This window comes from Bradyrhizobium sp. 147, assembly GCF_023073935.1.
GTDB lineage: Bacteria > Pseudomonadota > Alphaproteobacteria > Rhizobiales > Xanthobacteraceae > Bradyrhizobium.
In genome coordinates, this window is the sequence record NZ_JADPKL010000005.1 from 55,697 (window position 1) to 112,014 (window position 56,318).

Annotated in this window: 52 protein-coding genes and 1 pseudogene (1 of these 53 cut by a window edge); 20 read left to right on the forward strand and 33 right to left on the reverse strand. The window is 64.5% G+C overall.

Annotated elements, in window-relative coordinates; translation table 11 throughout:
- Positions 1–384: 384 nt before the first annotated feature.
- Positions 385–897 carry a GcrA family cell cycle regulator gene (locus IVA87_RS00965; protein WP_247281831.1) on the forward strand — a complete coding sequence of 171 codons (513 nt, stop codon included), beginning with the start codon at positions 385–387 and terminating at the stop codon, positions 895–897.
- Positions 898–1,148: 251 nt separating this feature from the next.
- Here the strand turns inward: IVA87_RS00965 and phoB are convergent, their stop codons facing one another.
- The 12 genes from phoB to IVA87_RS01025 all read right to left on the reverse strand — a co-directional run bounded on the left by phoB (position 1,149) and on the right by IVA87_RS01025 (position 11,902).
- A complete protein-coding gene (phoB, locus tag IVA87_RS00970) occupies positions 1,149–1,856 on the reverse strand; it encodes a phosphate regulon transcriptional regulator PhoB (protein ID WP_008143479.1) in 708 nt (235 codons plus the stop codon).
- Between the two features lie 14 nt (positions 1,857–1,870).
- Positions 1,871–2,587 (reverse strand): phosphate signaling complex protein PhoU, encoded by a 717-nt coding sequence (gene phoU / locus IVA87_RS00975; RefSeq protein WP_091884957.1) that lies wholly within the window; start codon positions 2,585–2,587, stop codon positions 1,871–1,873.
- A gap of 11 nt (positions 2,588–2,598) precedes the next feature.
- On the reverse strand, positions 2,599–3,420 hold the full coding sequence (pstB, locus tag IVA87_RS00980; protein ID WP_008541003.1) for a phosphate ABC transporter ATP-binding protein PstB: 822 nt from the start codon (positions 3,418–3,420) through the stop codon (positions 2,599–2,601).
- On the reverse strand, positions 3,417–4,262 hold the full coding sequence (pstA, locus tag IVA87_RS00985; RefSeq protein WP_247281832.1) for a phosphate ABC transporter permease PstA: 846 nt from the start codon (positions 4,260–4,262) through the stop codon (positions 3,417–3,419). Before pstA ends, pstB begins: the two co-directional genes overlap by 4 nt.
- Before the next feature lie 4 nt (positions 4,263–4,266).
- The gene (gene pstC / locus IVA87_RS00990) at positions 4,267–5,256 is read right to left on the reverse strand and encodes a phosphate ABC transporter permease subunit PstC (protein WP_247332415.1); all 990 of its coding nucleotides are present in this window, start codon (positions 5,254–5,256) and stop codon (positions 4,267–4,269) included.
- 159 nt (positions 5,257–5,415) lie between these two features.
- The gene (gene pstS / locus IVA87_RS00995; protein ID WP_247281833.1) at positions 5,416–6,429 is read right to left on the reverse strand and encodes a phosphate ABC transporter substrate-binding protein PstS; all 1,014 of its coding nucleotides are present in this window, start codon (positions 6,427–6,429) and stop codon (positions 5,416–5,418) included.
- A 144-nt stretch (positions 6,430–6,573) separates the two neighbouring features.
- The gene (locus tag IVA87_RS01000; RefSeq protein ID WP_247332389.1) at positions 6,574–7,872 is read right to left on the reverse strand and encodes an ATP-binding protein; all 1,299 of its coding nucleotides are present in this window, start codon (positions 7,870–7,872) and stop codon (positions 6,574–6,576) included.
- Between the two features lie 33 nt (positions 7,873–7,905).
- Positions 7,906–8,961 (reverse strand): lysylphosphatidylglycerol synthase domain-containing protein, encoded by a 1,056-nt coding sequence (locus IVA87_RS01005; RefSeq protein WP_247307737.1) that lies wholly within the window; start codon positions 8,959–8,961, stop codon positions 7,906–7,908.
- Between the two features lie 422 nt (positions 8,962–9,383).
- A complete protein-coding gene (locus IVA87_RS01010) occupies positions 9,384–9,815 on the reverse strand; it encodes a GNAT family N-acetyltransferase (protein WP_247307733.1) in 432 nt (143 codons plus the stop codon).
- Positions 9,816–9,834: 19 nt separating this feature from the next.
- On the reverse strand, positions 9,835–10,062 hold the full coding sequence (locus IVA87_RS01015; RefSeq protein WP_247307731.1) for a SelT/SelW/SelH family protein: 228 nt from the start codon (positions 10,060–10,062) through the stop codon (positions 9,835–9,837).
- A gap of 143 nt (positions 10,063–10,205) precedes the next feature.
- On the reverse strand, positions 10,206–10,505 hold the full coding sequence (locus tag IVA87_RS01020; RefSeq protein WP_247308152.1) for a hypothetical protein: 300 nt from the start codon (positions 10,503–10,505) through the stop codon (positions 10,206–10,208).
- A 2-nt stretch (positions 10,506–10,507) separates the two neighbouring features.
- Complete coding sequence (locus tag IVA87_RS01025) at positions 10,508–11,902, reverse strand: OmpA family protein (protein ID WP_247307728.1); 1,395 nt, start codon at positions 11,900–11,902, stop codon at positions 10,508–10,510.
- A 164-nt stretch (positions 11,903–12,066) separates the two neighbouring features.
- Between IVA87_RS01025 and IVA87_RS01030 the strand changes: the two genes are divergently transcribed.
- The gene (locus IVA87_RS01030) at positions 12,067–13,125 is read left to right on the forward strand and encodes a polysaccharide deacetylase family protein (protein ID WP_247307726.1); all 1,059 of its coding nucleotides are present in this window, start codon (positions 12,067–12,069) and stop codon (positions 13,123–13,125) included.
- Between the two features lie 132 nt (positions 13,126–13,257).
- Complete coding sequence (locus IVA87_RS01035) at positions 13,258–14,067, forward strand: SDR family oxidoreductase (protein WP_247307724.1); 810 nt, start codon at positions 13,258–13,260, stop codon at positions 14,065–14,067.
- Between the two features lie 166 nt (positions 14,068–14,233).
- On the opposite strand, the gene boxB is transcribed toward IVA87_RS01035, so the two are convergent.
- The 4 genes from boxB to IVA87_RS01055 all read right to left on the reverse strand — a co-directional run bounded on the left by boxB (position 14,234) and on the right by IVA87_RS01055 (position 20,165).
- Positions 14,234–15,670: a benzoyl-CoA 2,3-epoxidase subunit BoxB gene (gene boxB / locus IVA87_RS01040; RefSeq protein ID WP_247332416.1), complete on the reverse strand. Its 1,437-nt coding sequence runs from the start codon at positions 15,668–15,670 to the stop codon at positions 14,234–14,236.
- A gap of 127 nt (positions 15,671–15,797) precedes the next feature.
- Positions 15,798–17,486, reverse strand: a complete 1,689-nt coding sequence (gene boxC / locus IVA87_RS01045; RefSeq protein WP_247332392.1) for a 2,3-epoxybenzoyl-CoA dihydrolase — start codon at positions 17,484–17,486, stop codon at positions 15,798–15,800.
- Between the two features lie 190 nt (positions 17,487–17,676).
- Positions 17,677–18,495, reverse strand: coding sequence for an alpha/beta hydrolase (locus tag IVA87_RS01050; RefSeq protein WP_247332395.1), 819 nt, complete (start codon positions 18,493–18,495; stop codon positions 17,677–17,679).
- 128 nt (positions 18,496–18,623) lie between these two features.
- On the reverse strand, positions 18,624–20,165 hold the full coding sequence (locus IVA87_RS01055; protein WP_247332398.1) for a benzoate-CoA ligase family protein: 1,542 nt from the start codon (positions 20,163–20,165) through the stop codon (positions 18,624–18,626).
- Positions 20,166–20,285: 120 nt separating this feature from the next.
- On the opposite strand from IVA87_RS01055, the gene IVA87_RS01060 reads away from it, so the two are divergent.
- Both IVA87_RS01060 and IVA87_RS01065 read left to right on the forward strand, forming a co-directional pair.
- A complete protein-coding gene (locus tag IVA87_RS01060) occupies positions 20,286–21,194 on the forward strand; it encodes a helix-turn-helix transcriptional regulator (RefSeq protein ID WP_247307718.1) in 909 nt (302 codons plus the stop codon).
- A gap of 74 nt (positions 21,195–21,268) precedes the next feature.
- A pseudogene (locus tag IVA87_RS01065) lies at positions 21,269–21,664 on the forward strand (group II truncated hemoglobin).
- A gap of 51 nt (positions 21,665–21,715) precedes the next feature.
- Here the strand turns inward: IVA87_RS01065 and IVA87_RS01070 are convergent.
- Together IVA87_RS01070 and IVA87_RS01075 are read right to left on the reverse strand one after the other, a co-directional pair.
- Positions 21,716–22,048, reverse strand: coding sequence for a PRC-barrel domain-containing protein (locus tag IVA87_RS01070; RefSeq protein WP_247307715.1), 333 nt, complete (start codon positions 22,046–22,048; stop codon positions 21,716–21,718).
- Between the two features lie 65 nt (positions 22,049–22,113).
- Positions 22,114–22,899, reverse strand: coding sequence for an IclR family transcriptional regulator C-terminal domain-containing protein (locus tag IVA87_RS01075; RefSeq protein ID WP_247307714.1), 786 nt, complete (start codon positions 22,897–22,899; stop codon positions 22,114–22,116).
- A gap of 109 nt (positions 22,900–23,008) precedes the next feature.
- Here IVA87_RS01075 and IVA87_RS01080 point away from each other — a divergent pair, with 109 nt between their 5' ends.
- From IVA87_RS01080 to IVA87_RS01090, 3 genes are all read left to right on the forward strand, one after another.
- Complete coding sequence (locus IVA87_RS01080) at positions 23,009–24,367, forward strand: aromatic ring-hydroxylating dioxygenase subunit alpha (RefSeq protein WP_247307713.1); 1,359 nt, start codon at positions 23,009–23,011, stop codon at positions 24,365–24,367.
- Positions 24,368–24,560: 193 nt separating this feature from the next.
- Complete coding sequence (locus IVA87_RS01085; RefSeq protein ID WP_247307712.1) at positions 24,561–26,009, forward strand: glutamine synthetase family protein; 1,449 nt, start codon at positions 24,561–24,563, stop codon at positions 26,007–26,009.
- Between the two features lie 291 nt (positions 26,010–26,300).
- Positions 26,301–26,657 (forward strand): hypothetical protein, encoded by a 357-nt coding sequence (locus tag IVA87_RS01090; RefSeq protein ID WP_247332401.1) that lies wholly within the window; start codon positions 26,301–26,303, stop codon positions 26,655–26,657.
- Between the two features lie 114 nt (positions 26,658–26,771).
- Here the strand turns inward: IVA87_RS01090 and IVA87_RS01095 are convergent, their stop codons facing one another.
- Genes IVA87_RS01095 through IVA87_RS01110 form a run of 4 tightly spaced genes read right to left on the reverse strand, consistent with a single transcriptional unit; the run spans position 26,772 to position 30,096 of the window.
- A complete protein-coding gene (locus IVA87_RS01095) occupies positions 26,772–27,485 on the reverse strand; it encodes an ABC transporter ATP-binding protein (RefSeq protein WP_247307711.1) in 714 nt (237 codons plus the stop codon).
- Entirely contained in the window at positions 27,478–28,245 is a 768-nt protein-coding gene (locus IVA87_RS01100) for an ABC transporter ATP-binding protein (RefSeq protein WP_247307709.1), read from the reverse strand. The genes IVA87_RS01095 and IVA87_RS01100 overlap by 8 nt, the downstream gene beginning before the upstream one ends.
- A complete protein-coding gene (locus tag IVA87_RS01105; RefSeq protein ID WP_247307708.1) occupies positions 28,238–29,182 on the reverse strand; it encodes a branched-chain amino acid ABC transporter permease in 945 nt (314 codons plus the stop codon). The genes IVA87_RS01100 and IVA87_RS01105 overlap by 8 nt, the downstream gene beginning before the upstream one ends.
- Positions 29,179–30,096: a branched-chain amino acid ABC transporter permease gene (locus IVA87_RS01110; protein ID WP_247307705.1), complete on the reverse strand. Its 918-nt coding sequence runs from the start codon at positions 30,094–30,096 to the stop codon at positions 29,179–29,181. Before IVA87_RS01110 ends, IVA87_RS01105 begins: the two co-directional genes overlap by 4 nt.
- A gap of 664 nt (positions 30,097–30,760) precedes the next feature.
- On the opposite strand from IVA87_RS01110, the gene IVA87_RS01115 reads away from it, so the two are divergent.
- From IVA87_RS01115 to IVA87_RS01150, 8 genes are all read left to right on the forward strand, one after another.
- On the forward strand, positions 30,761–31,699 hold the full coding sequence (locus IVA87_RS01115) for a LysR family transcriptional regulator (RefSeq protein WP_247332402.1): 939 nt from the start codon (positions 30,761–30,763) through the stop codon (positions 31,697–31,699).
- Between the two features lie 132 nt (positions 31,700–31,831).
- The gene (locus IVA87_RS01120) at positions 31,832–32,710 is read left to right on the forward strand and encodes a shikimate dehydrogenase (RefSeq protein WP_247307700.1); all 879 of its coding nucleotides are present in this window, start codon (positions 31,832–31,834) and stop codon (positions 32,708–32,710) included.
- A gap of 56 nt (positions 32,711–32,766) precedes the next feature.
- Positions 32,767–33,897 carry an ABC transporter substrate-binding protein gene (locus IVA87_RS01125; RefSeq protein WP_247307697.1) on the forward strand — a complete coding sequence of 377 codons (1,131 nt, stop codon included), beginning with the start codon at positions 32,767–32,769 and terminating at the stop codon, positions 33,895–33,897.
- 224 nt (positions 33,898–34,121) lie between these two features.
- Positions 34,122–34,997 carry a branched-chain amino acid ABC transporter permease gene (locus IVA87_RS01130; protein WP_247307693.1) on the forward strand — a complete coding sequence of 292 codons (876 nt, stop codon included), beginning with the start codon at positions 34,122–34,124 and terminating at the stop codon, positions 34,995–34,997.
- A complete protein-coding gene (locus IVA87_RS01135; RefSeq protein WP_247307690.1) occupies positions 34,994–35,992 on the forward strand; it encodes a branched-chain amino acid ABC transporter permease in 999 nt (332 codons plus the stop codon). Before IVA87_RS01130 ends, IVA87_RS01135 begins: the two co-directional genes overlap by 4 nt.
- Entirely contained in the window at positions 35,989–36,732 is a 744-nt protein-coding gene (locus IVA87_RS01140) for an ABC transporter ATP-binding protein (protein WP_247307687.1), read from the forward strand. The genes IVA87_RS01135 and IVA87_RS01140 overlap by 4 nt, the downstream gene beginning before the upstream one ends.
- Before the next feature lie 12 nt (positions 36,733–36,744).
- Complete coding sequence (locus tag IVA87_RS01145; protein WP_247307683.1) at positions 36,745–37,482, forward strand: ABC transporter ATP-binding protein; 738 nt, start codon at positions 36,745–36,747, stop codon at positions 37,480–37,482.
- A complete protein-coding gene (locus IVA87_RS01150; protein ID WP_247332404.1) occupies positions 37,479–39,350 on the forward strand; it encodes a sugar phosphate isomerase/epimerase and 4-hydroxyphenylpyruvate domain-containing protein in 1,872 nt (623 codons plus the stop codon). Before IVA87_RS01145 ends, IVA87_RS01150 begins: the two co-directional genes overlap by 4 nt.
- A 197-nt stretch (positions 39,351–39,547) precedes the next feature.
- Here the strand turns inward: IVA87_RS01150 and IVA87_RS01155 are convergent, their stop codons facing one another.
- Complete coding sequence (locus IVA87_RS01155) at positions 39,548–40,720, reverse strand: ABC transporter substrate-binding protein (protein WP_247281870.1); 1,173 nt, start codon at positions 40,718–40,720, stop codon at positions 39,548–39,550.
- Between the two features lie 313 nt (positions 40,721–41,033).
- On the opposite strand from IVA87_RS01155, the gene IVA87_RS01160 reads away from it, so the two are divergent.
- Positions 41,034–42,296: an NAD(P)/FAD-dependent oxidoreductase gene (locus tag IVA87_RS01160; protein ID WP_247307677.1), complete on the forward strand. Its 1,263-nt coding sequence runs from the start codon at positions 41,034–41,036 to the stop codon at positions 42,294–42,296.
- A 175-nt stretch (positions 42,297–42,471) separates the two neighbouring features.
- Here the strand turns inward: IVA87_RS01160 and IVA87_RS01165 are convergent, their stop codons facing one another.
- From IVA87_RS01165 to IVA87_RS01175, 3 genes are read right to left on the reverse strand one after another with little or no spacing between them, the layout of a single operon-like run.
- Positions 42,472–43,683 carry an ABC transporter substrate-binding protein gene (locus tag IVA87_RS01165; protein ID WP_247307674.1) on the reverse strand — a complete coding sequence of 404 codons (1,212 nt, stop codon included), beginning with the start codon at positions 43,681–43,683 and terminating at the stop codon, positions 42,472–42,474.
- Positions 43,684–43,741: 58 nt separating this feature from the next.
- Entirely contained in the window at positions 43,742–44,065 is a 324-nt protein-coding gene (locus IVA87_RS01170) for a 2Fe-2S iron-sulfur cluster-binding protein (protein ID WP_247332405.1), read from the reverse strand.
- An 11-nt stretch (positions 44,066–44,076) separates the two neighbouring features.
- A complete protein-coding gene (locus tag IVA87_RS01175) occupies positions 44,077–45,297 on the reverse strand; it encodes a cytochrome P450 (RefSeq protein ID WP_247307668.1) in 1,221 nt (406 codons plus the stop codon).
- Between the two features lie 83 nt (positions 45,298–45,380).
- Here IVA87_RS01175 and IVA87_RS01180 point away from each other — a divergent pair, with 83 nt between their 5' ends.
- Complete coding sequence (locus IVA87_RS01180) at positions 45,381–45,887, forward strand: MarR family winged helix-turn-helix transcriptional regulator (protein WP_247307665.1); 507 nt, start codon at positions 45,381–45,383, stop codon at positions 45,885–45,887.
- 369 nt (positions 45,888–46,256) lie between these two features.
- Here the strand turns inward: IVA87_RS01180 and IVA87_RS01185 are convergent, their stop codons facing one another.
- Positions 46,257–48,107, reverse strand: a complete 1,851-nt coding sequence (locus IVA87_RS01185; protein WP_247307663.1) for a feruloyl-CoA synthase — start codon at positions 48,105–48,107, stop codon at positions 46,257–46,259.
- A 150-nt stretch (positions 48,108–48,257) separates the two neighbouring features.
- Here IVA87_RS01185 and IVA87_RS01190 point away from each other — a divergent pair, with 150 nt between their 5' ends.
- Positions 48,258–48,752 carry a MarR family winged helix-turn-helix transcriptional regulator gene (locus IVA87_RS01190; RefSeq protein ID WP_247307661.1) on the forward strand — a complete coding sequence of 165 codons (495 nt, stop codon included), beginning with the start codon at positions 48,258–48,260 and terminating at the stop codon, positions 48,750–48,752.
- Positions 48,753–48,932: 180 nt separating this feature from the next.
- Positions 48,933–50,738: an allophanate hydrolase gene (atzF, locus tag IVA87_RS01195; protein WP_247332406.1), complete on the forward strand. Its 1,806-nt coding sequence runs from the start codon at positions 48,933–48,935 to the stop codon at positions 50,736–50,738.
- A gap of 113 nt (positions 50,739–50,851) precedes the next feature.
- Here atzF and IVA87_RS01200 read toward each other — a convergent pair whose 3' ends face one another.
- The 6 genes from IVA87_RS01200 to IVA87_RS01225 all read right to left on the reverse strand — a co-directional run.
- The gene (locus IVA87_RS01200; RefSeq protein ID WP_247307656.1) at positions 50,852–51,574 is read right to left on the reverse strand and encodes a GntR family transcriptional regulator; all 723 of its coding nucleotides are present in this window, start codon (positions 51,572–51,574) and stop codon (positions 50,852–50,854) included.
- Positions 51,571–51,966, reverse strand: a complete 396-nt coding sequence (gene hpxZ, locus IVA87_RS01205) for an oxalurate catabolism protein HpxZ (protein WP_247307654.1) — start codon at positions 51,964–51,966, stop codon at positions 51,571–51,573. The genes IVA87_RS01200 and hpxZ overlap by 4 nt, the downstream gene beginning before the upstream one ends.
- Before the next feature lie 10 nt (positions 51,967–51,976).
- On the reverse strand, positions 51,977–53,371 hold the full coding sequence (locus IVA87_RS01210) for an AtzE family amidohydrolase (protein ID WP_247307652.1): 1,395 nt from the start codon (positions 53,369–53,371) through the stop codon (positions 51,977–51,979).
- A 7-nt stretch (positions 53,372–53,378) separates the two neighbouring features.
- Positions 53,379–53,570 carry a DUF4089 domain-containing protein gene (locus IVA87_RS01215; RefSeq protein WP_247332407.1) on the reverse strand — a complete coding sequence of 64 codons (192 nt, stop codon included), beginning with the start codon at positions 53,568–53,570 and terminating at the stop codon, positions 53,379–53,381.
- 17 nt (positions 53,571–53,587) lie between these two features.
- On the reverse strand, positions 53,588–55,372 hold the full coding sequence (locus IVA87_RS01220; RefSeq protein WP_247332408.1) for an ABC transporter ATP-binding protein: 1,785 nt from the start codon (positions 55,370–55,372) through the stop codon (positions 53,588–53,590).
- Positions 55,373–55,475: 103 nt separating this feature from the next.
- Positions 55,476–56,318, reverse strand: partial view of an ABC transporter permease gene (locus IVA87_RS01225; protein ID WP_247332409.1) — the 3' portion only. It continues 57 nt past the right edge of the window; the window shows 843 of its 900 coding nt (coding positions 58–900); its start codon lies beyond the right edge, outside the window — the gene reads right to left on this strand; it ends in the stop codon at positions 55,476–55,478.

Genomic DNA, 56,318 nt, shown 5'->3' on the forward strand with positions numbered 1-56,318 from the left:
GAAACGTGCCGCCTTTTAAGGGCGGCACGCGTCACCATCTTATGCCTGGCAAGACGGGTGTCAATGCCGCCGGAAAGCCTCGCGAAACGCCGAATCCGTAGTCTTGCGGTGCCGATCTTGCAGGGTTTTCACCACGGAACATGTGGAAGCGAGTCGGCGGACTCTTGCGCGGGAGTCACGCCATATTGTAGCGTTCGGACTGTCAGATACGACATCTCGTGCAGCGGTTCTGATCCCAAGAGTCCTCATGTACCGGCGTAAACGTTCGGGCGTCAGTCACGCGCCCGGCGAGCCTTAAGGGATTCTGACGGCACGGGTTTTTCAAGGCTTAAGCATTCGCTGTGAGGCCCCAGGATGGCGGCGCGCAACGAGGGAAAGGGTGCAATGACGGTTTTGACCTGGTCCGATGATCGCGTCGAGCAGCTGAAGAAGCTCTGGGAGGCCGGACTTTCGGCCAGCCAGATCGCGGCCGAGCTCGGCAATGTGACCCGCAATGCCGTGATCGGCAAAGTGCACAGGCTTGGCCTGTCGGGCCGCGCCAAGAGCCCTTCATCGGCAGCGCCGCGGCCGCGCAAGGCGCGGCCCGCGCAGCATATGATGCGGGTGACCCGGCCGATCTCGCGCGGCAACACCGCGCTGGCGCAGGCCTTCGAGGTCGAGGTGGAGGCCGAACCGGTCACCTACGACAACGTGGTGCCGATGAGCCAGCGGCTGTCGCTGCTGGAATTGAACGAGGCGACGTGCCACTGGCCGGTCGGCGATCCCTCCAGCCCGGACTTCTTCTTCTGTGGCGGCAAGGCGCTGTCAGGCCTGCCCTACTGCGCCCAGCACTCGCGCGTCGCCTATCAGCCGGCAGCGGATCGCCGGCGGGCGGCACCGAAGCCGAGCACGCGGTGATTATTTCCTGAGATCGAGCCGGCAGCCGTCACGCGGTGACGGCGCAACAAACCCGATGTCGTCCCGGACAAGCGTAGCGCCGATCCGGGACCGATAGCCACCGCAAGCCGTGGTTACGGGGCCTCGGAGTTACCTTTTTCGCGCAACAATGGGCCCGGGTCCCGGATCGGCGCTTCGCTCCGGACAACGCTGCGCGTTGCCGGAGCTACGCTTGTCCGGGACGACGGCCGAGATTGTTGACGCAGCTGGGCCTACGTCTGCTCCGCCTTTGCAAACCGATCATCCAGCGCATAACCCGCGCCGCGGACGGTACGGATCGGGTCCTGCTCGCGGCCGAGATTGAGCAGCTTGCGCAGGCGGCCGATATGGACGTCGACGGTGCGCTCGTCGATGTAGATGTCGCGGCCCCAGACGCTGTCGAGCAGCTGCTCGCGCGAGAACACGCGACCGGGATGCTCCAGGAAAAACTCCAGCAGGCGATATTCGGTCGGGCCGAGATCGATCGGCCGGCCCGAACGCGCGACGCGGCGCTTGTCGCGATCGAGCTCGATGTCGCCATAGGCGAGCACGGTGGCGAGCCGCTCGGGGCTTGCGCGCCGCAGAAGGCCCTTCACGCGCGCGAGCAGCTCCGGCACCGAGAACGGCTTGACGATGTAGTCGTCGGCGCCGGTCGCAAGACCCCGCACCCGCTCGCTCTCCTCGCCGCGCGCGGTCAGCATGATGATCGGGAGCTGCTTGGTCTCGGGACGGGTGCGCAGCCGCCGGCACAGCTCGATGCCGGACAGTCCCGGCAGCATCCAGTCGAGCACGATCAGATCGGGGATGTGTTCCTTAAGGCGGGTGTCGGCGTCGTCGCCGCGCATCACCGTCTCCACGTCATAGCCGTCGCCTTCGAGGTTGTAACGCAGAAGCTCGGTGAGAGCTTCCTCGTCCTCAACCACCATAATGCGTGCGCCCATGTTGTCGTCGCTCCCTAGGTATTCGGTACCGTCGTGGCGAAGGTCGTCATGTCGCCCTTCGGCCGCTTGTCGGTGATCGCCTGCCCCTCGATCATGTAGAACACGGTCTCGGCGATGTTGGTGGCGTGATCACCGATCCGCTCGATGTTCTTGGCGCAGAACATCAGATGGATGCAGAACGAGATGTTGCGCGGATCCTCCATCATATAAGTGAGGAGCTCGCGAAACAGAGAGGTGCAGATGGCGTCCACTTCCTCGTCGCCCTTCCACACTGCCATCGCCGCCGGCAAATCGTGCGCGGCATAGGCATCAAGCACCGACTTGACCTGCTGCTGCACGAGGTCGGTCATGTGCTCCAGGCCGCGGAACAGTTTCAGCGGATGGAAGTCTGTCTCCAGCGCCGCAACGCGCTTGCCCATGTTCTTGGCGAGGTCGCCGATGCGCTCAAGATCGGTGGCAACGCGCATGGCGCCGACGATCTCGCGCAAATCCACCGCCATCGGCTGGCGGCGGGCGATGGTGAGCACGGCGCGCTCCTCGATGCGCTTCTGAAGCGCGTCGAGCTCGGCATCGGTGGTGACGACGCGCTGGCCGAGCGCGACGTCGCGGCGGATCAGCGCGTCGACGGAATCGACGATCATGCGCTCGGCGATGCCGCCCATCTCGGCGACGAGGCGAGTGAGCTCCTGGAGGTCGGTATCGAAGGCCTTTGCGGTATGTTCAGTACCCATGTCCCGTCTCCTCAGCCGAACCGGCCGGTGATGTAATCCTGCGTACGCCGATCGCTCGGCGACGTGAAGATCTTGCTGGTGTCATCGAACTCGATCAGCTCGCCGAGATACATGAAGGCGGTTTTATCAGAGACGCGCGCCGCCTGCTGCATATTGTGGGTGACGATCGCGATCGTGTAGTTCTCGGACAATTCCTGGATCAGCTCCTCGACCTTGGCGGTCGAGATCGGGTCGAGCGCCGAGCAGGGCTCATCGAACAAGATCACTTCGGGCCGTACCGCGACCGTGCGGGCAATGCAGAGGCGCTGCTGCTGGCCGCCGGAGAGCGACAGGCCGGACGCGTTGAGCTTGTCCTTGACCTCGTTCCACAGCGCGCCGCCGCGCAGCGCCTTCTCGACGCGGTCGTCCATCTCGGACTTCGAGATCTTCTCATAGAGGCGGATGCCGAAGGCGATGTTCTCGTAGATCGTCATCGGGAACGGCGTCGGTTTCTGGAACACCATGCCGACCCGGGCGCGCAGCAGGTTGAGGTCCAGCTTGGGATCAAGGATGTTGGTCTGGTCGAGCAACAGCTGGCCGGTGGCGCGCTGGCCTGGATAGAGATCGTACATCCGGTTGAAGATGCGCAGCAGGGTCGACTTGCCGCAGCCCGACGGGCCGATGAAGGCCGTGACGCGGTTGGTGCCGAGGGCCAGATTGATGTTCTTCAGCGCGTGGTGCTCACCGTAGTAGAAATTGAGGTTGCGCGCGGTCACCTTGGCAGGCGCCTCGGGTAGCGGCTGTGAGCCGGGATGAACGGTCGGCGCACTTACGGAAACAGACATTTCACTCATTTTGCAGTCCTCTCGGCGCCAAGGATGCGCGCGCCAATGTTCAGGGCAAGCACGGTCAGGGTAATGAGCAGCGCCCCACTCCAGGCGAGCTGCTTCCAATAGGCGTAGGGGCTCTGCACGAAGTTGTTGATGGTGACAGGCAGGTTGGCCATCGTCTTGTCGAGACCGAGGCTGAAGAACTGGTTCGATAGCGCCGTGAACAGCAGCGGCGCGGTCTCGCCGGCGACGCGCGCAGTCGCCAGCAGCACGCCGGTGATCAGGCCGGAGCGCGCGGCACGATAGGCGATCCGTTTGATCACCAGCGAACGCGGCAGGCCGAGCGCGCTGGCGGCTTCACGCAGCGGGTTCGGCACCAGCAGCAACATGTCTTCGGTCGTGCGCACCACGACCGGGATCACGATCACGGCGAGCGCCAGCGCGCCGGCGATCGCCGAGAAGCCGCGCATCGGCACCACCACCGCGCCGTAGATGAACAGGCCGATGATGATCGAAGGCGCCGAGAGCAGGATGTCGTTGATGAAGCGGATCACCGAGGTCAGCTTGTCGTTGCGGCCGTACTCGGCGAGATAGGTGCCGGCGAACAGGCCGAGCGGCGCGCCGATGCCGACGCCGATCACGGTCATGATCAGCGAGCCGACGATGGCGTTGAGCAGACCGCCCTCGTTCGATCCGGGCGGGGGCGTGTTCTCGGTGAAGACCTGGTAGTTGAGCCCGGCCAGGCCATTGTAAAGCAGCGTGATCAAAATCAACGCGAGCCAAGTGACGCCGAAGGCGGCGGCTGCGATGCAGAGACCGCGGATGACGATGTCCCAGCGGCGACGGCGCGAATAGATCGGGTTCATGGCGTCACTTTCCGGCCTTGGTTTCCAGCCGCATCAGCATCAGCCGCGCGGCGGCGAGCACGAAGAACGTCAGTACGAACAGGAGCAGGCCGAGCAGGATCAGGCCGGACTGGTGCAGGCCGTCACTCTCGGCGAATTCGGAGGCGATCGCCGCCGAGATCGTGGTGCCCGGAGCGAAGATCGACGAGGAGATGCGGAACGAGTTGCCGATGATGAAGGTCACCGCCATCGTCTCGCCGAGCGCGCGACCTAGCGCCAGCATGACGCCGCCGATGATGCCGATGCGGGTGTAGGGGATCACCACGCTGCGGACGACTTCCCAGGTGGTGCAGCCGACGCCGTAGGCGGCTTCCTTCAGCACCGGCGGCACCGTCTTGAACACGTCGACCGAGATCGAGGTGATGAAGGGCAGCACCATGATGGCGAGGATCAGCGCGGCATTGAACAGGCTGAGATACGACGGCGGACCTGCGAAGATCGCCCCCAGCACGGGGACGCCGTCGAAGACCCGTATCATGAAGGGCTGGAAGGTGTTGGCCAGGAACGGGCCCAGCACGAAGAAGCCCCACATGCCGTAGATGATCGAGGGAATGCCGGCGAGCAGCTCGATCGCCATGCCGATCGGGCGGCGCAGCCATTGCGGGCAAAGCTCGGTGAGGAAGATCGCAATACCGAGACCGACCGGAATGGCGATCAGCATCGCGATGAAGGAGGTGACGAGCGTGCCATACATCGGCCCGAGCGCGCCGAGCACGGGCGGATCGGCCGACGGCGCCCAGCGCTGCGTCCACAGGAACGAGAGGCCGTATTCCTTCATCGCGGGGAAGGCGCCGACGATCAGCGAAATGATGATGCCGCCGAGGATCAGCAGCACCGAGATCGCGGAAAGTCGCGTGATCCAGTAGAAGGTGACGTCGCCGAGCTTGAACGCGCTCAAGGCCTTGGCGCGGTCATATGGTCCGGCGTCGTCGATTACATCGCGCTGAACGGCCATCTCTGCCACGCCGATCCCCTGTACCCAGATTTATAGACGCTTGTTGCCGGTCCCGCGCCCCCGACACAGCACGACGCTGATCGGGGCCCGGTTGTTGTCCCGGCGCTGCGCAGCAGCGTTTCACGCTGCTGCGCGTCCGGGACATGAGAGCCGTTCGCCTCAGCTCTTGATCTCGGCGGCCCAGGTCTTCTCGATCAGCTGGACGACGCTGTCCGGCATCGGGATGTAGTCGAGTTCTTCAGCCGCCTTGCCACCGTTCTTGAACGCCCAGCGGAAGAACTTGATGGCTTCCTGGGAGGCGGCCTTGTCGGTCGCAGACTTGTGCATCAGGATGAACGTCGCCGCAGTGATCGGCCAGGACTTCTCGCCCGGCTGGTCGGTCAGGATGACGTAATAGCCAGGAGCCTTGGCCCAGTCGGCGTTGGAGGCGGCGGCCTGGAAGGCCTCGACGGTCGGCTGCACCGGCTTGCCGGCCTTGTTGACGAGACCGGTGTAGGTCAGCTTGTTCTGCTTGGCATAGGCGTACTCGACATAGCCGATCGAGTTCTTGGTCTGGCTGATGTTGCCCGACACGCCTTCGTTGCCCTTGGCGCCGACGCCGACCGGCCACTCCACTGCGGTGCCTTCGCCGACCTTGCTCTTCCAGTCCGCGCTGGCCTTGGAGAGATAGTTGGTGAAGTTGAAGGTGGTGCCCGAACCGTCGGAACGGCGGACCACGGTGATCGCCTCCGCGGGCAGCTTCACGTTCGGGTTGAGCTTTTTGATCGCGGCGTCGTCCCATTTGGTGATCTTGCCGAGATAGATGTTGGCCAGCGTCTCGCCGTCGAACACCAGCTCGCCGGGCTTCACGCCCTCGAGGTTGACGACGGGGACGATGGCGCCCATCACCATCGGCCACTGCACGAGGCCGTCCTTCTCGAGCTGCTCGGCCTTGAGCGGCGCGTCGCTGGCGCCGAAGGTCACGGTCTTCGCCAGGATCTGCTTGATACCGCCGCCGGAGCCGATCGACTGGTAATTCAGACCGTTGCCGGTCTCCTTCTTGTAGGCATCAGCCCACTTCGAATAGATCGGGAACGGGAACGTCGCACCGGCACCCGTGATATCGGCAGCAAAGGCCGCCGTCGCCGAGGCGGCGACCAAGCCGGCCGCGACGATCGTTTTGAGGAAATTCATGCTGGTCTCCATACAGGGGAGCGAAGCGCCATCCGCGCCCGATCGCGCTCCCCGCGCCGCCCCTTTAGGAGCGGTCGGCTGTGCTTTTACGAAGGTTTCGTGACAGCTGGATGACACCCTCAAGCGATTGGAATCGCTTGATTTTTACGTCGCAACCGAAGTCCTAGTCTGGGGAAAACAGGCTGTAAAAGTGGCGCCCTGCCGGGGGACGCTTTCGATCAGAAGCCGGCCGCGATGACGGTTAAGAATATGTTTCACCAGCGATAATCCGAGCCCGGTTCCGCCCTGCGCGCGGCTGTCGCCGACGTCGACCCGATAGAAGCGCTCGGTCAGCCGGGGCAGGTGCTCCGGTGCGATGCCGGGGCCGAAATCCCGGACCATGACGCGGATTTCCTGAGCCCCATCAGTGACCGCGCTTGAGGTCAGCGACACAATGACGCGTCCGCCCGATGCGCCGTATTTGAGCGCGTTCTCGATCAGGTTCTCGAACAGGCGGAGCAGCTCCTCGCGGTCGCCCGCGATCATCACGGCGGCTTCCGGCAGATGGGTCTCGACATCGACCTGACGCTCCCGCGCCAGCGGTTCGAGCCCGTCCGCGACTTGGCGGATGATCGGCAAGAGGTCGATCAGGGTGTCGGGGCGGACATGGGCCGACAGCTCGACCCGCGACAGCGACAGCAAATCGTCAATCAGGCGCGCCATGCGGGTGGCCTGGTTGTGCATGATGCCGAGGAAGCGCTCGCGCGCCTTTGGATCGTCCTTGGCCTGGCCCTGGAGTGTGTCGATGAAGCCCGACAGTGCGGCGAGCGGGGTGCGCAGCTCGTGGCTGGCATTGGCGACGAAATCGGCCCGCATCTCCTCGACGCGCCGCAGCGGCGTCTGGTCGTGGAAGGTCATCAGCATGCACTTGTCGGCGCCGCCGAAGGTGGTCGGCACCGGCACCGGCGTGATCATGAGCTCCATCCAGCGATCGACCGGAACATGATCGAGATAGGTCGCGCGCCGCGGCTCGGTGGTCGCGATCGCCTCGCGCAAGGCCGTGATAATCTCCGGCGAGCGCAGCGCGAATTGGGCAAGCTCGTTCCTGCGCAGCGCCGGCGCGAGCTGGGCGGCGGCGGCATTGAGGTGGATGACGCGGCCGGCGCGGTCGAGCAGCACCGCAGGATCCGGCATGCCGGCGACGACTGCGGCCACCGCCGCGCTCTCGACCGGATTGATGCGCCTGACGTCGTCGCGCGAGGCGGCGGGATCGTGCAGGCGCCAGGGAATCAGCGCCGCGGCTGCAATGCAGAGGAATACGATGGCAGCGTGCAGCACCGACAATTCGCCGAGCGAAACCACGACGGACAGCGCCAGCGCCGCGGCGATCAGGACGATGGTCGAGTGTCGCAGCCGGTCGGACCAGGGCTGGCTGGAGGGAGAAGATGGGGCGTCGATCGCCATCGGGGAGGGCTTCTCCTAAAAGGCCTGCGCCGGTCAGGCGCCGCTGTCGCTGCGCTCTCTCACATAGGCGGCCTCACGCGCCGGTCCGGGGTCGAGCTTGAGCGCCGCCTGCTGCAAGCGCTTCGAACGTGCGCCGATTATAACTTCGCGAAACGTCAGCAAGATTACAGATATGACGAAGGGGGACAGATAATAGAGGACGCGGAACAGGAGCATCCCACCCAGAAGCTCCTCCCGGTCCATCTGCCAGAGGCCGACCAGCATGGCGGCGTCGAACACGCCAAGACCTCCGGGTGAATGGCTGGCAAAGCCGAGCAGTGTCGCCGAGACGAAGATCACTGCGACCACGACGAAGCCGAGATTGGGCTCGTCCGGGACCAGCACGTACATCGCGAGCGCGCAGAAACCGAGATCGACAATGCCGATCGCGATCTGGAGCAGCGTCAGCGGGCCGCCCGGCAGCACCACGGTCCAAGGCCCGCGGCCGACCACCCGCGGCTGGGTCCAGACCCAGACCACATAGGCGACCAGCCCCACGATGATCATCAGCGCCAGCGTCCGGTTCAGCCAGGCCGGCAGCTGGTCGATCGCGGCGGCGGCCTCCGGATGGTAGGAGATGCCGAGGCCGAGCACGGCGGCATTGCCGAGCCAGAAGGTCAGGCCGGCGAGGAAGCAGATCTTGGCGACGTCGATCGCGTTCAGCCCATAGGCCGAATAGATGCGGTAGCGCACCGCACCGCCAGTGAAGACGCTGGCGCCGACATTGTGGCCGATCGAATAGCTGGTGAAGGCGGCAAGCGCGTTAATCCGGTAGGGCACGTGGGCGTGCCCGATCGCCCGCGTGGCGAACATGTCGTAGAAGGTCAGGGTGAAATAGCCCGCGGCCACGAACAGCGCCGCCATCGCAATCTGGCTCGGCTCGGTGCTTTTGATCGCCTCGATGACCTCGTTGCGATCGATGCCTCGCAGCATGTGGTAGAGCACATAGCAAGCGATGCCGATGACCGCGACGCTGATCGCAACTCCAAGCTTATGCAGGACTTGCTTCTGGCGCAGAAACGTCATCGCCCTGCGGATGGCTTCCAGCATCTAGACCTCGAACAACGCTTCAGCGGCCAGGGTGGCCGGCGGACAGGCGGACGACGCACGGGCACTCGACGAAGCCTCGCCGCCGGCTCCGGCATCGCGCATGCCCCCTGCCCCTCCACTAGCGCGTTTTCGGACGAAGTGGAATTCGCCAATTCGAACAAAAACACGTGCCTTCAATGTTTTAGGCAGGTTGGGGGCTCCTGATGCAAGGTTTGGCGCTTTCGGCGGCAAGGCTTAATGCGAATCTCCTTGGCAATCCTGCGCAGACGCCATGAAGTTTTGATGATTTCAACCGCACAATGTTCCGTCACGGCTTAAGCCGACGTCAATCTATTGGGCACGCCGGCCTGTTGAAAGAGGGGCCGACCCGGATATTGTTCACGGATTCGAATGCGCCGGAGGGTGCTGGGCGCAGAATGGACTCAAGGCGCGGTTACATAGCCGCGGCGATGAGCGCCGGCCTGATCCTCGAAAATCGCCATGGCCGTGGTCATCCGCCGGAAGCCCAGACGTTCGTAAAAACCCTCTTTGCCGGGGACCGCGTAGAGGATGATTTTGCGATGGGTCCGGCATCGCACAAGCAAGCGCTCGATGATCTCGCGGCCGAGGCCCTGTCCCTGACGATCAGGGTGCACGGCAACATCGCAGAGATAGGCGCAGTCGCGACCGTCGGCCAGCACGCGCCCGGCACCGATCAGCCGCCCCTCGTCGCAGGCAAAGGTGCGAAACATGCTGTTGCCGAACACGAGCGCAAGATCGGCCGGCGTCTTGTGGCCGAGCGGCGCGATGCGATAGAGCTCGGAAAGCTCATGCCAATCCACGGCGGCGAGATCGTCGGTCCAGGCAATCGACATTTGCAAAGCCCTCCCCGCGTCAGTGCCGCGCGGCCGCGACCGCCGCGACGATATCATCGTCGTCGGGAAAGTGCCCCTTGCTGCGGCTGGCGACGATCCGGTCGCCGAGCCTGATCTGGAAGATCCCGCTCTTGCCGGGGACGAGGTCCGACTCCAGCGCCAGTTGCCGGCGGAGCGCCGCAGCCACGTCTCTGGCGCGCTTCTCGTATCCGCACGGGCGGCAACAAATGATGGTCACGTCAGACATCTCGTCCTCCTTCAAGCCGCGAGTTGCGGACGCACCGCTTCGATGCCGGCGATCCAGCCGGCGACCGAGCGGCCAATCGCTTCAGCGTGATCCTCCTGAAGATAGTGATGACAGAGGCAAGCTCCGCCAATCGGTCAGGGGCTTCAGGCCGCTGGCGGCGTGCTTCGCGAGACCACCCTGTCGCGCAGCCAGGCACCGATGGTGCAACCCACGAGATAACACGCGAACATGATCAGGCCGAGGTCGAGCCAATAGCCGAAGCGGCCGGGGACCACGTGCGCAAACGAAGCCGCGACCATGGCGGCGGCAAGCGCGGCGAGCCACCGCGCGGTCACCTTCGAGGTGCCGTTGCCGCGCTGGACCACGGAGATCCAGCCCATGCAGAAGCCCAGCAGCAGCGAGCCGACCAGCCAACCCATATGGAACGAAGCCAGGTAGGGCATCATCACCTCACCAGAAATTCGATGCGGCGGTTCTGCGCCTTGCCCTCGTCGGTGTCGTTGCCGGCGAGGGGCTGCGTGCTGCCGTGGCCGACCGCAGTGAAGCGGCTGGCGGGCAGGCCTGCCTTGACCAGATAATCGATCACCGCCTGCGCGCGCTTCTCCGAGAGAGCCAGGTTGAAGGAATCCTCGCCGTCGCCGTCGGTATGCCCGACGACCTCGATATTGGCGGTGGGGCAGCGCAACGCCGTCTCGATCAGATGGTCGAGAATGCCGGCGGAATCCGGATCGATATCGGCGCGCTTCGCCGTGAAGCGGATCTTGCCCTTGGCCAGGAGATCCGAGAACAATTGCTGGCACACGGTGCCGTCGACGGGGCCTGCCGCAGGCTTCACCGTGATCTCCGGCTTGTATTGCCAGTTCTTCGGGAAGTCCTTGCCTGGCCCTGCGCGGATGTCGTTGGCGGCACCTTCATAGAGTGCATCGCCCGACAGCTTCACCTCGCGATCCGTGACCACGAGCGTGCCGGTGGACAGCCGCGACAGCGCGCCGAGCGCTGCGACAACGGCGGTGTTGAACGAGCCGGGCGCGCCGATGCTGGCCTTGAGATTGTCCACGACCTTCTCGTTGAAGAACTTTCGCGAGGCGCTGGTTGCGATTGCCGCGTGCACATTGCTGTCCGGGACATAGCCTGTCAGCGTCACCGTCGCGGCCACCGGATCCTTGTAGGCCTGGAAGATGTAGGGCGGCGCCTTGACGTCGTTGGCGGCGATCGAAAAACCCTCTGGCAGGTTTTTCAGTGCGGCCGCAATCGCCTCGCGACCACCGAGTTCGCGCGCCATGCCCGACAGGTTGACCTTGGTGTCCGTTATCGTGATCTTGCCGTCCTTGAGCTTGCCGATCTGATCGAGCAGCAAGGTCGCGGCGGCCTCGAACCGTGGCGGCGCACCGCGCGCCAGGCCCATCCGATCGGTCACCTCGACGCCGGCGACTTCCTTGCGCGCTGCCTCGGTCAGACGCGCCCGCATCGAGGGCAGCGGCGCGGAGCCCGACAGGGTCACCCGCACCACGTCACGTTCGGCATTCCAGACGAAGGGTTTGGCCTCGGGAACAAGACGGGTCCGGTCGTCGACCAGCCGCACACCGGGGACGGCTTCGACCGCCATCACGGCGTCGCGGCGTCCCTCCTCGGAGAACGCATCCGCCGCCAGGCTGACGTCGCGGCCGTCGACCGCGATCCAGGTCTTGTCCAAAACGGTATCCTTGAGCGCCGCCGCGCTGCGGGCCGACAGGTCCGCCTCGACCGGCAACGTGTTGTTCCAGGCCGCAAATCCCCACATGACGACAAGGGGGATCAGCCCCGGCCACCATTTGCTGGCCCACCTGAAAAGCTTCTGCATTCGACGACCCGAACTCTGGAACCGGAGACAAAACAAACCCTTGGCAGGCTGTCAAACCGGAAATGGTGCCCTTCTGGCGGCCCGGCGTCGACAATTGGAATAACTTTTTGTTCAAGGGTTCTCCCGTAAGTTGAAGGCGGAATGCCAGAGTCCGCCAGCCGGCCATGAAGCAACTGCGTAACAACGTCATCCGCGCCGGGCTGGAAGCACTCTATTTCAGCGGGGCGCACCATCTGTTGCGCCCGCTTTTGTCGGGCGTCGGTGCCATTTTCATGCTGCACCATGTGCGGCCGGCCCGCGAGGCCGCATTCCAGCCGAACCGTCATCTCGAGGTCACGCCCGAATTCCTGCGCGCCACGCTGTGCCATCTGCGCGCGCGCGACATCGACATCATCGACATGGACGAGCTGCATGAGCGGCTGGTGCAGGGCCGGTTCGATCGCCGCTTCGCCGCCTTCACTCTCGACGACGGCTATCGCGACAATCTCGATCATGCGCTGCCGGTGCTGCGCGAATTTGACGCGCCTCTCGCGGTCTATGTCGCGAGCGATTTCGCCGAGGGCACCGGACGTCTGTGGTGGACGGCGCTGGAAGCGGTGATCGCCAAGGCCGAGCAGATCGACGTGAAAATAGGCCATTCCACGCTGCGGCTGGATGCGACGACGCCCGCCGCCAAGCAGGCGGCATTCAACCGCTTGCACGACTGGCTGCGCGCGCTGCCGGGCGAACACGATCTCAAGCGCGAGATCGAAGGCCTCTGCACGAATTACGGCGTCGACATGGAAGCTCTGTGCCGCAGCCTCTGCCTGTCGTGGGACGAGGTGAAGACATTGGCCGCCGATCCCCTGGTCACGATCGGCGCACACAGCATCACCCATTGCAATCTCGCCAAACAGGCAGAGGGGATCGCCGCGCACGAGATGGCGGTGAGCCGCGCACGGATCGAGCAAACCCTCGGCCGTCCCGTGCAGCACTTCGCCTATCCCTATGGCGACCGTGAAGCGGCGGGCGCGCGTGAATTCGCGCTCGCTGCGGCAGCCGGGTTCAAGACGGCAGTGACCACGCGGCCCGGCATGCTGTTCGCCGAAAACGCCGGCCAAATGACCGCGCTGCCGCGCGTCTCGCTCAACGGCAACTACCAGGACACACGAATTCTGCCGGTGCTGACCTCGGGCGCCGCGACCGCGATGTGGAACGGCTTTCGCAGGATTGCGGCGGCCTAGCATCAACCGCATCCGTCCGGGCGGCGGCCGGGACGACACCGAGCGGATCAATGCGCCCAAGCGCTCCGAGACGACAAGATTGACTCCCCTCCCGGCCGCGCCCACAACGCGTGACAACCGAAGGGAGGCACCATGTTCAACGATCTGTTTTCGCTCAATAGCCGCGTTGCGCTCGTGACCGGTGGCTCGCGCGGCATCGGCAAGATGATCGCGGCGGGCTTTCTCAGTGCAGGTGCTGCGAAGGTCTACATCACCGCGCGCAAGGCAGGACCATGCGAGCAGACCGCCAAGGAGCTCACCGCGCGATATGAGGGCGAATGCATCGCGCTGCCGATCGATATCTCGACGGTTGCCGGCGCCGAACTGCTGGCGACCGAGTTCAGCAAGCGTGAGTCGAAGCTCGACATCCTCGTCAACAATGCGGGCGCGGCCTGGGGTGCGGATTTCGACGAGTTTCCGGAGAGCGGCTGGGACAAAGTGATGAACCTCAACGTCAAGGCGCCGTTCTTCCTGACCAAGGCGCTGGCCAGCCCCTTGCGCGCGGCAGCCTCCGCCGAACGGCCGGCGAAGGTGATCAACATCGCCTCGATCGACGGCATCTTCGTCAATCCGATGGAGACCTATTCCTATGCCGCGAGCAAGGCCGGACTGATCCATCTGACCCGGCGCATGGCGGTCAAGCTGATCTCCGACCACGTCGTGGTCACGGCGATCGCGCCGGGGCCGTTCCAGTCCGACATGAACCGCGCCGCGCGCGACCATGGCGACGAGGTCGCAACGCGGGTGCCCGCCGGGCGCATCGGCACCGACGAGGACATGGCGGGCGCCGCGATCTATCTCGCCTCGCGCGCGGGGGATTACGTCGTAGGCACCACCATCGCGGTCGACGGCGGCATCGTCTATGCGAATCCGGGGATCAAGGGGAGCGGATGGGATAGCTGAGGGGCTGCGGGGGCTCGATGTTTTCGCGCCGTCATGCCCCGGCTTGACCAGGGCATCCAGTACGCCGCGGCTTCTCGGTTCAACACCGACGCCTCTGGAATACTGCATCACCCGCTTTCGCGGGTGATGACACCGTTTGTGTTGCGCGAGCCTCAGGCCCTGGCGGTTACGACTCGATCTTCACATACTCGAAATCGCCGGGCTTGTTGTCGATGCCGACCTTTGGCGGCGCAATCCAGGAGGCGAACTTGCCGGTTTCGGTGACGGGCTGCATCAAGGAGGTGATGAAGTCGCCGTCGCTTGCCGACGGCAGCCATTCGTCCTTGCGCTTGGCCCAGGTCGTATCGTCGATCAGGATGCCGTCGGGCGTGGCATGGATATCCTTGAACTCGCCGATGTGGCGGTGGAAGGCGACATTGGGCAGGGTCAGCTTGTAGTCGTAGCCCGCGGTCGAGATCACCTTGTTCCAGCGCAGCATGCCCTTGACGCAGTCCTGGCTGTAATCGTCGCGCAGGCGCATGTTGAGCGCGGTCAGTGCCGGCTCGTCGACCAGCTTGATCTCGCCGTTGATGAACTTGAGCACCGGATAGGTGGCGTTCTTGAGCTGGTGATCGTCCTCGATCTGGGTCTCGTGATAGCGGCCCTTGATGCCGGCGTTGAAGGCATTGGCCGCATTGGTCGACACTTCCGAGCCGAACAGGTCGAGCGATAGGGTATAGTGCAAATTCAGCTTCTTCTGGATGGTCGGCAGGTCGATCACCCCTAACGCGCGGACTCTTGCGATGTCGGTGGGGTCGGAGATGCCGGCTTCGCGCATGGCATCGCAGGTGCGCTGCACGACGCGGGTGATGCCGGTCTCGCCGACGAACATGTGGTGCGCCTCTTCCGTGAGCATGAAGCGGCAAGTGCGCGACAACGGATCGAAGCCCGACTGCGCCAGCGAATGCAGCTGCATCTTGCCGTCACGATCGGTGAAATAGGTGAACATGAAGAAGGACAGCCAGTCCGGCGTCGCCTCGTTGAAGGCGCCCAGCATGCGCGGCGCATCGGCATCGCCGGAGCGCCGGCGCAGCAAATCGTCCGCTTCTTCGCGGCCGTCGCGGCCAAAATATTTCTGGAGCAGATAGACCATCGCCCAGAGGTGGCGGCCTTCCTCGACATTGACCTGGAACAGATTGCGCATGTCATAGAGCGACGGCGCGGTCTTGCCGAGATGGCGCTGCTGCTCGACCGAGGCGGGCTCGGTGTCGCCCTGGATCACGATCAGGCGGCGCAGCATGGCGCGATGCTCGCCCGGGACTTCCTGCCAGGCCGGCTCGCCGTAATGCTCGCCGAACGGCACGACGCGGTTCTCTTCCTGCGGCGCCAGCAAAATGCCCCAGCGATATTCGGGCATGCGGACATAGTCGAACTTGGCCCAGCCGCGCGGATCGACCGAATAAGCGGTGCGCAAGTACACCAGCGATTCCTGGAAGCCCTCCGGGCCCATATTGCTCCACCAATCCATGTAACCGGGATGCCAGCCTTCCAGCGCTTTGAGGACCTGGCGGTCTTCGGCGAGATTGACGTTGTTCGGGATCTTGGTCGAGTAGTCGACGTTCATGATGTTCATGGTGGACCTCCCGTGGGGGACTGATTACTTGACAACTGTCATCATCTTGCGGGCTCGCGAGTAGCGAATGGTGAGCAGCGAATGGACTCTTCTAGTCGCCATTCGCCACTCCTATTCGCTAGACTCGCGTCATATCGAATTTCGGCTTCTGACCGCTGCCGTAACGGCGCAGCGCGCCTTCTTCGCCGACAGCGTTGGGGCGCTGGAAGATCCAGTTCTGCCACGCGGTGAGGCGCGCGAAAATTTTTGATTCCATCGTCTCAGGACCGACGAAACGCAGGCTCGCTTCCATGCCGGTGAGGCTGTCGGGCGAGAAACTGGCGCGCTCCTCGAGGAACACGCGGACCTCGTCGTCCCAATCGATGTCGTCGAGCGCGAAGGTGACGAGGCCGAGTTCTTCCGCCTGCTCGGCGTCGAGCGCGGTGCCGAGTGTCGCCTCCGCGCGCGCGACATCGGACGGATCGGCCTGGAAGCGCGATTGAAGCCGCGTCAGCCCGTGGCTCATCGGATAGGGACCGAAATTCATCGCGGACAGTTCGATCGACGGCGGCGGACGGTTGTCGCCCTGACGCGTGCCGATCAGCATGTAGGAGCGGTCGGCGGCGAACACGAGTTCCGCGAGCGTGCCGGCGAAGCAGGAGCCAGGCTCGACCAGCGCGACCAGCGTGCGCGAGGTGACGTCGATGCGCTTGAGGACTCGCTTCCAGTAGTGCCTGATTTCGTTGACCAGCCAGTGCGCCTTGTTGGCTTCGAGGAAGACGTCGCTGGCGAGCACATGGGCGCGGTCACCATGGCTCTTGAACACCAGCATGGCGATCTCGAGCTCGTTGATGCGCAGATGCAGGATGGCGTCGTCGAGCTCGCGCGCGACCTGGAGCGGCCAGAACGAAGCCCCTTGTGCCATCATGCCGTCAGTGTCGGCCGGCGGCGCCGCTTCCGGCGCCTTGATGGAGATCGTAGCGATGCGCGCGGTGCGATCGATGTCGATCGTGACGAAGCCGTAGCGGATGCTGGTCTCGTCGATCAGGCGCTTGAGCGGCGTCAGCGCGACGCCCTTGCCGCTTCCCTTGCGCTTCGAGGCGGCCGCGAATTCCTTGGCCCGCTCGGCGATCCTCGCCTCCAGCTTTGAGTTCGGCGCGATCTCATCGACGAGGCGCCATCGCACGGCGCGCTTGCCCTTCACGCCCTCCTCGATGGTGCAGAAGAAATCGGCGTGGTCGCGGCGCACTTTTCGCTTGTCGACGACGCGGGTCAGTCCGCCGGTGCCGGGCAGCACGGCGAGCAAAGGCACCTCGGGTAGGGCAACGGCAGACGAACCGTCATCGGCGAGGATGATGTAGTCGGTCGCAAGCGCGAGCTCATAGCCGCCGCCGGCCGCTGAGCCGTTCACCACGGTGATGAAGCGCTGGCCGGAATTCTCCGAGGAATCCTCCATGCCATTGCGGGTCTCGTTGGTGAACTTGCAGAAATTGACCTTGTGAGCGTGGGTGGAGCCGGCGAGCATGCGGATGTTCGCGCCGGCGCAGAACACGCGGTTTTTGGCCGAGCGCATCACGACGACCTTCACCTCGGGATGCTCGAAGCGCAGCCGCTGGATCGCATCCGCGAGCTCGATGTCGACACCGAGATCGTAGGAGTTGAGCTTGAGAAGATAGCCTTCGAACAGACCGCCATTCTCGTCGACATCCATCGTCAGCGTCGCGACCTCGCCGTCGAATGCGAGCTTCCAATGCCGGTAGCGGGACGGGTCTGTCTGGAAATCGATGAACGTCGCGCCGCCTGCGAGGCGCCGATCTTCCCCGGCCATGGGTCACACCCTAAGCTTGATTATGCATTTTCGCGTAGCGTTAGATGCACAATAATGCATCTTTTTGGATGCGTCTAGCCCTTGGCCGCCACGTCATGCACTTTGTTTCATGCCAATGCCGGCCATGGCCGCGTTGATATTACGAGCCCGTTCCGGTCCTACGGGCCTCGGACCTGTCACGCCGCCGCCATCATGCGGCGCGTCCTTGCAGGCCCTGATCGTCGCGCAGGGCCGCTTTCGCGAATTGCGCGATCGCCTCGAGCGTCGCCGCCGGCGCCTCTCGATGCGGGGAATGCCCCGCACTTGAAATGATTTTCACATCGACCGGGCAGTAGCACTCCTCCTGCGCGATCTCGACCTGACGCAGGGTGCCGTATTGGTCCTCCACGCCCTGCAGGACCATGACGGGAACGCGGATGTAGGCGAGGTATTCCGAGATGTCCCAGTCGCGGAATTTTGGATCGAGCCAGGCGCCGTTCCACCCATAGAAGGCGTTGTCGACGTCCTGATGCCAGCGCGCGAGCTTGGCCCTAAGGTCCGTGGTCTCGAAGGCCGTCTTGATCGCGGCGATGGATTTCACCGAGACGTCCTGGACGATGAAATGCGGCGCGATCAGCACGAGGCCGCTGAGGCGATGATCCTGATGCGCACCGGCATAGATCGTCGCGATCGAGGCGCCGTCGGAATGGCCGAGCAGGAGGCCGCGCTTGAAGCCGATCATGTCGAGCAGCCTCGGCAGCACGTCGAGCGCCTCGCGCTGCATGTAATCGAGCGGCCGCGGCAGCGTGACCTTGCTCGACTGGCCATAGCCTGCGCGCGAATAGACGAAGATGCCGGCGCCTGTGGCTTGCTGAAGCTTGTCCGGGAAGTCGCCCCAGAGGCCGACCGAGCCGAGGCCTTCGTGCAGCATGACGATGGTGGGAGCCTCGGTGGACGATGGCGCGAGCCATTTGTATTCGAGGCTGGCGGTGCCGATGTCGAGGAAGCCGGTGAGGGCGAGGTTGGTCATGCTGTCGTTCCCGTTCTTTGCGTCATTCCGGACAGCTCGCAGCGCGAGCTGATCCGGAATCTCGAGATTGTCTTGGAGGCTCGAGATTCCGGGTTCGACGCTTCGCATCGCCCCGGAATGACGAGCGACTAATGCGCGCCCTCCCGCAGCTTGAACCGCTGAATCTTCCCGGTCGCCGTCTTCGGCAGCGAATCCACCACGTCGATCCAGCGCGGATATTTCCACGGGCCGATCTTCTGCTTGACGTGCTCCTTCAGCATCTCCTGCAAGTCCGTCGTCTTCGCACCCGGACGCAGCACGACGAAGGCTTTTGGCTTCAATAGCCCTTCCGGATCGGCCTCAGGCACGACAGCGGCTTCCAGCACGGCGGGGTGTGTGATCAGTGCGCTCTCGACCTCGAAGGGCGAGACCCAGATGCCGGAGACCTTGAACATGTCGTCGGCACGGCCGCAGAAGGTATAGCGGCCCTCGGCATCCCTGACATATTTGTCGCCGGTTCGGGTCCACGGGCCTTCAAAAGTACGGCGGCTCTTGTGGCGTTGATTCCAGTAACCCTCGCCAGCGGAGGGCGCATCGACCAGGAGCTCGCCGATCTCGCCATCGGCGACGTCCTCGCCGGCCTCGTTGACGAGCCGCACTGCATAGCCCGGCACCGGCTTGCCGGAGGAGCCGTACTTGATGTCGCCGGGCGCGTTCGACAGGAAGATGTGGAGCAGCTCGGTCGAGCCGACACCGTCAAGAATGTCGACGCCGAAGCGCGCCTTCCAGCTAAGACCAACGGATTCCGGCAGCGCCTCGCCGGCCGAGGTGCAGATGCGCAACGCCTTGCCGCAGCGCTCGGCCTTCATCGTCTCGTCGTTGAGCATGGCCGCGAACAGCGTCGGCACGCCGTAGAAGATCGAGGGATTGTAGCGGTTCATCAGATCGAACATGCGTGCCGGCGTCGGCCGCTCGCTGTTCAGGATCACGCTGGCGCCGACCGACATCGGGAAGGTCAGCGCATTGCCGAGGCCATAGGCGAAGAACAGTTTTGCGGCGGACAGGCAGACGTCGCTCTCGCGGATGCCGAGCACCTGCTTCGCGTAGGTATCCGCGGTCGCCTGCAAGTTCGAATGCAGATGGCGCACGCCCTTGGGCATGCCGGTGGAGCCCGACGAATAGAGCCAGAACGCCGGCTCGTCCGGATGTGTCGCGGCGGTGGTGAACTGGTCGCTCTCGCCCGCGAGCTCCTCGGCGAGCTGCCTGTGGCCGTTCTGCTTGGCGCCGGAGACCACAACGTGCTCGAGATTGGGCATGCGGCCGACGACGTCCTTGATGACGGGATAGAGCGCCTCGGACACGAACAGCACACGGGCGCGGCAATCGGCGAGAATGTAGGCGTACTGATCGGAGGTCAGCAGCGTGTTGAGCGGCACCGGCACGATGCCGGCGCGGATCGCGCCGAGGAACACGATCGGGAAGTCGACCGTATCCAACATGATCATCGCCACGCGCTCCTCGCGACGGATGCCGAGCCGGCGCAGCATGTTCGCGGCGCGGCGCGTCTGGTGCTGCAGTTCGCCATAGGTGAGCCGCGAGACGGTGTCGTCGAAGACGGGCTTGCCTCCCCTGCCCTCTTCGACGTTACGGTCGAGCAGCCAGGTCACCGCGTTGTAGGATCCCTCGCTCACGGACGTCTCCCCAATTTAGAATTATAATTCATAGAAAGACACCGTGGCGGCTTGCTGTCAATGCCAGCAGGCATTATGTTTCATTAAAACGCGCCGCAGGACATCCGCTAAAGAAGACTCATGATCGAAAGTCCCGACGCCGAATCCCGATTTCTCGAACAGCTCGGCCAGCGCGTGCGCACCATGCGCGCGCTGCGCGGCATGTCGCGCAAAGTGCTCGCCAAAGTATCAGGGATTTCGGAGCGCTACATCGCGCAACTCGAGAGCGGCAAGGGCAATGTCTCGATCGTGCTGCTCCGCCGCGTCTCCGACGCGATGGGCGCACATCTCGAAGACCTGCTTCCTAGCGCCGATCCGACGCCAGACTGGCAGATTTTCCGCGATCTCCTGCGCAAGGCGACACCGGCGCAGATTGCGCAGGCCAAGGATCTGCTCGCCGGCGGCAGCGCGTCTGCACCGCGGCGCGCGCCGTTCTGCGGCATTGCGCTGATCGGCCTACGCGGCGCCGGCAAATCCACTCTCGGCCGGATGCTGGCGAAGAAGATCGGCTGGACTTTCGTCGAGCTCAACAAGGAGGTCGAGCAGCAGAACGGGCTCTCGGTCGCCGAGATCATTGCGCTGTACGGCCAAGAAGGCTTTCGCCGCATGGAGCAGGCGGCGCTGCAGCAGCTGCTTGCGCGCAACGAGCTGATGGTGCTGGCGACCGGCGGCGGCATCGTCTCCGAGCCTCTGACCTTCGACCAGATCCTGTCGTCGTTCTACACGATCTGGCTGAAGGCCGAGCCGGAGGAGCACATGGCCCGCGTCCGCCGCCAGGGCGATCTGCGCCCGATGGCCGATGATCGCTCGGCGATGGCCGAGCTGCGCAACATCCTGCTCAGCCGCGAACCGCTGTATTCGCGCGCCACCGCGGTGGTGGATACCGCGGGCCTGTCCGTCGATGCCGCGGCCGCACGGCTGATCGACGCGGTCCGCCCGGTGCTGCAGAACGAAGCGCGCAGCTTCGGCCTCCGCAGCCTCGCGCTGTAGGATCCCTTTCTCGCTGCATCTACACCCTCCAATTTCGCTATATCCCAGCCCAACAGCAAGCTTTGGGAAGACCGATGAGCGATAGCGACGTCGCAATCTCCATGTTCGAGCGGATCGGCGGCAGTGCCACGATCGAGCGCCTTGTCGATGGCTTCTACGAGCGCATGGACATCCTGCCGGAAGCGAAAGTCATCCGCGCGATGCATGCGGCCGACCTCGGTCTGATCAGGGACGTGCTGAAGCGCTATCTGACCGAATGAACCGGCGGCCCGCGGCTCTACTCCGTCGAGAAAGGCCATCCGCGGCTGCGCCAGCGCCACATCGGCTTTGCGATCGGTGATGCCGAGCGCGACGCATGGATGGCCTGCATGCGCAGCGCGCTGGAGGAGACGGTCACTGACACGAACGCGCGGCAGGACCTCGCCAAGGCGCTGTCCGGTCTCGCCGACTGGATGCGCAACCCGAACTGATCGAGCGTGGTGCTGCCGACCTTTAGCCCGCCCACACGAGCTGCGACGCGGCTAGACCGACCAGTAATGCGGATGCGGGTAGGACCGCGAGCGGTCGCCCCAGTCGAAAGCATCGCCGTCGAACTCGCATGGGCCGCTGCTGAGCTCGTCCAGCGTCAACTCGGTCTGGAACGCCTGCCGGCTTGGATCGTATTTCAGCGCGCTCCACTGGAGAGGATAATGGTGACGGGTGCCGAGCAGCCCGCCCGTCTTGATCACGGCATAGGCGACCATTCCGCTCATCTTGTCCAGCATCAGTCGCTCGATCGTGCCGAGCTTCGTCCCGTCGCGTCCGTACACGGCGACGTGCTCCACGCGATCGCTGGGAACCATGGTATGGTGCATGGCGTCCTCCCTGTTCTCTTGTGCTTGCTCATTATAGCACCGCTTTCGAGACGACGGGAATGCAGCTACAGAAGCTGCGAGCGCACCAATTCCGCGCCCTCGCGCAACAGCGGCAGGAAACGGTCGAGCAGCTCCTGTGCCGGCACCCGGTCGACGTGAGCCCCCATGTTGATGGCGGCGACGATCACGCCGTCATAGCGGCGGACGGGAACCGAGATCGAGCGGAAATGCGGCTCCGCCTCGCGGTCGACCAGCGAATAGCCCTGCGCGCGGTCGGCAGTGATGCGCGCGAGTAGCGCTTTTGGATCAACCTCGGTCTGCGGCGTCAGCGCCTCGCGCTTCATGGTCTTCAGTCGCGCTGCAAGATCGGCGTCATCGAACTGGCCGAGCATTGCGCGACCGACAGAGGTGCAGAAGGCCGGAAGCCGGTAGCCGATCTCGAGGCCGCCGGAGAAAACGCGCGCAGGGCTTCCGCGCGCGATGAATACGACGTCATCGCCATCGAGCACCGCGAGCGACGCGATCTCCTGCGCGCCGGTTGCGATGCGATCAAGGACCGGCTGAAGGACCACGACGAGCTGGTTCGAGCGCAGGTAGGACGCTGCCAGCGTCAGCACATGGGGCGTCAGCGAGAACAGCTTTCCGTCACCGGAAGCGAAGCCGCCGCGCTGAAGCGTGAACAGCATGCGCCGCGCGGTGGCGCGGGGCAGATCGGCGGCGCGGGCAAGATCGCTCAGCGTCATCGGGCCGGCGGTGGTGCCGAAGCACTGCAGCAGCCGCAAACCGCGATCGAGGCTCTCGACGAAATCCGTCGCGCGCTCCTCGCTCTCGCTCCGCTTCAGCTTGGGCATGGCTTCGGATGATCCTGCAAAATAGTGCTTGCTGCCGCGCCCAGGCATGTCATAATTCGCCCACTAGTTCAATAGGCGAACAAACTCCCTGCACAAGGACGTACGCGCCATGATGAGCCAGGAGCAGAACGACCTGATCACCCGCACCGGGGCCAAGGACCCCTGCGGCAGACTGATGCGGAGTTACTGGCAGCCGGCGGCGCTGGTGGACGAGCTAGAGGGTGCGCGGCCGATCCGTCCCGTAAAACTGCTCGGCGAGAGCCTGGTGCTGTTCCGCGACGAGACCGGACGGTACGGCCTGATCGACCGCCATTGCGCGCATCGCGGCGCCGACCTCGCCTTCGGTCGGCTCGAACATGGCGGCCTGCGCTGCGCCTTCCATGGCTGGCTGTTCGACGCCACCGGCCAGTGCATCGAGACGCCGGCCGAGCCGAAGGATTCCAAGCTCTGTCAGAACATTCGCCAGCGCTCTTATCCCGTGGTCGAGAAGAGCGGCATCCTCTGGGCTTATCTCGGCGAAGGTGCGCCGCCGGCATTCCCGGAGCTCGACTGCTTTGTTGCGCCCGGCACGCACACGTTCGCCTTCAAGGGCCACATGGCCTGCAACTGGCTCCAGGCGCTGGAGGTCGGCATCGACCCCGCGCACGCCTCCTATCTGCACCGCTTCTTCGAGGACGAGGACACGTCCACCGCCTACGGCAAGCAATTCCGCGGTGCCTCCGCCGGCTCTGACTTGCCGATGACGAAGATCCTGCGCGAATACGACCGTCCAATTATCAATGTCGAGCACACCGAATACGGTCTGAGGCTGATCGCGCTGCGCGAGATCGACGAGGAGCGCACCCATGTGCGCGTCACTAATCAGCTCTTCCCGCACGGCTTCGTCATCCCCATGAGCACGGAGATGACGATCACGCAGTGGCACGTGCCGATCGATGACGAGAACTGCTATTGGTACGCGATCTTCACCAGCTACACGAACCCGGTGGACAAGACGAAGATGCGCGAGCAGCGGCTCGAGCTCTATGAGCTGCCCGACTACAAATCGCGCAAGAACCGCAGCAACGATTACGGCTTCGATCCGCACGAACAGCAGACCGCGACCTACACCGGCATGGGCACCGACATCAACGTCCACGACCAGTGGGCGGTGGAATCGATGGGCGCGATCCAGGACCGCACCAAGGAGCATCTCGGTCAGAGCGACAAGGCGATCGTGCAATATCGCCGCCTGCTGCGGCAGGAGATCGAGAAGGTGTCGGGCGGCGAGAAGCCGATGCTGTTCCTGGACGAGGCCAACGCGCGCAGCATCCAGGGACCGGCGACCATGGACGGCATTGGCCCGACGCGGGGCTGGGAGACCTACTGGATGGAGGTCGACGTCAAGCGCCGCCGCGGCGCGCCATGGACCGCGCCGGTGCCGAAGGACATCGCCGACAACGTGCACCGGCTGACGGCGGCGGAGTGACGATGCCTTTCGCCGCCGGCGGGTCGCGACCGCGCCTCCACATTCTCCACTGTCATGCTCCGCGAAAGCGGAGCATCCAGTACGCCGCGGCCTCTCGTGGACACACGACCGTCTCTGGAATACTGGATCGTCCGCCTTCGCGGACGATGACAGCGTGGGCTATCCTCTCACCGGGCGAGAAGGAACGATCAAAGTGACTTTCGTCGCGCGCCATGCGCTGTGGTCGGATGAGCAGAGGGACGCGGCGGCGGGCATGCGCCGCGTCGTCGAGGAAAAGAGCCTCGAGGTCATCCGCCTCGCCTTCCCCGACCAGCACGGCATCTTGCGCGGCAAGACCATCATCGCCGCTGAAGCTCTCGCGTCGCTGGAGAGCGGCTGCTCCATCACCACGACGATGCTTGCCAAGGACAGCTCGCATCGCACGGTGTTTCCGGTGTTCACCTCCGGCGGCGGCTTCGGCATGAAGGAGATGGAGGGCGCAGCCGACGTGCTGATGGTCGCCGATCCCAGCACTTTTCGCGTGCTGCCATGGGCGCCCGCCACAGGCTGGGTGCTGTGCGACCTTTATTTCAACGATGGCCGCGCCGTGCCGTTCGCAACGCGGGCGCTGTATCGCAAGGTTCTCGATGACCTCGCAAGCCGCGGCCATGATTTCGTCGCTGGGCTCGAGGTCGAATTCCACATCTTCAAGCTCGACGACGCGCATATGCGGCCCGAGGACGCCGGCCAGCCCGGCACGCCGCCCTCGGTCGGCCTGCTCAGCCACGGCTATCAATATCTCACCGAGCAGCGCTTCGATCAGATGGAGCCGGTGCTGGAGATTTTGCGGCGTGACATCGTCGCGCTCGGCTTGCCCTTGCGCTCGGTCGAGGTCGAGTTCGGCCCCAGCCAGTGTGAGTTCACCTTCGCGCCGAAGAAGGGGCTGGAGCCCGCCGACAACATGGTGCTGTTCCGCTCCGCCATAAAGCAGATCGCGCGCCGGCATGGCTATCACGCCACCTTCATGTGCCGGCCGAAACTGCCGAACGTTTTCGCGAGCGGCTGGCACTTGCACCAATCGATCGTCTCGCGCGGAAATAGCGAGAACCTGTTCATGGCCAAGGAAGCGGCGAAGGACGGCGGCGAGCCGCTCAGCGCGTTCGGCCAGGCGTACCTCGCCGGCCTGCTCGACCACGCCCGCGCCTCCACATTGTTCACCACGCCGACCATCAACGGTTACAAGCGCTACCGCTCCTATTCGCTGGCGCCGGACCGCGCGATCTGGGGCCGCGACAATCGCGGCGTGATGATCCGCGTGCTCGGCGCGCCCGGCGATGCTGCGACGCGCCTGGAGAACCGCATCGGCGAGCCCGCCGCCAATCCCTATCTCTACATGGCCTCACAGATTCTCTCCGGCCTCGACGGTGTCGACCGCAAGCTCGATCCCGGCCCATCGGCGGACACCCCCTACGAGACCAAGGCGCCGCTCTTGCCGAAGTCGCTGCGCGACGCGGTCACTGCGCTGAAGGACGATCCGTTCTTCCGCGAAAAGCTCGGGCCTGAGTTCGTCGACTATTACACCCACATCAAGAACGCCGAGATCGATCGCTTCCTGTCTGAGGTAACCGACTGGGAGCACCGCGAATATTTCGAGATGTTTTAATCGAGGCTCTCACGCCTCCGTGAGGCGACTTCGTCCTACCTGTTCCGACGACATCTGACTGCCGTCCGACGAAGTCATTTTCCCCATCCCTCGAAAACCGGCGGAAAGACGCCGGGTCTAGATTAGCCCGTGATGAACAACGGAGTTCGATCATGTGGGACCAATTATTCAGCCTGATCTATCACCTCTCCTGCCGGACCACCCTGATTGAGATCGGGACGCATCGGCTAGCGCGTTAGCTTCCCTGCCGGACCGAATAGGTAATACGCATTGGCCAAAATGGGCACTTCCATGCGCAAGCTGATTCTGATCGCGGTCCTGTCGCTGGTTGCAACAGAAGCCTTTGCTGCTGGCCCGCGAAGCCTGAGCCTCGCCGCAACCGATGCGAGCCAACAGGCGGCTGAGCAGCCCGCCGCGACGGTCGCGCCGCAGTCGACCCAGGCTCCAGAAGGGCGGGCTGCCGTTCAGACCACAACGACGACGCCCACGCCGCCACCAGCCGCACCTGCTGCAACCGCCGCAACGGCCGCGCAGTCGACTGCAACGCCCGCGAGCGGCACGACCGGCAGCAGCAAGGCGAAGCGACGCCAGCCCTCCTTCGAAGCGCGCGTGATCCGCGAACTGCATCGCCACGGGATTTATTGGTGAGGGCGCAGCTCTCACGACCGCCATTGCCAGCGAAGCGAAGCAAATCCAGACTGCCGCCGAGGATCCTGCTCGCAACGGCGAAGCTGGGGGCGGACGTCGCGCTCCTCAGGGGCCTCAGATTCCCAAATATTTATGCTGAAGATCCGGCGCGGCCATCAGCTCGTCGGAGGTGCCGCTCCAGACCGTCTTGCCGCGCTCGATGATGTAGTGGCGGTCGCAGATGCGGGCGAGGTGATCGACATTCTTGTCGACCACCAGGATCGACTGTCCGCGGCTCTTGAGCAGCGACAGGCAGTTCCAGATCTCTTCGCGGATCAGCGGCGCGAGGCCTTCGGTCGCTTCATCCAGAATCAGAAGCTTCGGGTTGGTCATCAGCGCACGCCCGATGGCGAGCATCTGCTGCTCGCCGCCGGAGAGCTGGTTGCCCATGTTGGAGGCGCGCTCGGCGAGGCGCGGAAACAGCACGTAGATCGCGGCCAGCGTCCAGGGATTGGGACTAGCGAAACGATCGGCGGCGGCGGCCACGAGATTTTCGCGCACGGTGAGGTTCGGGAAGATCTGGCGTCCCTCCGGCACGATGCCGACGCCGAGCTGGGCGATCCGGTATGACGGAAGCTGCCGCACCTCGGCGCCCGCGAAACGGATGCTGCCTGCGCGCGCCGGCGTCAGGCCCATGATGGAGCGGATGGTGGTGGTCTTGCCCATGCCGTTGCGGCCCATCAGCGAGACCATCTCGCCCGGTTTGATCGACAGCGACAAGCCGAACAGCACCTGGGACAGGCCGTAGCAGGTCTCGATGCCCTCGACGCCCAGCAGCGTGTCAGCCATGATGCGTCACCACATGCTGATCGCCGAGATAGGCCCGCTTGACATCCTCGTTCTGGCGGATCGCGGCGGGATTCCCGGAGGCGATGACGCGGCCATAAACCAGCACCGAGATCCGGTCGGCGAGCGCGAACACCGCCGGCATGTCGTGCTCGACGAGCACGATCGAGACCTCTTTGCGCAGCTCCTGCAGCAACTTCACCATGCGCTGCGATTCGGTGACGCCGAGGCCTGCCATCGGCTCGTCGAGCAGCAGGAGCTTCGGCTTGCTCGCGAGCGCAACCGCGAGCTCGAGCTCGCGCCGCTCGCCATGGCTGAGCCTGGACACCACGACATCGGCGCGGTGCAACAGGCCGACGCGATCGAGCGCGGCATGGGCGGCATCGCGCAGGCTCTTCTCCTTGCGCGCATTGGCGAAGAAGCGGAACGACGTACCGGCATGCGCTTGGGCTGCCAGGGCGACATTGTCGGCGGCGGTGAAGTCGAGCAGCAGCGAGGTGATCTGGAACGAACGGGCGAGGCCCAGCGCGCAGCGGCGATAGGCCGGCAGATAGGTGATGTCCCGCCCCGCCAGCGAGACGCTGCCGGAATGCGGCTCGAGGTGCCCCGTGAGCTGGCTGATCAGGGTGGTCTTGCCGGCACCGTTCGGGCCGATAATGGCGTGCAACTCGCCGCTAGCGACCTCGAGCGAGACGTTGTCGGTCGCGACGATGCCGCCGAAGCGGCGCACCAGCTTTTCGACACGGAGTAGGGGTTCAGCCACGGCCAGCCCTCCCGAGCGCGCCCATGATGCCGCCGCGGCCGAACAGGACAATGAGCAGCAAGAGCGGGCCCATGATCAGCGCCCAATATTCGGTGATCTGCGACAAGAACTCTTCCAGCAGCAGGAACACCACCGCGCCCATGACCGGACCGAACAGCGTGCCCATGCCCCCCAGGATCACCATCACCATGAGATCGCCGGAGCGGGTCCAGTACATCACGGCGGGACTGACGAAATCGGTGTTATTGGCAAGCAGCGCGCCGGCAAGGCCGCACATGGTGCCTGATATGACGAAGCAGACGAGTTGGTAGCGTTTGGCGGGGAAGCCGATCGCCTGCATGCGCTGCTCGTTGGAGCGCAGGCCCTGCACGACGAGGCCGAAGCGCGAGTTGACGATGCGCCAGATCAGGAAAATGACACCGAGCAGGCAGGCGAGGCAGAGATAATAGAACTGCGTGCGGTCGCCGAGATTGATCAGTCCGGAGAAGTCGCTGCGCTTGTAAACGGTGAGACCGTCGTCGCCGCCGTAGCGCGCCAGGCCAGAGGCGACGTAATAGGCCATCTGCGCGAAGGCGAGCGTGATCATGATGAAATAGACGCCGCGCGTGCGCAAAGACAGCGCGCCGATCACCAGCGCGTAAGTCGCGGAGGCCGCAAGCGCGACGGGAAACTGGATGAAGCCGCTTCCGACGCCCTCCTGCGCGAGCATCCCGACTGCGTAGCCGCCGATGCCGAGATAGGCAGCGTGACCAAAACTCATCATGCCGCCGAAACCCATGATGAGGTTGAGGCTCGCCGCCGCCAGCGCCAGGATGATGATGCGGGTGAACAGCGTCAGGATGAAGATGTTGCCGGTCAGGTGCGAATAGAGCGGCAGCAGCACGAGGCCCGCCAGCATCAGGGCCGTGACGGCCTTGCTCACAGTGAAAGCCTTCATCGACGATTGGCCGGAAACAGCCCCTCCGGCCGCACCACCAGCACGATCGCCATGAGGAGATAGATCAGCATGGATGACAGCGCGGGCGCGGCGGTGGAGGCCGCGGCGCCGCTCAGCACCTGCCGGAGCAGGTTCGGCAGGAAGGCGCGGCCAAGCGTGTCGATCATGCCGACGAAGATTGCGGCCAGGAACGCGCCGCGGATCGAGCCGATGCCGCCGATCACGATGATGACGAAGGCGAGGATCAGGATGTTCTCGCCCATGCCGATCTGCACGGTGAGGATCGGCGCCTGCATCAGACCGGCAAGGCCTGCGAGCGCGGCACCTAAGCCAAAAACCAGCGTGTAGAGCAGCTTGATGTTGATGCCGAGCGCGCCGATCATCTCGCGGTTGGAGGCCCCGGCCCGGATCAGCATGCCGATGCGGGTGCGCATCACGCCGAGATAGAGCAACAGCGCGACCAGCAGCGCGACCGCGATGATGGCGAGGCGATAGGCGGGATAATGAATGCCGGGCAGGATCGGGACCGGCACGGTGAGCCAGGCCGGCAGCGGCAACGCAAGGCCGGCCGGGCCCCAGATCAGCCGCACGGCTTCGTTGAAGAACAGAATCAGGCCGAAGGTCGCGAGCACGTGGTCGAGATGGTCTCGCCCGTAGAGATGCCGCAGCGCAGTCATCTCGAGCACGATGCCGAGCATGAGCGTTGCGCCAAGCGCCATCAGCGCACCGAGCAGGAAGCTGCCGGTCCACGCCGCGAAGGTCGCGGCGAAATAGGCGCCCATCATGTAGAGCGAGCCGTGCGCGAGGTTGACGAGATCCATGATCCCGAACACCAGCGTCAGGCCGGCGGCGAGCAGGAACAGCAGCAGGCCGAACTGCAATCCGTTCAAGAACTGTTCGACGACGAGCAGCATCAAGACTCTTTCAGGCGCACGCAGTGTCGCGCCGATGTTCGAACACGGTCGCCATCAGTGAAAGAGCTCCCCCTGCCTGTTCAAGGCCGAAAAATGGGTAATGGCAGTATCGTTCCGAGGCAAGTGCGATTTGACAGCAAACATGCACTTTGTTGCATCCCGGCGCACGTGGCCGACACCTGCTTTGCAATGCAAGAAGGTTGCCGTGCGGTATGGGGCAACCTGCCGCACCCAAACGATCATCTCCCCCGGGCAAGCCGAAGGAGGGTGGGAATGTCGTTGAAGCTTTAGCGAGAGATGCGTCTAGTGCGACGTCATCTGGTGGTGAAGGTCGTCCGGTTCAGCGAGCACGCCGTTGACCGTCGAGGCCTCCAGCGCTGCCCATGATTCTGTGGCGGATCGCGATCGCGACCGCATGCGTCCGAGCGACGCGCTTCCATTTGAGCGTGCCGATTTTCGTCGAAAACAATTTGGCCGTTGCCTTCTCCCGGCTCCCGAGCGGGAAGCTTGAGGATCCCAGCCGCACTCTCGTGCCCCGGACGCGGCTCAACGTCTCTTCGAGCAACTTGCCTCCTCCGTCCATGTTGACAGACACTTGCCGCTCGATGACATCTCGGCTCTCGTGAGATGATCGAGATCACGATCATCCTTCGGACGCCCGGACATGATGACGCTGCGCCAGGTTGAAGTGATACGTGCCGTGATGGTGACGGGCACCATCGGCGGCGCGGCGAAGCTGCTCAACGTCTCGGCGCCGGGGATCAGCCGCCTCGTCAAATACACCGAGCGCTCGCTCGGCATCCGCTTCTTCCAGCGCCAGAACGGGCGCTATTTCCCAACGCCGGAAGCCGAGAACATCTTCGAGCAGATCAACGGCGTCTACAAGAAGGTCGACGACCTCTCCGAGATCATCTCGAAGATCGGCCGCGGCGGATTGTCGGAGCTGCGCATCGGCTCGGTGCCGAGCATCTCGCAGGTGATGGTGCCGCGCGCGATCGAGCGCGTCCGCCGCCGCTACCCGGACCTCGGCATCGACATCAACATCCTCAAACTCGAGGAAGCCATCGACTATCTGATGCTCGGCCGCGGCGAGTGCGTGGCGATGAGCTACCGGCTGGAACATTCCGGGCTCGACTTCATGCCGCTCGCCTCGGGCGAGCTCTATTGCATCGTGCCGCCGGGACATGAGCTCGCCGGCCGCAAGCAGGTCTCCGCCGCCGAGATCACCCGCTATCCGCTGATCGGGATCGACCCGAACGACCCTTACGGACGGATCATGGCCGAGATCTTTGCGCGCAACCGCCTCGACTACAACATTACCATCCGCGCGCGCTTTGGCACCACCGTCTGCGCCCTGGTGAAGGCGGGGCTCGGCACCGCCATCATCGACCAGTTCACGGTGGCCCATGGCGGCTATCCCGGAATCGAGCTCTTGAAGATCACCGAGCCGACGCGGTTCGACACCTATATCGCGGTGAAGCGTGGCGCGCCGCTGTCGCTCCATGCCGAGTATTTCATTGATGCCCTGCGCGCCGAGATGCGCGCGGTCGAGCCGTCCCGCGGCAACGGCAAGGCCGTTTCGGCACGCGGGCGGAAGAAATAACACTATGTTAGGTTTGCCGGATAAAAGGGTAATTGTGTTAGGCAGGGGAAAGGCTATCGTCGCGGCTGGAATTGCGCGGATTTCCCCGCTAATGGCCGGGACCGGACGCTCCCAACGAAACGATAGCGAACCATGTCGAAGCGCGAATACGCCGCCAGCAGGAAGCTTCTCACCGGCCTGATCGGCGCGCCGATCGCGCATTCCGCGTCCCCCGCCATGCATGAGCGCGCCGCCGAGGCGCTCGGCCTGCGCGGCCACTACCAGCTCATCGAAGTGGCCGGTGCCGATGCGGCCGGGCTCCGCATGATGCTCGAAGGCGTGCGCCGGCTCGGCTTTGCCGGCGTCAATGTCACCTACCCTTACAAAGAAGCGGTGGTCCCACTGCTCGATGCGCTGGCGCCGGACGCTGCCGCCATGGGCGCGGTCAACACCGTCGTCGTCAGGGACCGCCAGCTGACCGGCCACAACACCGACACCACAGGCTTTGCGCGCGCGGTGGCCCCGCTGCTGGCACCATCAGCCAACTCCGTCGCCGTGATCGGCGCAGGCGGCGTCGGCAAGGCGATCGCGTTTGCGCTGGCGAGCCTGGAGGTGACCGATATCCGCATCTTCGACAGCGAGCCGGCGCGCGCCGAGAAACTCGCCTCGCTGCTTGCCAGGCGGGGCTGCGCGAGGGTGGCCGGAAACGTCGAGGACGCGCTCGATGGTGCAACCGGTCTCGTCAATGGTACGCCGGTCGGCATGCTGCCGAACCGAGACACCCCGGTGCCGGCGGCGCTGCTCAGGGCAGACCTGTGGGTCGCCGATGCCGTCTATTCGCCGCTGATCACGCCGCTGCTTGCCGCAGCGCGACAGAAAGGCGCTCGGATCATGACCGGGCGGCAGCTTGCGATCTATCAGGCCGCCGACGCCTTTGAACTGTTCACCGGCCTTGCTCCATCGACCGAGATCATGGGAGAGGCTTTTGATGCCGTGATGGTTGCGCGCACCGCCGCCTATCAGGCAGCTTGAGACGAAGCGGCCGGAAACAAGGCCGCTTGCAAGATTTGAAACGGGAGGAGAGGACGATGAAATCAACGCTACTGGTGGGCGCGCTGCTCACCGCCATGTCGGCAACGAGCGCCCTTGCCCAGGCGATCAAGCTCGCCGACGTCGCCGAGCTCTCCGGCGGCGGCGCCACCGTCGGCACCAACTGGAAGAACGGCATCGACCTCGCGATCGAGGAGATCAACGCCAAGGGCGGCGTGCTCGGCCGCAAGCTGGAGGTCACCCACGCCGACTCGCAGTCGAACCCCGGCGTCGCCCGCGCCCAGGTGCAGAAGGCGCTCGACGCCGAGCCCTATGTGCTGCTCGGTCCCGGCTATTCCGGCTCGGTGAAGGTCACCGCGCCGCTCGCGGCCGAAGCCGGTATCGCGCAGATCATGGGCGGCGAAGCCGCCGAGCTGACGCAGGCGGGCAACAAGTTCCTGTTCCGCACCTCGTTCGGCCAGCAATCCTCGATGCCGAAGGTCGCCAAATACATTCACGACGAGATAAAGGCGAAGACGGTTGCGGTGGTCTGGGTTAACAACGACTTCGGCCGCGGCGGCCGCGACGTCGTCGTCAAGGAGCTCGACCGGCTCGGCTCCAAGGTGGTTGCCGATCTCTCCACCGAAGCGGGCCAGGCCGATTTCGCCGCCGACGTCGGCAAGATCAAGGCTGCCAATCCCGATGCCGTGTTCGTCTATCTCAATGAGGAAGAGAGCGCGCGCATCCTGAAAGAACTGAAGCGGCAGGGCGTCACCGCACCGCTGATGGGCGAGACCACGCTGATCGGCCAGAAGGTGATCGAGCTCGCTGGCGATGCCGCCAACGGCGCGCGCGGCCATGTCGGCCTCACCACCGATGCCCCGGTCGATCTGATCAAGGCGTTCCGCGAGAAATTTTCCAAGAAGTACAATTACGTGCCTGATCATAACGGCCTGAAGGGCTATCTCGCCGTCTACATGGTCAAAGCCACCACCGAGAAGATGGGCAAGGTCGACCCGAAGAAGTTTGCCGACACGCTGCATGGCCTGACCATCAAGGCCGCCGACGAGCCGGGTATTTTGATGGACGTCACCTTCAGCGACACCGGAGACATCGACCGTCAGAGCTTCCTGGTCGAGGTGGTCGAAGGCAAGCAGGTCGTGAAGCAGGTGCTGCCGAAAGTGAAGTGAGGTTCTTTCGTCTCTCTCCGCTTGCGGGGAGAGACCGGAATTTGCGCAGCAAATTCCGGGTGAGGGGGAGCTTCCGCGAGTCCAACTATTACCGTGCTCGCGAAGGCTCGCCCTCACCGTAGCCGATGCTTCGCATCGGCATTCTTAAGAACGGCGGCGATAGGCCGCCTACGCCTCTCCCCGCAAGCATGACGAACGGGAAGGCAGAACGGCGAGAGGGGAAAATGTCCAGTCTGTTCGATCTTCTGGTCGCGGGACTTGCCACCGGCGCGATCTATGCGCTGGTCGCGGTCGGCTTCACTCTGCTGTGGCAGACTTCGCAGACCATCAATTTCGCCCAAGGCGAGTTCGTGATGCTGCCGGCTTTCCTGATGCTGGCTGCGATGCATGCCGGCGCCCCGTTCTGGCTCGCGATCATCCTCGGCATCCTGCTCTCGATGATTTTGCTCGGTCTCGCCTTCAAGCTGCTGCTGGTTGATCCGATGATGCGCCACGGCGTGCTGCCGCTGGCGATCGCGACCATGGCGCTGGCCATCGGCATCAAGGAATCCGTCAAGCAGTTCTTCAGCGCCGAGGCCTCGCCCTTCCCGTCGATCGTGCCGACAGGCGACATCTCCATCCTCGGCCATGCGGTGTCGCTGCAAAGTATCGGCGTCCTCGTCCTCGCCATCCTCGCCGTCTTCGGCTTGACCGCACTGCTCAACCGCACCTCGCTCGGCCACCAGATGCAGGCGGCGGCGCAGAACCCGACGGTGGCGCGGATCATCGGCGTGCCGGTCGAGCGCATGATCCTGCTGACCTTCCTGATCAACGCCTTCCTGGTCGCGCTGGCCTCACTGCTGATCACGCCGATCTATCTCGCCAAGTTCTCCTCCGGCGAGGTGCTGGGCCAGGCGGCATTCATCGCCGCGATCGTCGGCGGCTTCAACCAGGTGCGCGGCGCAATCGCCGGCGGTCTCTTGATCGGCGTGCTCGACAATCTCGCGGCCGCCTATGTCTCGACGCAATATCGCGCCGCCGTTCCGATGATCTTCCTGATCGCCGTCATCCTGTTTCGGCCGCAGGGCTTGCTCGGCCGCGCCGAGGAGCGCACGGTATGATCAGCTTTGGCAAACCCCTGCAGATTGCGCTCGGCCTCATCGCCATCGCCGCGCTGATCATCGTCCCCATGAACTTCAATCGTTACGGTCTGTTCATCCTGAGCCAATGGGCGGTGATGAGCATCGCCGCGATGGGGCTCAACCTTACGCTCGGCTATGCCGGCCAGGTCTCGCTGGCGCAGGGCGCCTTCGTCGGCATCGGCGCTTATGCGGCGGCGATCATGACCACCCATGGCTGGCCGCTGCCGGCCGCGATTCTGGTCGCGATCGCCTTGAGCTTTGCGGTCGGCTGGGTGCTGGGTTATCCCGCGCTGCGCGTGCAGCACCACTACCTCGCGTTCGTCACCCTCGCCTTCTCCACTCTCGCCTTCCTGGTGTTCCGCAACGAGAGCTGGCTCACCGGCGGCATCTACGGCATCTCCAACATCCCGCGCCCGCACGTCTTCGGGCTAGCGACCAACAAGCCGCTGCCCTTCTATTATCTCTGCCTCGGCTCGCTCGCGATCGTGTCGCTTGCGGTGTGGTGGCTGATCCGCTCGCCTTGGGGCCGCGCCTTCATGGCGCTGCGCGAGAATCCGCTGCGCGCGCAATCGCTCGGCGTCGACACCCGGCGCTACACGCTGATGGCCTTTGCGATCGGCTCGGCGCTCGGCGGCGTCGCCGGCGCGCTCTATGCGCCGCTGACGCAATATATCGATCCCGTGCCGTTCAACCTGTCGCTCTCGCTCGACCTGCTGATGATGGTGATCGTCGGCGGGGCCGGCTTCTATTTCGGTCCGTTCCTGGGCGCGATGATTGCCGTGCTGCTGCCGGAATGGCTGCGCTTCACCGAAGGCTATTATCTCATGCTCTATGCGGTTGCGGTGATGCTGCTCTTGATCTGGTCGCCGACGGGCATTCTGGGAATCCTCGATCGCGCGATGGCAGCGCGACGGACCAAGGCGGCGTCCGCGCTGCGCGCCGTCGCAAAGTCACGCCTGGAGACGGTGCAATGAGCGCAGTCCTCGAGGTCACCAATATCAAGAAGAACTTTGGCGGCATCAGCGCCGTCGATGGCGTCAGCTTCGACGTGCGCGAGGGCGAGATCCTCGGCCTGATCGGACCGAATGGCTGCGGCAAGTCGACGCTGTTCAACTGCATCCTCGGCCAGCTCACGCCGTCAGGCGGCGAGGTCAGGCTGGACGGCAAGGTGGTGACGGGCCTGCGGCCCTCCGAACTCAACAAGCTGGGGGTCAGCCGCACCTTCCAGCTCCTGCAGGTTTTTCCAAAGCTCTCGGTGCGGGAGAACCTGATTCTGGCCGGACAGGAGCACCAGGGCAACATGGCCTCGCGCCTCGTCGGCCGCTCCGATGCCGGGCTGACCGACGCCGCCAACCAGATGATCGGCTTCTTCAAGCTCGACCATCTCGCGGACGAGCCGGCCGGCGGCCTCTCCTATGGCCAGCAAAAACTGCTCGATGCCGCCATGGCCTTCATGGGCGGACCGCGCCTGGTGCTGCTCGACGAGCCCGCCGGCGGCGTCAACCCGTCGATGCTGGCGGACCTCAAGGACCGCCTGGTTGCGATCAACCGCGAGAAGAACGCCACCTTCGTCGTGATCGAGCACAACATGGAATTCGTGATGTCGCTGTGCTCGCGGGTGATGGTGATGGCGGAAGGCAAGGTGCTGGCGATGGGACGGCCGGATGAGGTGCGGAAAAACCTCGCCGTGATCGAAGCCTATCTCGGACATTAGGGAGCGCGAGCCATGAGCGACCCGATCCTCTCTGTTCACAATCTCGTCGGCGGCTACGGCAAGATGACGATTTTGAACGGCACGACCTTCGCCGTGCCTCAAGCCACGATCACGACGATCATCGGCCCGAACGGCGCCGGCAAGTCCACCGTCTTCAAGGCAATCTTCGGCCTGCTCAAGCTGCGCGAGGGCAAGATCAGCTTTGCCGGCCGCGACGTCACGAACCTGAGCCAGCGCGCGCTGCTCAATGCCGGCATCTGCTACGTGCCGCAGGGCCGCAACATCTTTCCCGAGCTGTCCGTGCGCCACAACATCGAACTCGGCGGCGTCGCTGCGGACAAGGGCCTCGATCTTCCCAAGCGGATCGAGGCGGCACTCGACCTGTTTCCGGCGCTGCGGCAAAAAACGATTCAGCAGGCTTCCACGCTGTCCGGTGGCGAGCAGAAGCAGCTCGAGATCGCCCGCTCGCTGCTGCTCGAACCCAAGCTGGTGCTGATCGACGAGCCCTCGATCGGCCTGTCGCCGTTGATGGTGCAGCAGACCTTCGATATCCTCAAAAGCTTGCGCGAACGCGGCGTCACGATCCTGATGATCGAGCAAAACGCTCGTTCGGCGCTGGAGATCTCGGACATCGGCATCGTGCTCGAGCTCGGCCAGACCCGGATGATCGACGACGCCAAGCGCATTCTGAACGATCCCCGCATCGGGCAATTGTTCCTGGGCGGCGCCATGGAGGAGAGCGCCGCATGAACAAGCGTTCGATCGCAACCGTGTCTCTCTCCGGCGCCCTCGACGAAAAGCTGCGCGCCATCGCCTCAGCCGGCTTCGACGCAGTCGAGATCTTCGAGAACGATCTGTTGTCGTTCGGCGCGGGCCCGCGCGACGTGGCACAGCTCTGCAAGGACCTCAATCTCGAGATCTGCGCGTTCCAGCCGTTCCGCGATTTCGAAGGCATGCCGGAGCCGCAGCGTTCGCGCAACTTTGCCCGCGCGATGCGCAAGTTCGACTTGATGCAAGAGCTCGGCACCGATCTCTTGCTGATCTGCTCCAACGTTTCGCCCGTCTCGCTTGGCGGCATCGACCGTGCCGCGGACGATTTTCGCGAGCTCGGCGAACGTGCGGTGAAACGTGGTTTGCGCGTCGGCTACGAGGCGCTGGCCTGGGGACGGCACGTCAACGACTACCGCGACGCCTGGGAGATCGTGCGCCGCGCCGATCATCCGGCAATCGGCATCATCCTCGACAGCTTTCATGCGCTGGCGCCCGGCTTTCCGACCCGCGCGATGGCTTCGATCCCCGGCGACAAGATCTTTCTGGTGCAGCTTGCGGACGCGCCGAAGCTCGAGCTCGACATCCTCTCCTGGAGCCGGCACTTCCGCTCTTTCCCGGGCCAGGGTGACCTCCCGGTCCGCGAGTTCATGGCGGCGGTGGCGGCGACCGGCTATGCCGGGCCGCTGTCGCTGGAGATCTTCAACGACCAGTTCCGCGCCGGCTCGGCGGCCCAGACGGCGGTCGACGGCCTGCGCTCGCTGATCCTGCTGGAGGACCAGCTCGCACCGGACTGGCCAAAGCTTGTCCGCGAGCCGCTGGCGCCGAAATCCAGAACCCACGGTACCGGCTTCGTCGAGTTCGCCGTCAACGAGACCAAGGCCGGCGAGCTTGCTCGCCTGTTCGCGCAGCTCGGTTTTCGCAAGACCGGCAAGCACCGCAGCAAGGCGGTGGAGCGTTGGTCGCAAGGCAAGATCGAACTCGTCATCAATTGCGAGACCGACGGCTTTGCGCATTCGCATTACGTCACCCACGGCCCCGGCGTCTGTGCGATCGCACTCGACGTCGACAATGCGGGCCTTTCCATGCAGCGCGCCGAAGCGCTGAAGGCGCGCACCTTCTACCAGCCGGTCGGGCCGGGCGAACTCGAGATCCCAGCGATCCACGGCGTCGGCGGCAGCCTGCTCTATTTTCTGGATCAGGCCGGCAAGAACTGGGACACCGATTTCGAGCCGGTACCGAGCGAGGCGAGCCCGGACGCGCTGCTGGCGGTCGATCACATCGCGCAGTCGATGCCCTATGACGAGATGCTGTCCTGGCTATTGTTTTACACCGGCATTCTCGACCTGATGCGGCTGCCGCAGATGGAGATCGTCGACCCCAGAGGCCTGGTGCAGAGCCAAGCCATCATCAACGCAGACCAGAGCCTGTGCTTCGTGCTCAACGGCTCCTCCGCCAACCGCACGCTGCCGTCGCGCTTCATCTCCGAGTTCTTCGGCTCGGGCGTGCAGCACGTCGCATTCTCGTGCCGCAACATCTTTGCGACGGTCGCGGAGATGCGCAAGCGCGGCGCGGATTTCCTCGACATCCCTGATAATTACTACGACGACATCGAAGCCAAATACGATCTTTCGCCCGAGCTTATGGCGCAACTGCGCGCCAACCACATCCTCTACGACCGCGAGGGTGACGGCGAATTCTTCCAGGTCTACACCCACATCTTCGACGAGCGCTTCTTCTTCGAGATCGTCGAACGGCGGCGCTATCAGGGCTTTGGCGCGGCCAATGCCGGCATCAGGCTCGCAGCGCAGGCCCGCGAGGTACGGCCTGCGAGCATGCCGAGACTGTAAAACTCTCTCCACGTCATTGCGAGGAGCCCTTGCGACGAAGCAATCCAGAATCTGTCCGCGGAGGGATTCTGGATTTGCTTCGCTGCGCTCGCAATGACGTGTTGAGAGAGCGCTTCTCCCAATTTTCATGCAACTCGCGGAGACTCCCCCTCACCCCAACCTTCTCCCCGCAGGCGGGGAGAAGGAGAGTAGAGGCTTCACTTCATCTTGCACTTGTCGTGGAAACGATCCTGGTCGTTCTCGACGATGGTGGCGACGGTCTTCAGCGCGAGCTGGCCTTCGGCGTCCTTGACCACGTCCTGGAGATAGAAGCTCTGGATCGGGATGTGATTGTTGCCGTACTTGAAGGAGCCGCGCAGCGACTTGAAGTTGGCCTTTTCCATCTCGGCCTTCATCGCATCCTTCTTGCTGGTGTCGCCCTTCACCGCGACCACGGCGCTGTTGATGAGCTGGGCGGCATCATACGATTGTGCGCCGTAGTAGGTCGGCCGCAGGCCGGGATATTTCTTGCGATAATCGGCGACGAAGCGCTTGTTCTGCTCGTTGGGGAGATCATTGACCCATTCCTGCGCGCCGGGCACTCCGAGCGCATTCTCCTTCTGGAGCGGCAGCGACAGCTCGTCGATGGTGAAGACGGTGTAGAGCGGCATGGTGCTCTTGAGGCCGGCCTGGGCATATTGATTGAGGAACTGCACGCCGGCGGCACCGGGGTAGAACACGAAGATCGACTCGGCGCCGGAGGCGCGCGCCTTGGAGAGCTCGGCGGAGAAGTCGAGCTGGCTCGGCCAGACCGTGTACTCCTCGCCCTTGATCTCGCCCTTGAACGTGCTCTTCAAACCGGCGAGCATGTCCTTGCCGGCAGCGTAGTTCGGCCCGATCAGGAACACGCTCTTGACGCCCTTCTGGTTCATGTAGAGGCCCATCGCCTGCGGCGTCTGGTCGTTCTGCCAGGAGGTCGAGAACACGTAAGGCGAGCACAGCTCGCCCGCGAGCTGCGAGGGACCGGCATTGGCCGAGATCAGGAAGGTCTGCGAGTCCACCGCGGTCTTGAGCGAGGCCAGGAGCACGTTCGACCAGATGTAGCCGACGATGAAATCGACCTTGTCGGACTGCACCAGCTTCTCGGTCTTCTGCTTGCCGACATCCGGCTTCTGCCCGTCGTCCTCGTAGATCACCTCGACCGGCTTGCCGTCCATCTTGCGGCCGAGATGATCGAGCGCGAGCTCGAAAGAATTGCGCATGTCATTGCCGATCACGGCGGTCGGGCCGCTGAAGGTCGAGACGAAGCCGATCTTGATGGTGTCGCCGGCGCACGCCGGATTTGCCAGCACCAGCGCCGCTGCGCCCGCCAGCCAGAATGCCGTCCTCATAGCCACTCCCCTCCTTGATTATCGGTCCCGGAGGCGGGGTGATCGCCGCCCCTCGGGCCAGTCTCTATTGACGCAAAATCTGTCGAGCCGCCAATGGCTCAGGGCCCGCCCCTGCACCATATTTCGCCCCAATTGGAGATGGCAAGAAATATAGTTCTACTCACTTCGGCCAAGTCATGGTCAAGGCTGCGGCGCTTTTTCGCGCCACATCGATACACTTGGCCTATTCGACGATTGATGACGCCTATTGGACCGCGGCCCCAGAACCGCACTTAAATGAACAAATAGAGCAGCGCGATTCGAGGGACGCATCATGACCACGACACCGCACCGCGTCGTCATCGTCGGAGCCGGCTTTGGCGGGCTGGAGACGACCTATCGGCTCGCGGGCGCGCCGGTCGAGATCACGCTGATCGACCGCCGCAACCATCATCTGTTCCAGCCGCTGCTCTATCAGGTCGCGACCGCCTCGCTGGCGACCAGCGAGATCGCCTGGCCAATTCGCCATCTCATGCGCGATCGCCGTGAGGTGACAACGCTGTTTGCCACAGTGAGCGGCGTCGACACGGCACGTCGCTGCGTTCTGATCGACGACGGCAGCGAGGTGCCCTACGACACACTGGTGCTCGCCACCGGTGCGCGGCACGCCTATTTCGGCCACGACGAATGGGAGCAATTCGCGCCCGGCCTGAAGACGCTGGAGGACGCGACAACGCTGCGCCGGCACATCCTGGTGGCATTCGAGCGCGCCGAGCGCGAAACGGATCCGGAGAGGCGCGCGGCGCGGCTGACCTTCGTCATCGTCGGCGCCGGCCCGACCGGCGTCGAGCTTGCCGGCACCATCGCCGAGATGGCGCACCACACTCTGCCCGGCGATTTCCGCAACATCGACACGACCAAGGCGCGTGTCGTGCTGATCGAGGCCGGCCCGCGCGTGCTCGCGGGCTTTGCCGACGACCTCTCGGCTTACGCGCAGGCGTCGCTGGAAAAGATCGGGGTCGAGGTCGTGCTGGGGCAACCCGTGACCGAGATCGACCGCGATGGCGTGGTGTTCGGCGGCACGCGGCTCAACGCCAAGACCAGGATCTGGGCCGCCGGCGTGCGCGCTTCGCCCGCTGCCGAATGGCTGGGCGCACCAAGCGATCGCGCCGGGCGCGTGCAGGTCGAGGCGGACCTGACCATTCCGGGGCATCCCGAGATCTTCGCGATCGGCGATACCGTCAGCATCGATGCCTGGGAGGGCAAGCCGGTGCCCGGCATCGCGCCGGCGGCGAAGCAGCAGGGCCGCCATGTCGCCGAGACCATCAAGGCTCGGCTGCGTGGGCAGACGAAGGGTGCGTTCCGCTACAAGCACGCCGGCAGCCTCGCGCAGATCGGCAAGCGGCTCGCGGTGATCGATTTCGGCCGCATCAAGCTGCGCGGCACCATCGCGTGGTGGATCTGGGGCATCGCCCACATCTACTTTCTGATCGGCCTCCGCCACCGCCTCAGCGTCGCGCTGAGCTGGCTCTGGATCTACGCCCGCGACCAGCGGGCGGCGCGACTGATCACGCAGGGCAGTAGCAAGGTGGTGTAGTTCTCCTTCTCCCCTTGTGGGAGAAGGTGGCGCGAAGCGCCGGATGAGGGGTTCTCTCAACTCGAAAGGGAGTTCGTGAGGAGACAACCCCTCACCCGGCTCCGCTTTGCGAAGCCACCCTCTCCCACAAGGGGGCCCGCAAGGGGAGAGGGTGCAGCAGCGCGCGCAGCTCGCGCTACTTCACCAACTCACACCCGCCCTCCGCCAGCGGGCGGAACGCCTGGTCCGCCGGAATCGTCGAGACCAACTTGTAATAATCGTACGGGTATTTCGACTCCTCGGGCTTCTTCACCTCGAACAGGTACATTGGGTGCACGACCCGGCCATCCTGACGAATCGTGGTGTCGCCGAACAGCTTGTCCTTGCCCCTGAACTTCTTCATCTCGGGCACGACGCTCTTGGCATTATCGCTGCCCGTGGCGGCGACGGCGTTGAGATAGGCGAGCGTGGAGGCATAGACGCCGGCCTGATTGCCGCTCGGCATTTTTCCGTTCATGCCGGGCCGCGCGGCGAAGCGCTTGGCGAAAGCGCGGGTGTCGTCGTTCATGTCCCAGTAGAAGGCTTCCATCAGCTGGAGTCCCTGCGCGACCTTGATGCCCATGCCGTGGACGTCGTTGATGAAGAGCAGGAAGGCAACCAGCTTCTGGCCGCTCTGCTGGATGCCGAATTCGGCGGCCTGTTTCACTGCGTTGATGGTATCGCCGCCGGCATTGGCAAGGCCGATAACCTGCGCTTTCGAGCTTTGCGCCTGCAACAGGAAGGACGCGAAATCGGAGGTCCCGAGCGGATGCTTGGACGAACCCAACACCTTGCCGCCATGCGCCTCGATGTATTTCTGTGCCTCGGCCTCGATTCCCTTGCCGAGCGCGTAGTCGACCGTGAGGAAATACCACTCCTTGCCGCCACGTGACATCATCGCGGCCGCCGTGGTGTTTCCGGTCGCCCAGGTGTCGTTGACCCATTGAATGGTGTTGGGCGAGCAGGCCTTGCCGGTGAGATCGGAGCTTGCCGTCGAGGACGCCAGGAACGTCATGCGGCTATCGCGCAAGAGCGAGTTGATGGAGAGGCCGACCGCCGAGTTCGGCACGTCAACGATGGCATCAACGCCTTCGACGTCGAGCCATTTGCGCGCGATGGCGCTGCCGACATCGGCCTTGTTCTGATGGTCGGCATAGACGATCTCGACCTTGATGCCTTTGCCGCCACCGTTGAAATCCTCGGCCGCCATGCGTGCCGCCTCGACTGAGCCCATGCCGTTGGTGTCCTGGAAGATGCCGGAGATGTCGTTGAGCACGCCGACGCGCACGACATTGTCGGATATCTCGGCGCTTGCCGCACCGACCATCAGGCTCGCAGCCAGTGCGAGCGTCCACTTCAGATGCTTCATCGTTCCCTCCCCTGTTGAATGTGTTGCCACGCCGATTGTTGCCGTCGCGGTTCAGATTTTAGACCTGCCGCGCCGGCAGCCTCACGACGAGCCCGTCGAGCGCGGGCGTGAGGTGGATCTGGCAGGACAGCCGGCTGTTCGGAAGCCGCTCGCTTGCGGTGCCCTCGAGCAGCGCATCCTCCTCGTCGGCCATTGCTGGCAGGCGCGCGAGCCAGCTCTCGTCGACATAGACGTGACAGGTCGCACACATGGCATTGCCGCCGCATTCGGCCAGAATGCCGTCGACGCCGTGGCGGGTCGCGGCCTGCATGGCGCTTTCGCCATCACTGGTCTCGACACGATCAGACCTGCCGTTGGGATGGATGAAGGTGATGGCGGGCATGAAGCTCCTCGTCAGGCCGGGATAATGGTGACAGGCAGGCTGTCGAGCCCGCGCAGCGTGTTGTTGAAGCGGCGCTTCGGCTCACCCGCGATCTCGATTTTCGCGATACGGCGCGCCAGAGCCGCCAGCATCACCTCGCCTTCGAGGCGGGCGACGAGTTGACCGACGCACATATGGATGCCGGAGCCGAACCCGACATGGCCCGAGGTGCGGCGGGTGATGTCGTAGCTGTCGGGCTTGTCCCAGCGCCGCGGATCGCGGTTGGCGGCGGCGAGGAACATCAGCACCTTCTCGCCTTCGCCGATCTTCGCGCCGGACAGCTCGACCTCCCGCGTGGTGGTGCGGAAGAAGGTCTGCACCGGGCTTTCGAAGCGCACGGCCTCCTCGAAAGCGCCACGCGCGAGCGAGATATCCTCGCGCAGGCGCTGCCATTGATCCGGGAAGCGCGCGAGGCAATAGACCGCGGCGCCGATGCCGTTGACGGTGGTGTCGAGCCCGGCCGACAGCAGCGAGCGCACCAGCAGTGGCGCTTCGGTCGCGGTGATCTCGCCATCATCGACGCGGTCATGAATACAGGCGCCGAATCCGCCGGGTGCCAGATTCTCGCGCTGGCACTGCTCGGCGACATAAGCCTGGTGCGGCGCCGAACGTTCGATCGCCTCCTGGCGCAACTGGTTCGGCGGTCCGAAGGCGTTGAACACGACGCTCGCATAGGGAATCAGATGCTCGCGACCTTCCGGCTTCAACCCGAGCGCATCCGGAAAGATCGAGAGCGGATAGGCCTCGGCAAGATCCGCGATTGCATCGAAGCTGCGCTTCTCCAGCAGCGCATCGACCCGCGCCTCGGCCGCTGCGGCAAAGCGGTCGCGCACCTGCTTCATCACGGTGGGGGAAAGCACCTTTGACAGCACGGCGCGGGTGCGGGTGTGCGCGGGTGGATCGGCCTCCAGGATCAGGCTGGGCGGCCGCCACGGCGTCTCCTTCTTGAAATCACTGAGGCCGACACCGCGGCTGGAGCAGAAGGTCGCGGGATCGTTCAGCACGGCGTGGACCTCGGCATAACGCGCCACGCCGTACACGCTCCATTTGTCGAGATAGACGACCGGGCCTGCCTCCCGCAGCAGCTCATGTGTAGGATAGGGATCGGCAAAAAAACTCATCGCGAAGGGATCGACGTCGAGATGCGGCACGGCCGCGACGTCAGCTGCTACAGGGGAGCCGGATGCAGTCATGGAAGACCTCCCTCATTTTGAACTTGTGAAACGGCCGCGCTTACCCTTAGGTCATGGGACAAGCCGCGACTCAGAACCCCGATATGCCGCCGTCCTTGAATAGAGCCCGCCAAAAGCCTGCGCCCGCCGAATTCGGGCCGACGCTCGATCTCGATCGTTACGTCCCGGCCTTCATCACCTTCATCGCCAACAAGCTCTCGAACAGCGCGACCGCGTTCTATCAGCGGCAGTTCGGCGTCAACGTCACGGAATGGCGGATCATGTCGCTGCTGGCGATCGAGCCCGGAATTCCGGCCTCGCGCATCTGCCACGTCATCGGCTTCGACAAGGGCCCGGTGAGCCGGACGCTCGCGGGGCTCGAAAAGCGTGGGCTGGTGTCGATCCGCACCGACCCGAACGATGGCCGCACCCATTCGATCTCGCTCACGGCGAAGGGCCGCGCCACCCACGACAAGGTGATCATCGCGGCGCTCGAACGCGAGCGGCGCCTCCTGTCCTGCCTCAGCAAGGACGAGCGCGAGGTGCTGATCGACCTGCTCCGTCGGCTGCACGAAAATCTCGGCGCGGTCACCGGCAGCACTGAGGCCTGACAGATCGCGCGCCGGCCGTCTGCTCCTTTCGTGTCCAGGCTTGCGCCGGCACTTGCCGACGGCACCATTCTGGCCGCGCATTGTTTCCTCCAGGATCAGACGCAGCGGTTCGTCCGCCGTCATCCTTCTCTGGAACGGTTCGCATAAATTAGTTGCTTGGGCAACAAAATAATCGACAAGATAATGCGGCAGGGTGACTGGCGTATTGGGCGAGCTCTTTCACTTCCTGCCCCACTCTCCGCCATTTGCGAGCGCAGCGAAGCAAATCCAGAATCCTTCCGCGGCAACAGTCTGGATTTGCTTCGTCGCAAGGGCTCCTCGCAATGACGACGTGGAAAGCGAGTGCCTGTTCGTCTCGCTAGCTAATAGCTATAAGCCAACCCACTCGCGCGACGCATCATCGTTCAGCCGTGCCACCGCATCGGCACGACGCGTCAGCACGGCGCGCTGGTTGATGTAGCCTTTGTCGGTGATCTCGCCGCCGTCGACCAATGGCGGCTCGGCGAGCAGCAACGCGCGCGTGGCATGGCCGGAGGAGTTGCTGCTCTGCTGTTTCAGCCGCGTCAGACCCTGCGCGATCGCGGTCCTGACCTTGTCATGCGCCAGCACGTCGTTCACAGCCGCCGCGTCGCCCAGCCCGGCATGAGCGCGGCAGGCTGCGATATTCGGAAACACCAGGAACCGCACCTCGTCGCCGCCATGGCCGGTGACGACGATATCCTGCGCGAGCGGCGCCAATGCGGCAATGCCGGCGACACGCAAGGTGCCGACGCTGACCCAAGTTCCGGAATTTAGCTTGAAATCTTCCGCGACGCGCCCATCGAAGAACAGGCCGCGCTCAGGCCGCTTGGCATCGGCAAACCTTACGGCGTCGCCGATGAGATAGAATCCTTCGTCGTCGAACGCCTGCTTCGTCAGCTCCGGCGCCTTCCAATAGCCCGGCGTGACGTTGGGACCGCGCACGCGAACTTCCAGCTTGTCGCCGGCGGCGACGAGCTTGAGCTCGGTGCCGGGAATCGGCACGCCGATATTGCCCGAGCGTTCTGCGAGGAAATGGCAATCGGTCGCGAGCGGGGACGTCTCGGTTGAGCCCCAGGCCGAGACCATCGGCAACGCACGGCCGACGGTCTTGATCGAGAGATCTTCGAGCGCATCCCACAGATTCTGCGGCAGCGCCGCGCCGGCATAGAAAGCGAATTTCACCTCGCCGAAGAAGCGGCGGCGCAGCTCCTCGTCGCCGCGCAGTGCCGCGATCAGCATGTCGAAGCCGCGCGGCACGTTGAAATAGACCGTCGGCATCACGCTTCTTAGATTGGCGAGCGACATCGCAAACAGACCCGGCGCTGGCTTGCCGCCGTCGATATAGAGCGAGCCGCCATTGCGCAGCACGAGGTTGAAATTGTGGTTGGCGCCGAAGGTGTGGCTCCAGGGCAGCCAATCGAGGATCACGAGATCGCCGCGGCTCGGTTCGAGAAACGTCCAGGCCTGCGCCTTGGCCTGTTGGCTCGAGGTCAGCATGCGCTGGGTGTTGATGACCGCCTTGGGCGTACCGGTCGAGCCCGAGGTGAACAGGAATTTCGCGATGGTATCCGGCGTCACCGCGGCGAAGGCTTTGGCGACGTCGGGCGTCTCTGGCGTCTCCGCAATGGTGCGGAACGACAGCGCATCGGCGTCGTCGGCATGACCGCTGATGATCTGCGCCGTGTGCAACGGCCTGATCGCGGCCAGGGCCGCCGCAAATGGCTTGGTTGCGGAGACATAGATCGCACCCGGCGCGAGCAGCGCGATCATGCTCCTGAGCTTGTCGAAATCTTTCGACATCAGCGAATAGGCGGGTGAAACCGCCGCTGAGGGCACGCCGACATGCTGCGCCGCGAGCGCGAGCAGCGCGTGATCGATGCTGTTGTCGGAGAGGATAGCGAGCGGTCGCTCGGCGCTGAGGCCCTGCGCCAGGATCCAGGACGCGGCCGCCCGCACCTGCCGCAGCGCCTGCGCATAGGTGACGGTAGTCCAGGGCGCATCGGCACTGCCGTGCTCGGCGAGGAAGATCGTATCGGGTGTTTGCCGCGCCCATTGCTCCAGCCAGTCGCCGGTGCAGCGCGCGCTCGCGCCAAGTGGCTCGGGCGAGCGCAGCACGATGCTGCCGTCGGCGCGATGCTCTGCGACCGTCCTTGGCGTTGCGAACAGGCTTGCAGCGTCACCGCGTGGGGCGGTCATCATGGGGTTTCCTCCTCCGCCCCGATTCGGGATCGGCGGCCGCCTCGTTCCGGGCTGCTTGGCCGCAATGTTGGGCGGGACAATTGTTGTCGTCAACAACAATCTTTCGCACCGCCCGTCGAGGCGCTAAGGTCGCGCCGAGGGAGACACGATGTGACAAGCAGCGCAGCCCAGACGTCCCCACGCAAACGCGCCGGCAACGGCGCAGTGCAGCGGAGTGACTCCGACGAGGTCGGCCTCGATGCGCTGGTCGGGCACGCCGGCTACGCGGTGCGGCGCTTCCAAATATGGATCTTTCAGGACTTCATCAGGACGCTCGGTGAGGTCGACATCAGGCCGACGCAATATTCGGTGCTGACGGTGATCGGTGCCAATCCCGGCCTGTCGCAGATGGCCGTAGCCAAGCGCCTCGGCATCGAGCGCGCGCGGCTGGTGCATCTGCTCGACAGCCTCGAAAGGCGCAGATATGTGAAGCGGGTCAAGTCGAAGACGGACCGGCGCTCGCACGCGTTGCACCTCACCGCACAGGGCGCGACGGAACTGGCCAAGTTCAAACGACTTGCCGCGGAGCACGAGCGGCATGTCGAGGCGAAGATCGGCAGGGAGAACCGGCAGCACCTGCTTCGGATTCTCGCCGACTTCACCTGACCCCCGCTGCTCATAATTTAAGCAGATGCCCCTAACCGAGCGCGTGCGCTCGACGCCCAGCTCGCGGCAAGGCCCTGATCTCACGATATTATCCGGGTACTTGCCCAACCTCTATACTGTACACAATGGCACATCGCTTGCTTCGAGCCGGGGTGAACCAGTTGCCGGAGTTTTGTCGTCATGGGGGCTGAGCAGCCTGAAACGATCGCCGCGATTGTGGCCGCGCATCGCGCGGGCACGCTGACGCCGGCGCAGACGGTCGCACGGACCTACCAGCGCATTCGCAACCACAACGATCCCGCGGTCTTCATCAGCCTGCGCGACGAGGAGGACGCGATCGCGGAGGCCGAGAGACTTGCCACGAAGGATGCCGCGAGCCTGCCGCTCTACGGCGTGCCGGTTGCGGTGAAGGACAATATCGACGCGCTGGGATTTCCGACCACCGCGGCCTGTCCCGCCTTCGCCTATACGCCAACGCGCGACTCCACCGCCGTGGAGCGCCTGCGCGCTGCGGGCGCCATTATCATCGGCAAGACCAATCTCGATCAGTTCGCGACCGGCCTCGTCGGCGTGCGCTCGCCCTACGGCATTCCCAAAAATTCGATCCATGAGGATCTCGTTCCCGGCGGCTCGAGCTCGGGCTCGGCAGTGGCCGTCGGCGCCGGGCTCGTGCCGCTCTCCCTCGGCACCGACACCGCCGGCAGCGGCCGCGTGCCGGCGATGCTCAACAACATCGTCGGGCTGAAGCCGAGCCTCGGCATGATCTCGACCGCGGGCCTCGTGCCCGCCTGCCGCACGTTGGACTGCATCTCGGTGTTCGCACTGACAGTCGACGACGCTGCGCTGGCGCTCTCCGTGATGGCCGGCCCGGATCAGGCCGACCCGTTCTCGCGCGACCGGCCGCTTCAGCAGCTCACGTCGTTCCCGGCGAATTTGCGCCTCGGCGTGCCACGCAACGGGCAGCTGATCTTCTTCGGCGACAAGGCGGCGGAAGCCGCTTACGGCGATGTGCTGAAGCGCTGGACCGCGCTTGGCGCGGATCTCGTCGAGTTCGACCTTGAGCCATTCTATGAGACGGCGCGGCTGCTCTACCAGGGGCCGTGGGTCGCCGAGCGCTACCTCGTGATCAAGGATCTGCTCGCGTCCGCACCCGATGCGATCCACCCCGTGACGCGCGAGATCACGGCGGCCGGCGCGCGGTTGACGGCGGAGGAGACCTTCTCCGCGCTCTACCGCCTGCAGGGCTTGCGCAAGATCGCCGAGCGCACATTTGCGAACATCGACGCGCTGGTGCTGCCGACCGCGCCGACCGCCTATACGAGCGCGGAGGTGCTGGCCAATCCGGTCGAGCTCAACAGCCGGCTCGGTACTTACACCAACTTTGTCAATCTGCTCGACCTCTGCGGCCTTGCCGTGCCGGCGTCGATGCGCGCCGACGGCATTCCGTTCGGCATTACGCTGCTCGCCCCCGCAGGATGCGACGCGTTGCTCGCCAGCATCGGCCGTGTGTTCCATGCGGATACGAAGCTCCGTCTCGGCGCAAAGAGCGTGGCGCAAGCACCGCTCGCGCCGCTGCCCGCAAGCAGCGGTGAGGAGATTCCGATCGCAGTCGTCGGCGCCCATCTCTCCGGCATGGCGCTGAATGGCGAGCTCAAGGCGCTGAACGGACGCCTGATCGAAGCGACCAAGACCGCGCCGGACTACCAGCTCTATGCACTCAAGACCACGCCGCCCAAGCCGGGCATGCTGCGCGTCGAAGCCGGCAAGGGCGCCGCAATCGAGCTGGAGATCTGGTCCCTGTCGTCCTCTGCCTTCGGCAAGTTCGTCAATGCGATTCCTTCGCCGATGGCGATCGGCACGATCAGGCTTACCGACGGCCGCAGCGTGAAAGGGTTTCTCGTCGAGCCGGAGGCGTTGCCAGACGCACGCGACATCACGGCGTATGGCGGCTGGCGGAAGTATATGGCGGAAGCCGCGACGACATAGGTGCGGTAGGGTGGGCAAAGGTGCGAAGCACCGTGCCCACCATCCATCCGCAAGGATGTTAGGATGGTGGGCACGCTTCGCTTTGCCCACCCTACCGCACCGAGCGAGTCGCCCTACACCGACACCGAATAGATCTCATACTCCCCGCGCACCAATTCGATATGCGCGCGCATGGCTGCCGCGGCCCCCTGCTTGTCGCCGCGCATGATGGCGACGACGACGCGGTCGTGCTCAGCTTGCGACTTGGCGAGCCGTCCGAGATTGCGGAACTGGGCGCGGCGGAACGGCTGAACGCGCACGCGGGTGGCGAGCGTGATCTCGGCGATGTAGCCGTTCTGCGATCCCGCATAGATCGCGTTGTGAAAGCGCTCGTTGACATCGTGGAAACGCTCGGGATTGCCGGCATAGCTCAGCACCCGTAGCTCCTCGTGGATGGCCTCCAGACCATGCCGCTCGGCGGCCGACATGCGCTCTGCGGCAAGGCCGGCGCACAATGCCTCGAGCTCCGCCATTGCCTCGAACATGCTCTTCAGCCGCTCGATCGAGGGCTGCGCCACCACTGCCCCACGATGGGCGCGCGCCTCGACAAGACCGCTCGCCACCAGCTGGCGCAACGCCTCGCGCACCGGCGTGCGCGAGACGCTGAAGCGGCGCGCGATGTCGGTCTCGTCGAGCGGCGCCCCGGGAGCCAAAGTTCCACGCACGATCTCGTCGGCGAGCTGAAGACGTAGCTCCTCGGCGCGCGTGACCTTGTGCAGCGATTGTGAGGGACGGTCGACGCGCGGCACCACCGGCTCGACCGGCAGCGCTCCGTGCGGAAAGTCGTCAAGCGTCATACGGTCTCTTTCGGCTCGTCGATGATGCTGACATGGGCGGCGACGACGCGCCAGCCCTCCGGAAAGCGAATCCAGGTCTGCATCTGCCGGCCGACCTTGCCGGGCACGGTGTCGCGATAGAACAAGGTGGAGGCCACGGCCGTGTCGCGGCCATAGCTCGTAATCACGGTCTTCGCGGTGCGCCGGTTCAGGCCGACCGGCGAGCGGCCGGCCCGGAAGCCGGAGATCGCCTCATAGCCGTAGAGGTTCTCGCCGATGCCGTAGCGCAGCGTGCGGGGGTCGTTGCGGAAAAGCTCACCGAGCACGGCGACGTCGTTGCTGACCAGGGCCTGCTCATAGCGCTCGAACGCGGCTCTGACTTCGGCGATCACGTCGGGAAGATCGATCTCCATCTCAAAATCCTCAAAGTCCCCTTGGCGACGGCGCCGATGCCACGCCCATCTTCTCCAGTGCGTACGCGACGCGCAACGCGACGTCCTCGCGCCACGGCGCGGCGATGATCTGCACGCCGATCGGCAGCGGCTCGAGCGGCACCGGCACGGCGACGACCGGAAGGCCGATAAAGGAGATCGGCTGGGTGTGGATGCCGATATTGGCGCGCACCGGCAGCTCGACGCCGTCGAGCGTAAAATTCACCTGGCCAAGCTTCGGCGCAGTGCACGGCGTTGCCGGCGCAAGCAACACGTCGACCGACTTGAAGATTTCGGCGAGCTGGCCGCGATACCAGCGTCGGAATTTTTGTGCGCGGTCGACCAGCGGCGCCGGCACCATGGCGCCCGCAATCAGCCGGTCGCGCACGGCAGGATCAAAATCGTTCGGGCGCTTGCGCAGGCGATCGAGATGCAGCGAGGCGCCTTCGGTGGTGGTAATGACATAAGCCGCCGCGCGGGCGCGCGAGGCTTCGGGAATGTCGACGATCTCAGTCGCGCCAAGCGCCTTGGCAATGCGGCTGACGGCTTCGACCGCTTCCGGAAACACGTTCTTCTGAAAGTGACCGCCGGCGATCGCGATGCGCAAGCCCGAGATGGACTGGCCGAGCAGCGGCGCCACCTGTTCGACCTCACGCGTGCTGCATGCGGCATCGTCGGCATCCGGTCCCTGCATCGCGTCATAGGCGAGCGCGAGGTCGGCGACGGAGCGCGCCAGCGGGCCGAGATGATCGAGGCTCGCAACGAACGGGAACGAGCGCGCCCGCGACAGCCGACCGTACGTCGGCTTCAAACCAAAGATGCCGCAGAACGAGGACGGCACCCGGATCGACCCATTGGTGTCCGAGCCGAGCGCGATCGGCACCAGCGCGCCGCCAACGGCGCTGCCCGATCCACCCGAGGAGCCTCCGGTCATCCGCGTGGTGTCGTGTGGATTGCGCGAGGGACCGTCGTGGATGTTCTCGCCGGTGAAGTCGTAGGCGTATTCGCCCATATTGAGCGCGCCGACCAGCACGGCGCCGGCTGCTTCCATCCGTTCGATCAACGTGGCGTCGCGCCTGGCTGGCGCGAGGTCGCGGTTGATCTTCGAGCCCGCGCGCGTCACGAGGTTAGCTACGTCGAACAGGTTCTTCACTGCAAAGGGCACGCCGGCGAGCGGACCGACTTTCTTTCCCGCCGCGATGTCGGCATCGATCGCGCGCGCCTTGGCGCGGGCACGGTCGGCGGTGACGTCGGTGAACGAATTGAGGATCGTATCGTGCTGCTTGATACGCGCGAGAGCTGCTTCCGTGGCAGCGAGCGCCGACATCCTGCCGCCCGCAACCGCGCTCGCGATCTCAGCAGCGGTCATCTCTGGCTTGATGGTCATGGCGACATCAGGCCGTGAAAATCGGCGCCGGCTCCGTCTCGTCCGGCAGCGCGAATTCGTCGACGAGGCGGCCAAGCCGCAGCGAGACTTCGAGATTGGCGCGAACGGCGGGTCTCCAGGCCTCCTCGACCGGTAGCGCAAGCGCCTTCGATACGGCTTCGATATAGTCGTCGATATGATTGTCTTGCGGCTCGGCCATCACGCTCCCACACTATCTCAGTGAACCTGCATCGGCGGATGCGGGATCGCCGTCAGCAGTTCCTTGGTGTAGTCGTCCTGCGGATCGCTCAAGACCTTCTCGGAAGAGCCTTCTTCGACGATCCGTCCCGTCCGCATCACAATGACACGATCGCACAACAAGCGCACCACATTCAAATCATGCGAGACGAACAGATAACTCATACCTAGGCGCTGCTTCAGGTCCTGAAGCAGATTGAGGACAACGGCCTGCACCGACACGTCAAGCGCCGCCGTCGGCTCGTCCAGGATCACGAGTTTTGGATGCAGGGCGATGGCGCGGGCGATGCCGACGCGGGCCTTCTGGCCGCCGGACAATTGATGCGGGAAGCGATCGAGCAAGTTGTGCGGCAGGCCGACCATCGTGGCCAGCTCCTCGCAACGGGCGCGCAGCGCGTCGCGCCCGCTGATGTCGCCGAGCTGCATGATCGGGTCCGCAATGGCGCGCGCGGCGGTGAAGCGCGGGTTGAGGCTGTCGGTCGGGTCCTGGAACACCATCTGGATGCGGCTGCGCTGCGGCAGCCGGGCGAATGCGGCAGGCGCGATGCTGCCGATGTCATCGCCGCCGAACTGGATCAGGCCCGAGGTCTGGTCGAGCAGGCGCATCACCATCATCGACGTCGTCGATTTGCCGCAGCCGGACTCGCCGACCAGGCCGACGCTCTCGCCGACGCGAATCGAGAAGCTGATGCCGTCGACGGCGCGGAACACCTCCGGCTCGACGGGCGGCTTGCGGCCGAACAATTTGCCGAGCACGGCGGTCGCGCCCTGGCGGGAATATTCCTTGACGAGCTTTTCGACGAGGAGGAGGGGCTTTGTACTCTCGTCACCCCCGGGCTTGACCCGGGGGTCCATCGACTGAGAGAGGTCTTTCGAAGTGTGATGGATGGCCGGGTCAAGCCCGGCCATGACGAATGGGGATTGCGCCGCTCCAGCCCCCTCCTCCGGCAGCAAGTCTCGCAACGATACACCCAGCCGCGGCGTCGCGCGCATCAGCTTCTTGGTGTAGGGGTGCTGCGGGCTGGCGAAGATGTCGGCAGCCTTCGCGGTCTCGACCACTCTTCCCTTCTCCATCACCACCACACGATCGCAATAGGCGGCGGCGAGGCCGAGGTCGTGCGTGATCAGGATGGTCGACATCGCACGTCGTTTGGTCAGCTCGACGATCAGGTCCATCACCGCCTTCTGTGTGGTGACGTCGAGGCCGGTGGTCGGCTCGTCCGCGATCAGGAGCTGCGGATTGCAGGCCAGCGCGAGCGCGATGACGACGCGCTGGCACATGCCGCCTGACAGCTCGAACGGATAGGCGTGGTAGCGCTCGCGCGGCCGGGCGATCTTGACCTGCTCCAGCGCCTCGATCGCCTTCTCGCCGTGATCGGCGACCTGGGCCTGCTGCACATGGGTGCGCAAGACGTCCTCGATCTGATCGCCCACCTTGCGGATCGGATTCAGGGCAGCGCGCGGATTCTGGAAGATCATCGAGACCTCGCGGCCGCGCAGATCGCGCATCTGGTCCTCGGTCGCGGCCTTGACGTCGATGCCGGAGAACATGACCGAACCTTCGGCGATCCGCCCCGCGCGATCGAGGATGCGCATCACCGCATAGGAGGTCACCGACTTGCCGGATCCGGACTCGCCGACGATCGCCAGCGTCTCCCCCTTGGCGAGGCAGATGCTGACCTGCTGCACCGCCTTGACGATGCCGCGACGGGTGGTGAATTCGACGGTGAGGTCCTGGACCTCGAGCAGGGGCCGGGCGGTCACGAGGACCTCCCAATCAAAAATGGCGAAAACAACCCCATGCACAGTAGAAGGCACTTGATTTCATTGCAGAATTTCGGTCGAAAATTCGCGCGGACAACAGCCATCACGTTCTCCGCTGCGGGTCGACGATGTCGCGCAGGCCGTCGCCGAGGAGGTTGAAGCAGAACACAGCGATCATCAAAGCAAGGCCGGGGAATAGCGCGATCCACCACTCGCCCGAGACCATGAAGCCCGCACCTTCGGCGACCATGATGCCCCATTCGGCGGTCGGCGGGCGGACGCCGAGCCCGATGAAGGACAGGCCGGCGGCGTTGAGGATGGCGTAGCCCATGGTCAGCGACATCTGCACGATCATGATCGGCATGATGTTCGGCAGGATGTGCACCAGGAGGATGCGGAATTCGCCGTTGCCGGACAGACGTGCCGCCTGCACGAAGCCGGCATTGCGGCGGACATTGGCCTCGGCGCGAGCGACGCGGGCGTAGAGTGGGAAGTTCACGATCGCGGTTGCGAGGATGATGTTCTGCACGGTGTTGCCGAGCGCAGCGACGATGCCCATCGCCAGCACGAACAGCGGGAAAGCCATGATGGTGTCGGCGATGCGGCCGACGATGCGGTCGGTCCAGCCGCCGAAATAACCGCCGGCGATGCCGGCGAGCCCGCCCATCAAGAACACCAGCGCGACGGAGGCGACCGCGATGAAAACATCGAGCCGCGTCGCCACCACGACGCGGCTAAAAATGTCGCGGCCGAGCTGGTCGGTGCCGAACCGGTGCGCCGCCGACGGCGGATTCAGCGCGGCGGCGGTATCGGAGGCGAGCGGATCATACGGCACGACATAGGGGCCGAAGATCGCGGCCAGGAGGATCAGGATGAGCAGCGCGAAGGCGAAGCCCGTGACCTTGTTCTCGCCAAGGACGTACCGGGTCTGATCGAGGATCGCGAC

Coding starts and splice junctions, on each gene's coding strand:
- IVA87_RS00965 (WP_247281831.1), top strand. CDS start 385: ATGACGGTTTTGACCTGGTCCGATGATCGCGTCGAGCAGCTGAAGAAG.
- phoB (WP_008143479.1), bottom strand. CDS start 1,856: ATGGGCGCACGCATTATGGTGGTTGAGGACGAGGAAGCTCTCACCGAG.
- phoU (WP_091884957.1), bottom strand. CDS start 2,587: ATGGGTACTGAACATACCGCAAAGGCCTTCGATACCGACCTCCAGGAG.
- pstB (WP_008541003.1), bottom strand. CDS start 3,420: ATGAGTGAAATGTCTGTTTCCGTAAGTGCGCCGACCGTTCATCCCGGC.
- pstA (WP_247281832.1), bottom strand. CDS start 4,262: ATGAACCCGATCTATTCGCGCCGTCGCCGCTGGGACATCGTCATCCGC.
- pstC (WP_247332415.1), bottom strand. CDS start 5,256: ATGGCCGTTCAGCGCGATGTAATCGACGACGCCGGACCATATGACCGC.
- pstS (WP_247281833.1), bottom strand. CDS start 6,429: ATGAATTTCCTCAAAACGATCGTCGCGGCCGGCTTGGTCGCCGCCTCG.
- IVA87_RS01000 (WP_247332389.1), bottom strand. CDS start 7,872: ATGGCGATCGACGCCCCATCTTCTCCCTCCAGCCAGCCCTGGTCCGAC.
- IVA87_RS01005 (WP_247307737.1), bottom strand. CDS start 8,961: ATGCTGGAAGCCATCCGCAGGGCGATGACGTTTCTGCGCCAGAAGCAA.
- IVA87_RS01010 (WP_247307733.1), bottom strand. CDS start 9,815: ATGTCGATTGCCTGGACCGACGATCTCGCCGCCGTGGATTGGCATGAG.
- IVA87_RS01015 (WP_247307731.1), bottom strand. CDS start 10,062: ATGTCTGACGTGACCATCATTTGTTGCCGCCCGTGCGGATACGAGAAG.
- IVA87_RS01020 (WP_247308152.1), bottom strand. CDS start 10,505: ATGCCCTACCTGGCTTCGTTCCATATGGGTTGGCTGGTCGGCTCGCTG.
- IVA87_RS01025 (WP_247307728.1), bottom strand. CDS start 11,902: ATGCAGAAGCTTTTCAGGTGGGCCAGCAAATGGTGGCCGGGGCTGATC.
- IVA87_RS01030 (WP_247307726.1), top strand. CDS start 12,067: ATGAAGCAACTGCGTAACAACGTCATCCGCGCCGGGCTGGAAGCACTC.
- IVA87_RS01035 (WP_247307724.1), top strand. CDS start 13,258: ATGTTCAACGATCTGTTTTCGCTCAATAGCCGCGTTGCGCTCGTGACC.
- boxB (WP_247332416.1), bottom strand. CDS start 15,670: ATGAACGTCGACTACTCGACCAAGATCCCGAACAACGTCAATCTCGCC.
- boxC (WP_247332392.1), bottom strand. CDS start 17,486: ATGGCCGGGGAAGATCGGCGCCTCGCAGGCGGCGCGACGTTCATCGAT.
- IVA87_RS01050 (WP_247332395.1), bottom strand. CDS start 18,495: ATGACCAACCTCGCCCTCACCGGCTTCCTCGACATCGGCACCGCCAGC.
- IVA87_RS01060 (WP_247307718.1), top strand. CDS start 20,286: ATGATCGAAAGTCCCGACGCCGAATCCCGATTTCTCGAACAGCTCGGC.
- IVA87_RS01070 (WP_247307715.1), bottom strand. CDS start 22,048: ATGCACCATACCATGGTTCCCAGCGATCGCGTGGAGCACGTCGCCGTG.
- IVA87_RS01075 (WP_247307714.1), bottom strand. CDS start 22,899: ATGCCCAAGCTGAAGCGGAGCGAGAGCGAGGAGCGCGCGACGGATTTC.
- IVA87_RS01080 (WP_247307713.1), top strand. CDS start 23,009: ATGATGAGCCAGGAGCAGAACGACCTGATCACCCGCACCGGGGCCAAG.
- IVA87_RS01090 (WP_247332401.1), top strand. CDS start 26,301: ATGCGCAAGCTGATTCTGATCGCGGTCCTGTCGCTGGTTGCAACAGAA.
- IVA87_RS01095 (WP_247307711.1), bottom strand. CDS start 27,485: ATGGCTGACACGCTGCTGGGCGTCGAGGGCATCGAGACCTGCTACGGC.
- IVA87_RS01105 (WP_247307708.1), bottom strand. CDS start 29,182: ATGAAGGCTTTCACTGTGAGCAAGGCCGTCACGGCCCTGATGCTGGCG.
- IVA87_RS01110 (WP_247307705.1), bottom strand. CDS start 30,096: ATGCTGCTCGTCGTCGAACAGTTCTTGAACGGATTGCAGTTCGGCCTG.
- IVA87_RS01115 (WP_247332402.1), top strand. CDS start 30,761: ATGATGACGCTGCGCCAGGTTGAAGTGATACGTGCCGTGATGGTGACG.
- IVA87_RS01120 (WP_247307700.1), top strand. CDS start 31,832: ATGTCGAAGCGCGAATACGCCGCCAGCAGGAAGCTTCTCACCGGCCTG.
- IVA87_RS01125 (WP_247307697.1), top strand. CDS start 32,767: ATGAAATCAACGCTACTGGTGGGCGCGCTGCTCACCGCCATGTCGGCA.
- IVA87_RS01130 (WP_247307693.1), top strand. CDS start 34,122: ATGTCCAGTCTGTTCGATCTTCTGGTCGCGGGACTTGCCACCGGCGCG.
- IVA87_RS01135 (WP_247307690.1), top strand. CDS start 34,994: ATGATCAGCTTTGGCAAACCCCTGCAGATTGCGCTCGGCCTCATCGCC.
- IVA87_RS01140 (WP_247307687.1), top strand. CDS start 35,989: ATGAGCGCAGTCCTCGAGGTCACCAATATCAAGAAGAACTTTGGCGGC.
- IVA87_RS01145 (WP_247307683.1), top strand. CDS start 36,745: ATGAGCGACCCGATCCTCTCTGTTCACAATCTCGTCGGCGGCTACGGC.
- IVA87_RS01150 (WP_247332404.1), top strand. CDS start 37,479: ATGAACAAGCGTTCGATCGCAACCGTGTCTCTCTCCGGCGCCCTCGAC.
- IVA87_RS01155 (WP_247281870.1), bottom strand. CDS start 40,720: ATGAGGACGGCATTCTGGCTGGCGGGCGCAGCGGCGCTGGTGCTGGCA.
- IVA87_RS01160 (WP_247307677.1), top strand. CDS start 41,034: ATGACCACGACACCGCACCGCGTCGTCATCGTCGGAGCCGGCTTTGGC.
- IVA87_RS01165 (WP_247307674.1), bottom strand. CDS start 43,683: ATGAAGCATCTGAAGTGGACGCTCGCACTGGCTGCGAGCCTGATGGTC.
- IVA87_RS01170 (WP_247332405.1), bottom strand. CDS start 44,065: ATGCCCGCCATCACCTTCATCCATCCCAACGGCAGGTCTGATCGTGTC.
- IVA87_RS01175 (WP_247307668.1), bottom strand. CDS start 45,297: ATGACTGCATCCGGCTCCCCTGTAGCAGCTGACGTCGCGGCCGTGCCG.
- IVA87_RS01180 (WP_247307665.1), top strand. CDS start 45,381: ATGCCGCCGTCCTTGAATAGAGCCCGCCAAAAGCCTGCGCCCGCCGAA.
- IVA87_RS01185 (WP_247307663.1), bottom strand. CDS start 48,107: ATGATGACCGCCCCACGCGGTGACGCTGCAAGCCTGTTCGCAACGCCA.
- atzF (WP_247332406.1), top strand. CDS start 48,933: ATGGGGGCTGAGCAGCCTGAAACGATCGCCGCGATTGTGGCCGCGCAT.
- IVA87_RS01200 (WP_247307656.1), bottom strand. CDS start 51,574: ATGACGCTTGACGACTTTCCGCACGGAGCGCTGCCGGTCGAGCCGGTG.
- hpxZ (WP_247307654.1), bottom strand. CDS start 51,966: ATGGAGATCGATCTTCCCGACGTGATCGCCGAAGTCAGAGCCGCGTTC.
- IVA87_RS01210 (WP_247307652.1), bottom strand. CDS start 53,371: ATGACCATCAAGCCAGAGATGACCGCTGCTGAGATCGCGAGCGCGGTT.
- IVA87_RS01215 (WP_247332407.1), bottom strand. CDS start 53,570: ATGGCCGAGCCGCAAGACAATCATATCGACGACTATATCGAAGCCGTA.